General features: G+C 74.0%; 47 protein-coding genes, 1 tRNA gene, 3 pseudogenes and 1 riboswitch (1 of these 52 cut by a window edge). Of the genes and pseudogenes, 25 read left to right on the forward strand and 26 right to left on the reverse strand.

The features are described 5' to 3' along the window. Positions 1-207: 207 nt before the first annotated feature. Complete coding sequence (phoU, locus tag GTY84_RS00005; protein WP_161223908.1) at positions 208-882, reverse strand: phosphate signaling complex protein PhoU; 675 nt, start codon at positions 880-882, stop codon at positions 208-210. Between the two features lie 210 nt (positions 883-1,092). On the opposite strand from phoU, the gene GTY84_RS00010 reads away from it, so the two are divergent. Further along, a complete protein-coding gene (locus GTY84_RS00010; RefSeq protein WP_161223909.1) occupies positions 1,093-2,520 on the forward strand; it encodes an ATP-binding protein in 1,428 nt (475 codons plus the stop codon). After that, positions 2,517-3,197 (forward strand): response regulator transcription factor, encoded by a 681-nt coding sequence (locus tag GTY84_RS00015; protein WP_161223910.1) that lies wholly within the window; start codon positions 2,517-2,519, stop codon positions 3,195-3,197. Before GTY84_RS00010 ends, GTY84_RS00015 begins: the two co-directional genes overlap by 4 nt. A gap of 352 nt (positions 3,198-3,549) precedes the next feature. Here GTY84_RS00015 and GTY84_RS00020 read toward each other — a convergent pair. Then, positions 3,550-4,068: pseudogene (locus tag GTY84_RS00020) on the reverse strand (DUF461 domain-containing protein); the annotation flags it as partial. Between the two features lie 833 nt (positions 4,069-4,901). Between GTY84_RS00020 and GTY84_RS00030 the strand changes: the two are divergent. From GTY84_RS00030 to GTY84_RS00055, 6 genes are all read left to right on the forward strand, one after another. Next, positions 4,902-5,384 (forward strand): CarD family transcriptional regulator, encoded by a 483-nt coding sequence (locus GTY84_RS00030; RefSeq protein ID WP_003953493.1) that lies wholly within the window; start codon positions 4,902-4,904, stop codon positions 5,382-5,384. A gap of 513 nt (positions 5,385-5,897) precedes the next feature. Then, complete coding sequence (gene ispD, locus GTY84_RS00035) at positions 5,898-6,683, forward strand: 2-C-methyl-D-erythritol 4-phosphate cytidylyltransferase (RefSeq protein WP_202548906.1); 786 nt, start codon at positions 5,898-5,900, stop codon at positions 6,681-6,683. Between the two features lie 160 nt (positions 6,684-6,843). Then, positions 6,844-7,317, forward strand: coding sequence for a 2-C-methyl-D-erythritol 2,4-cyclodiphosphate synthase (gene ispF, locus GTY84_RS00040; protein WP_161224045.1), 474 nt, complete (start codon positions 6,844-6,846; stop codon positions 7,315-7,317). A 204-nt stretch (positions 7,318-7,521) separates the two neighbouring features. Next, positions 7,522-8,925 (forward strand): cysteine--tRNA ligase, encoded by a 1,404-nt coding sequence (gene cysS, locus GTY84_RS00045; protein WP_161223911.1) that lies wholly within the window; start codon positions 7,522-7,524, stop codon positions 8,923-8,925. Between the two features lie 150 nt (positions 8,926-9,075). Then, positions 9,076-10,017, forward strand: coding sequence for a 23S rRNA (guanosine(2251)-2'-O)-methyltransferase RlmB (rlmB, locus tag GTY84_RS00050; RefSeq protein WP_161223912.1), 942 nt, complete (start codon positions 9,076-9,078; stop codon positions 10,015-10,017). A gap of 138 nt (positions 10,018-10,155) precedes the next feature. Next, positions 10,156-11,940, forward strand: coding sequence for a DoxX family protein (locus GTY84_RS00055; RefSeq protein WP_161223913.1), 1,785 nt, complete (start codon positions 10,156-10,158; stop codon positions 11,938-11,940). Between the two features lie 333 nt (positions 11,941-12,273). On the opposite strand, the gene GTY84_RS00060 is transcribed toward GTY84_RS00055, so the two are convergent. The 3 genes from GTY84_RS00060 to ugpC all read right to left on the reverse strand — a co-directional run bounded on the left by GTY84_RS00060 (position 12,274) and on the right by ugpC (position 15,028). Continuing rightward, positions 12,274-13,011 (reverse strand): nucleotidyltransferase family protein, encoded by a 738-nt coding sequence (locus tag GTY84_RS00060; protein ID WP_161223914.1) that lies wholly within the window; start codon positions 13,009-13,011, stop codon positions 12,274-12,276. 108 nt (positions 13,012-13,119) lie between these two features. After that, positions 13,120-13,575: a hypothetical protein gene (locus tag GTY84_RS00065; protein WP_161224046.1), complete on the reverse strand. Its 456-nt coding sequence runs from the start codon at positions 13,573-13,575 to the stop codon at positions 13,120-13,122. 313 nt (positions 13,576-13,888) lie between these two features. Beyond that, positions 13,889-15,028, reverse strand: a complete 1,140-nt coding sequence (ugpC, locus tag GTY84_RS00070; protein ID WP_161223915.1) for a sn-glycerol-3-phosphate ABC transporter ATP-binding protein UgpC — start codon at positions 15,026-15,028, stop codon at positions 13,889-13,891. Positions 15,029-15,246: 218 nt separating this feature from the next. On the opposite strand from ugpC, the gene GTY84_RS00075 reads away from it, so the two are divergent. After that, positions 15,247-15,320 (forward strand) — tRNA-Thr (locus tag GTY84_RS00075). 99 nt (positions 15,321-15,419) lie between these two features. Here the strand turns inward: GTY84_RS00075 and GTY84_RS00080 are convergent. The 4 genes and pseudogenes from GTY84_RS00080 to GTY84_RS33270 all read right to left on the reverse strand — a co-directional run bounded on the left by GTY84_RS00080 (position 15,420) and on the right by GTY84_RS33270 (position 18,329). Continuing rightward, a complete protein-coding gene (locus GTY84_RS00080) occupies positions 15,420-16,574 on the reverse strand; it encodes a site-specific integrase (protein WP_161223916.1) in 1,155 nt (384 codons plus the stop codon). Then, positions 16,574-16,774, reverse strand: coding sequence for a helix-turn-helix domain-containing protein (locus tag GTY84_RS00085; RefSeq protein ID WP_161223917.1), 201 nt, complete (start codon positions 16,772-16,774; stop codon positions 16,574-16,576). The genes GTY84_RS00080 and GTY84_RS00085 overlap by 1 nt, the downstream gene beginning before the upstream one ends. Continuing rightward, positions 16,771-17,622: pseudogene (locus GTY84_RS00090) on the reverse strand (replication initiator); the annotation flags it as partial. The gene GTY84_RS00085 and the pseudogene GTY84_RS00090, both read right to left, overlap by 4 nt. A gap of 430 nt (positions 17,623-18,052) precedes the next feature. Then, positions 18,053-18,329, reverse strand: a pseudogene (locus tag GTY84_RS33270) (hypothetical protein). Between the two features lie 78 nt (positions 18,330-18,407). On the opposite strand from GTY84_RS33270, the gene GTY84_RS00100 reads away from it, so the two are divergent. Continuing rightward, positions 18,408-19,163 carry a GntR family transcriptional regulator gene (locus tag GTY84_RS00100; protein WP_161223918.1) on the forward strand — a complete coding sequence of 252 codons (756 nt, stop codon included), beginning with the start codon at positions 18,408-18,410 and terminating at the stop codon, positions 19,161-19,163. 1,498 nt (positions 19,164-20,661) lie between these two features. On the opposite strand, the gene GTY84_RS00110 is transcribed toward GTY84_RS00100, so the two are convergent. The 4 genes from GTY84_RS00110 to GTY84_RS00125 form a co-directional block, all read right to left on the reverse strand. After that, positions 20,662-21,993 (reverse strand): MFS transporter, encoded by a 1,332-nt coding sequence (locus tag GTY84_RS00110; protein WP_161223920.1) that lies wholly within the window; start codon positions 21,991-21,993, stop codon positions 20,662-20,664. A gap of 801 nt (positions 21,994-22,794) precedes the next feature. Further along, entirely contained in the window at positions 22,795-23,676 is an 882-nt protein-coding gene (locus GTY84_RS00115; RefSeq protein ID WP_161223921.1) for an aminoglycoside phosphotransferase family protein, read from the reverse strand. A 521-nt stretch (positions 23,677-24,197) separates the two neighbouring features. Next, entirely contained in the window at positions 24,198-25,700 is a 1,503-nt protein-coding gene (locus GTY84_RS00120; protein WP_161223922.1) for an MFS transporter, read from the reverse strand. A 169-nt stretch (positions 25,701-25,869) separates the two neighbouring features. Further along, entirely contained in the window at positions 25,870-26,850 is a 981-nt protein-coding gene (locus GTY84_RS00125) for a zinc-binding dehydrogenase (protein WP_161223923.1), read from the reverse strand. 168 nt (positions 26,851-27,018) lie between these two features. Here GTY84_RS00125 and GTY84_RS00130 point away from each other — a divergent pair, with 168 nt between their 5' ends. Continuing rightward, positions 27,019-27,762, forward strand: a complete 744-nt coding sequence (locus GTY84_RS00130) for a pentapeptide repeat-containing protein (protein ID WP_161223924.1) — start codon at positions 27,019-27,021, stop codon at positions 27,760-27,762. A 287-nt stretch (positions 27,763-28,049) separates the two neighbouring features. Here GTY84_RS00130 and GTY84_RS00135 read toward each other — a convergent pair whose 3' ends face one another. Together GTY84_RS00135 and GTY84_RS00140 are read right to left on the reverse strand one after the other, a co-directional pair. Next, positions 28,050-28,550 (reverse strand): hypothetical protein, encoded by a 501-nt coding sequence (locus tag GTY84_RS00135; protein ID WP_161223925.1) that lies wholly within the window; start codon positions 28,548-28,550, stop codon positions 28,050-28,052. Positions 28,551-28,713: 163 nt separating this feature from the next. Further along, the gene (locus tag GTY84_RS00140; protein ID WP_161223926.1) at positions 28,714-30,123 is read right to left on the reverse strand and encodes a M1 family metallopeptidase; all 1,410 of its coding nucleotides are present in this window, start codon (positions 30,121-30,123) and stop codon (positions 28,714-28,716) included. A gap of 696 nt (positions 30,124-30,819) precedes the next feature. Here GTY84_RS00140 and GTY84_RS00145 point away from each other — a divergent pair. Both GTY84_RS00145 and GTY84_RS00150 read left to right on the forward strand, forming a co-directional pair. Beyond that, complete coding sequence (locus GTY84_RS00145; protein ID WP_161223927.1) at positions 30,820-32,031, forward strand: sensor histidine kinase; 1,212 nt, start codon at positions 30,820-30,822, stop codon at positions 32,029-32,031. Further along, positions 32,028-32,705, forward strand: a complete 678-nt coding sequence (locus GTY84_RS00150) for a response regulator transcription factor (RefSeq protein WP_161223928.1) — start codon at positions 32,028-32,030, stop codon at positions 32,703-32,705. Before GTY84_RS00145 ends, GTY84_RS00150 begins: the two co-directional genes overlap by 4 nt. Before the next feature lie 321 nt (positions 32,706-33,026). Here GTY84_RS00150 and GTY84_RS00155 read toward each other — a convergent pair whose 3' ends face one another. Next, the gene (locus tag GTY84_RS00155; RefSeq protein ID WP_161223929.1) at positions 33,027-33,602 is read right to left on the reverse strand and encodes a TerD family protein; all 576 of its coding nucleotides are present in this window, start codon (positions 33,600-33,602) and stop codon (positions 33,027-33,029) included. A 154-nt stretch (positions 33,603-33,756) separates the two neighbouring features. Between GTY84_RS00155 and arfB the strand changes: the two genes are divergently transcribed. Further along, the gene (gene arfB, locus GTY84_RS00160; protein ID WP_161223930.1) at positions 33,757-34,185 is read left to right on the forward strand and encodes an alternative ribosome rescue aminoacyl-tRNA hydrolase ArfB; all 429 of its coding nucleotides are present in this window, start codon (positions 33,757-33,759) and stop codon (positions 34,183-34,185) included. A 369-nt stretch (positions 34,186-34,554) separates the two neighbouring features. Here the strand turns inward: arfB and GTY84_RS00165 are convergent, their stop codons facing one another. Next, a complete protein-coding gene (locus GTY84_RS00165) occupies positions 34,555-35,127 on the reverse strand; it encodes a flavin reductase family protein (protein ID WP_265292834.1) in 573 nt (190 codons plus the stop codon). Between the two features lie 358 nt (positions 35,128-35,485). Between GTY84_RS00165 and cdgB the strand changes: the two genes are divergently transcribed. Both cdgB and GTY84_RS00175 read left to right on the forward strand, forming a co-directional pair. Beyond that, positions 35,486-37,159 carry a diguanylate cyclase CdgB gene (cdgB, locus tag GTY84_RS00170; protein ID WP_161223931.1) on the forward strand — a complete coding sequence of 558 codons (1,674 nt, stop codon included), beginning with the start codon at positions 35,486-35,488 and terminating at the stop codon, positions 37,157-37,159. A 121-nt stretch (positions 37,160-37,280) separates the two neighbouring features. Continuing rightward, positions 37,281-38,231: a carbohydrate-binding protein gene (locus GTY84_RS00175; RefSeq protein ID WP_161223932.1), complete on the forward strand. Its 951-nt coding sequence runs from the start codon at positions 37,281-37,283 to the stop codon at positions 38,229-38,231. A gap of 21 nt (positions 38,232-38,252) precedes the next feature. Here GTY84_RS00175 and GTY84_RS00180 read toward each other — a convergent pair whose 3' ends face one another. The 3 genes from GTY84_RS00180 to GTY84_RS00190 form a co-directional block, all read right to left on the reverse strand. Beyond that, positions 38,253-39,185 (reverse strand): 1-phosphofructokinase family hexose kinase, encoded by a 933-nt coding sequence (locus GTY84_RS00180; RefSeq protein ID WP_161224048.1) that lies wholly within the window; start codon positions 39,183-39,185, stop codon positions 38,253-38,255. Between the two features lie 226 nt (positions 39,186-39,411). Then, the gene (nagA, locus tag GTY84_RS00185) at positions 39,412-40,557 is read right to left on the reverse strand and encodes an N-acetylglucosamine-6-phosphate deacetylase (protein WP_161223933.1); all 1,146 of its coding nucleotides are present in this window, start codon (positions 40,555-40,557) and stop codon (positions 39,412-39,414) included. Beyond that, positions 40,557-41,537, reverse strand: a complete 981-nt coding sequence (locus GTY84_RS00190; RefSeq protein ID WP_161223934.1) for an ROK family protein — start codon at positions 41,535-41,537, stop codon at positions 40,557-40,559. The genes nagA and GTY84_RS00190 overlap by 1 nt, the downstream gene beginning before the upstream one ends. A 157-nt stretch (positions 41,538-41,694) precedes the next feature. Between GTY84_RS00190 and GTY84_RS00195 the strand changes: the two genes are divergently transcribed. The 3 genes from GTY84_RS00195 to otsB are packed head-to-tail and all read left to right on the forward strand — an operon-like array spanning position 41,695 to position 44,146. Further along, positions 41,695-42,939: an extracellular solute-binding protein gene (locus tag GTY84_RS00195; protein WP_161224049.1), complete on the forward strand. Its 1,245-nt coding sequence runs from the start codon at positions 41,695-41,697 to the stop codon at positions 42,937-42,939. Positions 42,940-42,997: 58 nt separating this feature from the next. Then, on the forward strand, positions 42,998-43,231 hold the full coding sequence (locus tag GTY84_RS00200; RefSeq protein WP_161223935.1) for a DUF3263 domain-containing protein: 234 nt from the start codon (positions 42,998-43,000) through the stop codon (positions 43,229-43,231). A 36-nt stretch (positions 43,232-43,267) separates the two neighbouring features. Next, entirely contained in the window at positions 43,268-44,146 is an 879-nt protein-coding gene (otsB, locus tag GTY84_RS00205; RefSeq protein ID WP_161223936.1) for a trehalose-phosphatase, read from the forward strand. A gap of 55 nt (positions 44,147-44,201) precedes the next feature. Here otsB and GTY84_RS00210 read toward each other — a convergent pair whose 3' ends face one another. Further along, positions 44,202-45,590 (reverse strand): trehalose-6-phosphate synthase, encoded by a 1,389-nt coding sequence (locus tag GTY84_RS00210; protein WP_161223937.1) that lies wholly within the window; start codon positions 45,588-45,590, stop codon positions 44,202-44,204. Positions 45,591-45,777: 187 nt separating this feature from the next. Continuing rightward, a complete protein-coding gene (locus tag GTY84_RS00215) occupies positions 45,778-46,722 on the reverse strand; it encodes a glucosyl-3-phosphoglycerate synthase (RefSeq protein ID WP_161223938.1) in 945 nt (314 codons plus the stop codon). Between the two features lie 184 nt (positions 46,723-46,906). After that, a riboswitch (SAM riboswitch) is annotated at positions 46,907-47,055 on the forward strand. 18 nt (positions 47,056-47,073) lie between these two features. Here GTY84_RS00215 and thrC point away from each other — a divergent pair. From thrC to groL, 4 genes are all read left to right on the forward strand, one after another. Beyond that, positions 47,074-48,363, forward strand: a complete 1,290-nt coding sequence (gene thrC / locus GTY84_RS00220) for a threonine synthase (protein ID WP_161223939.1) — start codon at positions 47,074-47,076, stop codon at positions 48,361-48,363. Beyond that, positions 48,360-48,635: a MoaD/ThiS family protein gene (locus tag GTY84_RS00225; RefSeq protein ID WP_161223940.1), complete on the forward strand. Its 276-nt coding sequence runs from the start codon at positions 48,360-48,362 to the stop codon at positions 48,633-48,635. Before thrC ends, GTY84_RS00225 begins: the two co-directional genes overlap by 4 nt. A gap of 447 nt (positions 48,636-49,082) precedes the next feature. Beyond that, complete coding sequence (locus tag GTY84_RS00230) at positions 49,083-49,286, forward strand: cold-shock protein (RefSeq protein WP_004929928.1); 204 nt, start codon at positions 49,083-49,085, stop codon at positions 49,284-49,286. Positions 49,287-49,619: 333 nt separating this feature from the next. Next, positions 49,620-51,242: a chaperonin GroEL gene (gene groL / locus GTY84_RS00235; protein WP_161223941.1), complete on the forward strand. Its 1,623-nt coding sequence runs from the start codon at positions 49,620-49,622 to the stop codon at positions 51,240-51,242. 118 nt (positions 51,243-51,360) lie between these two features. Here the strand turns inward: groL and GTY84_RS00240 are convergent, their stop codons facing one another. Then, the gene (locus tag GTY84_RS00240) at positions 51,361-52,074 is read right to left on the reverse strand and encodes a transferase (RefSeq protein WP_161223942.1); all 714 of its coding nucleotides are present in this window, start codon (positions 52,072-52,074) and stop codon (positions 51,361-51,363) included. A gap of 87 nt (positions 52,075-52,161) precedes the next feature. On the opposite strand from GTY84_RS00240, the gene GTY84_RS00245 reads away from it, so the two are divergent. Next, positions 52,162-53,037 carry a glycosyltransferase gene (locus GTY84_RS00245; protein WP_161223943.1) on the forward strand — a complete coding sequence of 292 codons (876 nt, stop codon included), beginning with the start codon at positions 52,162-52,164 and terminating at the stop codon, positions 53,035-53,037. Here the strand turns inward: GTY84_RS00245 and GTY84_RS00250 are convergent, their stop codons facing one another. Both GTY84_RS00250 and GTY84_RS00255 read right to left on the reverse strand, forming a co-directional pair. Next, the gene (locus tag GTY84_RS00250) at positions 53,038-54,141 is read right to left on the reverse strand and encodes an NAD(P)-dependent oxidoreductase (protein WP_161223944.1); all 1,104 of its coding nucleotides are present in this window, start codon (positions 54,139-54,141) and stop codon (positions 53,038-53,040) included. Between the two features lie 32 nt (positions 54,142-54,173). Further along, a complete protein-coding gene (locus GTY84_RS00255; protein WP_161223945.1) occupies positions 54,174-54,410 on the reverse strand; it encodes a hypothetical protein in 237 nt (78 codons plus the stop codon). Positions 54,411-54,606: 196 nt separating this feature from the next. Here GTY84_RS00255 and GTY84_RS00260 point away from each other — a divergent pair, with 196 nt between their 5' ends. Beyond that, a complete protein-coding gene (locus tag GTY84_RS00260; protein ID WP_161223946.1) occupies positions 54,607-55,977 on the forward strand; it encodes a helix-turn-helix domain-containing protein in 1,371 nt (456 codons plus the stop codon). Between the two features lie 67 nt (positions 55,978-56,044). Here the strand turns inward: GTY84_RS00260 and GTY84_RS00265 are convergent, their stop codons facing one another. Then, positions 56,045-56,605, reverse strand: the 3' portion of a protein-coding gene (locus GTY84_RS00265; protein ID WP_161223947.1) for a hypothetical protein. The gene runs 3 nt beyond the window's last position; the window shows 561 of its 564 coding nt (coding positions 4-564); its start codon lies beyond the right edge, outside the window; it ends in the stop codon at positions 56,045-56,047.

Genomic DNA, 56,605 nt, shown 5'->3' on the forward strand with positions numbered 1-56,605 from the left:
GCCCCTACGGCCCCTACGGCCCCTACGGCCCCTACGGCCCCTACGGCCCCTACGGCCCCTACGGCCCCTACGGCCCCTACGGCCCCTACGGCCCCCAGGTCACCCAAGGAATCCGTCCCGGCCCGTACGGCAGGGGGCCCGGAACCCCCCAGGACGCTGTTGGTTTAGCGTCCCCCCAGTGCCGGGCCCCGCGACCGTCGGAACCACTCAGGCCCCCTCCGCCTGGGGGGTCTGGGACGCGTCCACGTGCTCGCCCGTCACCAGGTAGACCACCCGCTTCGCCACCGCGACCGCGTGGTCGGCGTAACGCTCGTAGTAGCGGCCCAGGAGGGTGACGTCGACGGCGGTCTCGATGCCGTGCTTCCAGCGGTCGTCCATCAGGTGCTGGAAGAGGGCGCGGTGGAGCAGGTCGATGGCGTCGTCGTCCTGTTCGAGCTGGAGCGCCAGGTCGACGTCCTTGGTGATGATCACCTCGGCCGTCTTCGCCATCAGGCGCTGCGCGAGCTGCCCCATCTCCAGGATCGTCGCGTGCAGGTCGTGCGGGACCGCCCGCTCCGGGTAGCGCAGCCGGGCCAGCTTGGCCACGTGCTGGGCGAGGTCGCCCGAGCGCTCCAGGTCGGCCGACATGCGCAGCGAGGTCACGACGATGCGCAGGTCCGTCGCCACCGGCTGCTGCCGCGCGAGCAGGGTGATGGCCCGGGCCTCCAGGTCGTGCTGCAGTTCGTCGACCTTCTGGTCGCCCTCGATCACGTGCTCGGCGAGCTTCAGGTCGGAGTCGAGGATCGCGGTCGTGGCGCGTCCGATCGCGGACCCGACCAGCCGGGCCATCTCCACCAGACCGTCGCCGATCGAATCCAGTTCCTCGTGGTACGCGTCCCGCATCAGGGTTCCCTCTCGTGCGTCCGGTTGGGCGACCTCGGGGATTTCGTACCCCGAGTGGCCCTCACGCCTACACGTTCCGGCCCGTACGCGTCCGTTTCCGGCACCCGGGGTGAACCGGCACCGGCTCCCAGGTGAACTCTGGGCGACGAGTGTTCGAGGTCGCACTCCGATGGCTGGGGCCATCCCCTTCACCATGCCTAACCTGGACGCATGGACGTGAACGCGGCGGTCGCCGCAGCGGCGGCGATGGCCGGAGTGCTCACCGGCGTCATCGCCATGCTGGCGTTCCGCTGGAGCGAGCGCGAACTGCGCCGCCCCACCCGTAGCTCCCTGCACACCGACCCCGTGCTCCCGCCCGGGGTGGACACCGTCCTGTCGGTGCTCCGCTCCTCCGCGGTCGTCCTCGACGAGGCCGACGCCGTGGTCAAGGCCAGTTCGGCGGCGTACGCCCTCGGCCTGGTCCGCGGCGGCAAGCTGGCCGTCGAGCCGATGCTGCAGATGGCCCGGGACACCCGGCGGGACGGTGAGATACGGCAGGTCGAGCTGGACCTGCCGCGGCGCGGGACCGGCCGGGGCGAGGCCCTCGCGGTCTCCGCCCGGGTGGCGCCGCTCGGGTCGCGGCTGGTCCTGCTGCTGGTGGAGGACCTCACCGAGGCCCGCCGCATCGAGGCCGTGCGCCGCGACTTCGTCGCCAATGTGAGCCATGAGCTGAAGACGCCGGTCGGCGCGCTCTCGCTGCTCTCGGAGGCCGTCATGGACGCCTCCGACGATCCGGAGGCCGTGGAGCGGTTCGCCGGGCGCATGCAGATCGAGGCGACCCGGCTGACCAACCTGGTGCAGGAGCTGATCGACCTGTCCCGGGTGCAGAACGACGACCCGCTCGACGACGCCGAGCCCGTCCGGGTGGACGAGCTGGTCGCCGAGGCCATCGACCGCTGCCGCCACGCGGCGGGCACCAAGCAGATCACCATGGCCTCCGGCGGCACGGCGGGCCTGCGGGTGCGCGGCAACCGCGGGCAGCTCGCCGCCGCGCTCGGCAACCTCGTCGAGAACGCCGTCAACTACTCTCCGGCGCGCACCCGGGTCGGCATCGCGGCCCGCCGGGTCGCCTCCTCCGGGGGCGATCTGATCGAGATAGCCGTGACCGACCAGGGCATCGGCATATCGGAGCGGGACAAGGAGCGTGTCTTCGAGCGCTTCTACCGCGTCGACCCGGCCCGCTCCCGGGCCACCGGGGGCACCGGCCTGGGGCTCGCCATCGTCAAGCACGTGGTCGCCTCGCACGGCGGGGAGGTCACCGTGTGGAGCGCCGAGGGCCAGGGGTCCACCTTCACCCTGCGGCTGCCGGAGTCGGGTGCCGCCCGCGACCGCGCGGCGGGCCCCGACGGCCCGGACGGCCGCGGGGACCGGTTCCGCGACGGCGACCGCGACCCCCGCCCCGAGGACCCGGGCGCCCCCGCGGCCCCCGGCGTTCCGGACGCCCCCGAGGGTGCGGAGGCCGGCCGGCCGTCCGCCCCCGCCTCCCCCCACACCCCCCGTACCACCGCCCGAACCGCACCGTCCGCATCAACCACCGCATCAGCACCGTCCGCACCATCCGCGATCGAATCGCTTTCCGCCCCGGAGGTCCTTCCGTGACCCGTGTGCTCGTCGTCGAGGACGAGGAGTCCTTCTCCGACGCACTGTCGTACATGCTTCGCAAGGAGGGCTTCGAGGTCGCCGTCGCGACCACCGGGCCCGACGGTCTGGACGAGTTCGAGCGCAACGGCGCCGACCTCGTCCTCCTCGACCTGATGCTGCCCGGACTGCCGGGCACCGAGGTGTGCCGGCAGCTGCGCGGCCGCTCCAACGTCCCCGTGATCATGGTGACGGCCAAGGACAGCGAGATCGACAAGGTCGTCGGCCTGGAGATAGGGGCCGACGACTACGTCACCAAGCCCTTCTCCTCGCGCGAGCTGGTCGCCCGCATCCGCGCCGTGCTGCGCCGCCGCGGCGAACCGGAGGAGGTGGCCCCGGCGGCGCTGGAGGCCGGTCCGGTCCGGATGGACGTCGACCGGCACGTGGTGACCGTCGGAGGGGCCAAGGTCGACCTGCCGCTGAAGGAGTTCGACCTGCTGGAGATGCTGCTGCGCAACGCCGGCCGGGTGCTGACCCGGATGCAGCTCATCGACCGGGTGTGGGGCGCCGACTACGTCGGTGACACCAAGACCCTGGACGTCCACGTCAAGCGGCTGCGCGCCAAGATCGAGCCGGACCCGGGCGCGCCCCGGTACCTGGTGACGGTGCGCGGGCTGGGCTACAAGTTCGAGCCGTAGGCCGGCCGCGCCGGGGCCGCCCGGCCCCGGCGGAGCGGTCCGCGCGCCGTCCCGGGCGCGGGCGGCGGTGCGCCGTACCGCACGCACCACGCGGAAGGGCGGGACCTCGTGGAGGTCCCGCCCTTCCGCGTTCCCGCGCCCGCCGGGGCCGGGCCGGGCGGGCGGCCGGGTCTTTCCGACCCTTCCCGTCCGCCGCGCGACGCCGTGCACGCACGCCCGCCGCACCGGCCCCGGCCCCGGTCGGTCCAGTACGGAGACCTGGGGCCTGCGCGCCGCGCACAGGCACCTGAGGCCGCGCGGCCGCTCCACGGGCGACGACGGCGAACGTCGGACAGGACCTGGCCGGGTCCTAGGCCGCCGGGGCGCCGCTGGGGCCCCAGGAGGTGTAGTAGCTCTCGGCCGGCACGACGAAGGCGCCGAGGCTCACGTCGCCGGTCTCGCTGAGCGCGAAGGTGACCTTCTGCACGTCGCCGTCGCGGACCGCCTCCCCACCGGAGGGCAGTTCGGCGGCGGCGTTGCCGTCGCCGCCGAGGATCAGCCGGCCGCCCGCGGGGACGGTAAGGTTCCGGCCGTCGGCGGGCTTCAGGGCCGCCGCGCCGGCGCCGTCCACGGTGATGGACTCCAGCGTCTGGTCCGTCCGGCCCTTGTTGAACAGGGTGGCGATGACCGTGGCCGGGCCCTTCGCCTGCTCGTCGGGCTGGGTGACGACCACCGCGTTCTGGATCTCGATGTCACCGACGGAGGTCGCCGCGTGGTCCGGCTGGATCTCCAGCGTCTGGGCGTTGTGGCCCGCGCCGCACCCGGCGAGCGTGGCGACCGAGAACGCGATGGCGGAGGCGGCGATGGCGCCGCGTCGAAGGCTGCTGCTCACGGCGGCGGCAACTCCTTGGGCTCGAACGTGGCGGCGGCTACGGATAAAGCCGCCCTAAGTTACTGTCAGCGGCCTTAGGTTACCGAGCCGTTCCCGGGCGGGCGCACCCGACCCTCCCGGAGCCGGTCCCCGGCGTCGGCGCGGGCCGCCGTTCCCGGTGGGCGCGCCCGGCCCTCCCCGAAGCGGCCCCCGGCTTCGCCCGGCGGGCGGCGGGCGGCGGGGCGGCCCCGGGGCCGGGGCCCGCCGCGGTCCTGGAGGCCGGGCGTCCGGCGCGCCGGACGCGGGCGGCGCGGCGGGGCACGGCGCAATGGTCCCGGAGCCGTCCACCATTCACATAAGAAGCACCGTCATACGGGTGGCATACCCACCGGCATACACACCCCCATACCGCCCGGCATACGTACCGCCATACGGTCCGGCATACCGCGCGCGATACCGCGCGGGCGGCGGCGTGTGAATTCCCCCGGCGGGAATGCCCGGACGGCCGGTGAATTGATCACCCGCGGGCCCCCCGGACGGCCCGGGTGATCAATTCCGGAATCGTCCGGAAGCCCGCCGCCCGCACCGAACGGAGTAGTGTAAGTCGCACCCGGACAACCGGACATATGGGGAGATTCATCCGGGTCGGGGCCCCTTCCGGCGTGTGTGACGTGCGTGTTTCGTCCGGCCCGGAGAGCCGCTCCGACCTGCGAATACCGTGCTCCGGGGGCCTGTCGCAGCACGTTCCCGCCGCTGTTGTCAAGCCCTGAGATATGCCCTGACCTGCGAAAACGCCATTCAGTGGACGCCGTATCCGTGTTACCCTGGATAGCCACGGAAGGGGTACCTGTCACATGACGTTCAAGGTTGGCGACACCGTGGTCTATCCCCATCACGGGGCCGCGCTGATCGAGGCTATCGAAACTCGCCAGATCAAAGGCGTGGACAAGACCTACTTGGTGCTGAAGGTCGCCCAGGGTGACCTGACGGTACGTGTGCCAGCGGACAATGCGGAGTTCGTCGGCGTGCGTGATGTGGTCGGTCAGGACGGGCTGGACCGGGTCTTCGAGGTGCTGCGCGCGCCGTACGCCGAGGAGCCCACGAACTGGTCGCGCCGCTACAAGGCAAACCTGGAGAAGCTCGCCTCCGGCGACGTCATCAAGGTCGCGGAAGTCGTGCGCGACCTGTGGCGGCGCGAGCGCGAGCGCGGACTCTCCGCCGGTGAGAAGCGCATGCTCGCCAAGGCCCGCCAGATCCTGGTGAGCGAACTCGCGCTCGCGGAGAACACCAACGAGGACAAGGCGGAAGCCCTGCTCGACGAGGTGCTCGCCTCCTGACACGGGGACGGGTCCGCCCGTTCCGTTCAGCGCACCGAGATGCCGCGGTGCCCGATGACAGTCTGCTGTCGCCGGGCACCGCGGCATCTTCGTGTCCGCAGCACCCGGGGCATCCGCAATGCCGCCGGCCCGGCGATGCCCGGAAAAGGCGGCGCGCCCCGAGGCCACCTCCCGGGCCCGCCGGGGGCCGTCCGGGCGCCGGGTGCCCCGGAGGCCGTCGGCCCGCCGCGCGTGGCGGGCCACGGGAGGCGCACCCGGACGTGCGGCTCGGCCGGCCGCGCGCTGCGCCCGGGATGCGCGTTCGGGCACCCCGGTGCCGGTGATCCTCGTACGCTCGTCCCGGGGAGGCCGCCGGGCGGTGTGGCGCGGCGCGCCCCGGAAACGGCGCGTCTGGCGTGCCGGGCCCGGGGCGCAGGCTCGACCGGGGTCACGGAAGGGTCCGGTCGGGGCGTCGCGCCCGGCACGGTGAGGCCATACCCAAGTAGGTCGAGCACACAAACCTGACAGGAACCGATGTCTGACGATTCGCTTCCCCCGCCCGCTCCGACGTCCGCGTCGGCCCCTTCCCCCGCCCCGGCGGGGCGCACCGCCGCGGTGATCCCCGCCGCCGGCCGGGGCGTGCGCCTCGGCCCGGGCGCCCCCAAGGCGCTGCGCGCGCTGGGCGGCACGCCCATGCTGATCCACGCCGTCCGCGCGCTGGCCGCCTCCCGCGCGGTCTCCCTGGTCGTCGTCGTGGCCCCGCCCGAGGGGGCCGCCGAGGTGCGCAGCCTCCTGGACGCGCATTCCCTGCCCGAGCGCACCGACTTCACCGTCGTCCCCGGCGGCGACTCCCGGCAGGAGTCCGTACGGCGCGGCCTCGACGCGCTGCCGGACGACTGCGGGATCGTCCTCGTCCACGACGCGGCCCGGCCGCTGGTGCCGGTGGACACGGTCGACGCCGTGATCGAGGCGGTGCGGGAGGGGGCGCCCGCCGTGGTGCCGGTGCTGCCGCTGGCCGACACCGTCAAGGAGGTGGAGCCCGCCGCCGTGCCCGGCGCCCCGGAGCCGGTGGTGGCCACGCCGGAGCGGGCGCGGCTGCGCGCGGTGCAGACCCCGCAGGGCTTCGACCGGGCGACGCTGGTGCGCGCCCACGAGACCGTCACCGGCGAGGTCACCGACGACGCGAGCATGGTCGAGCGGCTTGGGCTGACGGTGGTGGCCGTGCCCGGCCACGAGGAGGCGTTCAAGGTGACCCGGCCCCTCGACCTGGTCCTCGCCGACGCGGTCCTCGCGCGCAGGAGGCTGAACGATGGCTTCTGAGCCTCGCGGCACCCAGAACGGCGCCCCCGGCGGCCCCCAGGACGGCGCCCCCGGCGGCCCTCAGGGAGGCGCACCCCGTGACACGCCCGGCGGCACGGCGGACGGCGCGGCCCGCCTCCCGCGCGACGACACGCCGTACGGCCCCCCGGACGGGCCACCGCTGCCGCAGGTCGGGATCGGGACCGACATCCACGGCTTCGAGGAGGGCCGGGAGCTGTGGTGCGCCGGATTGAGGTGGGAGGGCGAGGGCAGCGGACTCGCCGGCCACTCCGACGCCGACGTCGTGGCCCACGCGGCCTGCAACGCGCTGTTCTCGGCGGCCGGCCTGGGCGACCTGGGCCAGCACTTCGGCACCGGGCGCCCGCAGTGGGCCGGGGCGTCCGGGGTGACGCTGCTGGCGGAGGCGGCCCGGATCGTGCGGGACGCCGGATTCCGCATCGGCAACGTGGCCGTGCAGGTCGTCGGGGACCGGCCGAAGGTCGGCAAGCGGCGGGCCGAGGCCCAGCGGGTGCTCTCGGAGACCGTGGGCGCGCCGGTGTCGGTCTCCGGGGCGACCACCGACGGACTGGGGTTCCCCGGGCGCGGCGAGGGCCTGATGGCGGTCGCCACCGCCCTGGTCGTACGGGTCCGGTGACCCGGCCCGCGGCCCCCGCCGGTCCCGCCCGCGGCCGTCCGCCGCGCCCCGCCCGGGACGCGCCCGCGGGCCCGTTCCCGGCCCCCGCCGGAACGGGCCGGGAGCGGCGCGGGACCGGTCCGGGGCAGGGGGCGGGTTCCGCCCGAGGCGGAAGTGGGACCGGTGGGGTGTGGGACAGGGGGCCGCGCCGACTACCCTGGACGGGTGAGCATTCGGCTGTACGACACCAGCACCCGGCAGATCCGTGACTTCGCCCCCCTCGTGCCCGGGTGTGTCTCGATCTACCTGTGCGGAGCCACCGTGCAGGCCGCACCGCACATCGGGCACATCCGCTCGGGGCTGAACTTCGACATCATGCGCCGCTGGTTCGCGTACCGCGGCTACGACGTCACGTTCATCCGCAACGTCACGGACATCGACGACAAGATCATCAGGAAGGCGGCCGAGCAGAAGCGCCCCTGGTGGTCCATCGGCTACGAGAACGAGCGGGCGTTCAACGACGCCTACGCCGCCCTCGGCTGCCTGCCGCCCAGCTGCGAACCGCGCGCCACCGGCCACATCACCGAGATGATCGAGATGATGCGCGGCCTGATCGACCGCGGCCACGCCTACGCGGCCGACGGCAACGTCTACTTCGACGTGCGGTCCCTGCCGGGCTATCTGTCGCTGTCCAACCAGGACCTCGACGACCTGCGCCAGCCCTCCGAGGACGGCGAGACGGGCAAGCGGGACGCGCGCGACTTCGCCATGTGGAAGGCGGCCCGGCCCGGCGAGCCGAGCTGGGAGACCCCGTGGGGGCGCGGGCGGCCCGGCTGGCACCTGGAGTGCTCCGCGATGGCGCACAAGTACCTGGGCACCGAGTTCGACATCCACGGCGGCGGGATCGACCTGATCTTCCCGCACCACGAGAACGAGATCGCCCAGGCCCGCGGCTTCGGCGACGCCTTCGCCCGGTACTGGGTGCACAACGCCTGGGTCACCATGAGCGGCGAGAAGATGTCGAAGTCGCTCGGCAACTCGGTGCTCGTCTCCGAGATGGTCAAGCGCTGGCGCCCCGTCGTCCTGCGCTACTACCTGGGCACCCCGCACTACCGCTCCGCCATCGAGTACGGCGAGGAGGCGCTGCGCGAGGCCGAGACCGGCTACGCCCGGATCGAGGGCTTCGTGCGCCGCGTCACCGAGCTGGCCGGGGCGGCCGTGGAGCCCGATGCCGAGGTGCCGCTCGCCTTCGCCGAGGCGATGGACGACGACCTGGGCGTCCCGCAGGCGCTCGCCGTCGTCCACACCACCGTCCGGCAGGGCAACAGCGCACTGGCCGCCGACGACAAGGAGGCCGCCGTCGCCCGCCTCGCCGAGGTCCGGGCCATGCTCGGCGTCCTCGGGCTGGACCCGCTCGACGAGCAGTGGGCCACCGACGAGGGCGACCGGGCCGGTGAGCTGCGCCACGTGGTGGACAGCCTGGTGCGCCTCGTCCTCGAACAGCGCGAGGCGGCCCGGGCGCGCAAGGACTGGCCCACCGCGGACGCGATCCGCGACCGGCTGGCCGACTCCGGCCTCGCCATCGAGGACGGACCGCAGGGACCGCGCTGGAGCCTCGGCCCCCGCTGACCCGCCCCCGGCCGGGGAGGATCGACCGTGCCGCCCGGTCCCCCGGGCGGCACACTGCATGAGCGCGGCGAACGCGCGGACACGACGCACGACAGACGCAAGGCACACGGAACGGGCGCCCGGCGCGCCCCGCAGAGAGACAGGGAACTCATGGCCGCGAACAACCGCCGCATGTCCGGCAAGAAGGGCGCGCAGGTCGGCAGCGGCGGCAAGCGGCGCCGGGGCCTGGAGGGCAAGGGGCCGACGCCCCCCGCCGAGATGCGCAAGGGGCACGCCAAGCAGCGCGCCGCCCAGTCGAAGGCCCGCCGCGCCCAGAGCGCCCGCCCGCAGCGGCGGGGCGGCGGCAGGTCCTCCTCCGAGCTGGTCGTCGGCCGCAACCCGGTCGTCGAGGCGCTGCGCGAGGGCGTGCCCGCCTCGACCCTCTACGTCCAGCAGTTCATCGACAGCGACGAGCGGGTCCGCGAGGCGCTCCGGCTCGCCTCCGAGCGCGGCGGCATCAACCTCATGGAGGCCCCGCGCCCCGAGCTGGACCGGATGACCAACGGGCTCAACCACCAGGGCCTCGTCCTCCAGGTCCCGCCGTACGAGTACGCCCACCCGGACGACCTGGCGGCGGCCGCCGCCGACGCCGGTGAGGACCCGCTGATCGTCGCCCTCGACGGGGTGACCGACCCGCGCAACCTCGGGGCCGTCGTCCGCTCCGTCTCCGCCTTCGGCGGCCACGGCGTCGTCGTGCCCGAGCGGCGCGCCGCCGGGATGACCGCCGGTGCCTGGAAGACCTCGGCGGGCGCCGCCGCGCGGACGCCGGTCGCCCGCGCCACCAACCTGACGCGCGCCCTGGAGGCGTACCAGAAGGCGGGCCTGGTGGTCGTCGGCCTGGACGCCGATGGCGAGGCCGAACTCGGCGACCTGGACGCCCTGGACGGGCCGCTGGTCATCGTCGTCGGCAGTGAGGGCAAGGGCCTGTCCCGGCTGGTCGGGGAGACCTGCGACGTCCGGGTGCGCATCCCGATGCCGGGCGGCGCCGAGTCGCTCAACGCCGGTGTCGCCGCGGGCATCGTGCTCTACGAGGCGGCGCGCCGCCGGGCCTGAGCCGCCGTCGGCCGGTTCGCACGGACGTCCGGCCCGGTCCCCCGCGCGGGGGGTTCCGGGCCGCCCGCCCGGGCTTGACGGGGTCCGGACACATCCGACGGGTCAAGGCAGTGTCCTAACGACACATCACTCGGTTAGATGAGTGTGGACACCAGAACACCCCGCACGCCCACGGGGGACCGCTCGTCGGGATTCGACGACGCGCCCGCGCTGAGCATGGTGAAGGTGCCGAGCGATCCGGCCCAGGTCATCGTCAATCACGCGAGCTTCCGCGTGCAGCTGGGTGCCTCCGCGCGGCGCACCAGATCCCTGCGGATCGCGCGGCACATGAGCGCCACCCAGGACACCGCCCGCATGCTCCGGGCCGGTGTCGCGGGCCCCGCCCCGGCCCGCCGCCGCCCGGTCGTCTGGAGCGGCCGGTCCGATCCCGACGACACCGGCGCCCACCGCCTCCTCCAGGCGGTCCGGGCCGGTGCCGACCGGTACGCCGAGGACCCGGGCGCCGACGCCGGCGCCACCCAGGTGATCCCGCGCGTCGGACCGGTCCCGGGCTACGGCGGCTACGACGAGGGCCCCGCCACGGAGACCCTGGAGACCCCCTTCGTCGGCGCCCAGCGCGGCCCCGCCGCCGACGGCGCCCGGCTGCTGCCCGCCATGCGCACCGTCGGCAGCGCCTACGACGAACCCGTCCGCACCGCCGGGGACCCCGACGGCCACGACGGGTACGACGGATACGGCGACCGCGCGGACGGCCCGGACGACGGCTGGGACGACCGCTACGACGACGACGGACTTCTCGTCGACGACCGCCGGGACGCGGCGGACGAGGACGGGCCGCGCTCCCGGCGGCACACCGAGGACTCCGCGCGGCACGCCTACTACCCCGGCCGCCGCATGAACCTCGGCGTGGTGCTGCTGCCGCTGCGCGTCTTCCTCGGCTTCATCTCCATCTACGCCGGCATGGGCAAGCTCTGCGACCCCGTCTACTTCGACGGCGGCGAGCGCGGCTCGATGGTCAAGTGGCTCAACACCCTGCACCCGTGGGACGTCGCCGAGCCGCTGCGCCAGTTCGCCCTCGCCCACCCGGTCGGCTCCGGGCTGGTCATCGCCTTCCTCCAGGTCCTCGTCGGCGTCCTGACCGTCCTGGGCTGCTGGCAGCGCGTCGCCGCCGTCGTCGGCGCCTGTCTGTCCGCCGCGCTGCTGGTCACCGTGAGCTGGAAGAGCGTCCCCGTCTACGACGCGCCCGACATCATCTACCTCGCCGCCTGGTCCCCGCTGGTCATCGCGGGCGCCCCCGTCTACTCCGTCGACGGCCGCCTCGCGGGCAGCGCCTGGCGGCGGCTGGGCCCCCGCGCCGACATCTGGGACCTGCGCCGCTATGTGCTGCGCCGCGGCGCCCTCATCACCTTCCTGGTCGCGGGGGTCACCCTGCTCGTCGGCTCGCTGCTCGGCGGCGCGGTCCGGGACGCCGACCACGTGGTCGTCCCCGGGCCCGGCCAGGCGCCGCGCAACGAGCTTCCGGGCTCCCCGCTGCCCCAGGAGCCCGGCGGGCGCGAGCGGGCCGCCACGCCCGACGCCACCCCCGCCTCGCCGAGCCAGGGCGCCACCTCCGGCGCCTCCGCGACCCCGTCCGGCGGGGCCGCGACGGTGCCGGGGACGAGTCGGGACACCGGTGCCGTGACCGGTGGGACGCCCAGCGAGACCCAGGGCACCATCGGCCAGGCCCCGCCCCGGGACAGCGCCCCGGCGGGGCAGGCGCCGAGCGCCACCACCGCCGGTCCGTCCTCCGGCGGCGCCAGCAGCGGTGCCCCGGGCGAGGGCGTGGCGCCCGGCCCGGAGAGCGGCGCCGACGACGACACCGGTGACGCCCCGTCCTCCCCGGGCGAGCCGGACGGACGCCTGGTGGGCGGCCTGCTCGGCTGAGGGGCCGACAGCACGACGACGGGGTCCCGCACGGTGATGTGCAGGACCCCGTCGTCGTGGTGCCCGGTGGGCGGGGGCGGCCGGACGCGTTCTGCGCGGCCGGGCCCGCCGTCCGGCCCGCCCGGCGGCCCTCCGGCCCCGCACGGCGGGCGCAGGGGGGCCGGGGAGCCGTGTGCGGGGGTCTGGCGGCGTGGTCCGGCCCCGGGGCGGGGAAGGGGCGCCCGGAGGCTCCGGGGCCCCCACGGGCCCCTCGGACGCCCCGTGGTGCCCCCGCCTCGCCTGCTGCCGCCGTACGGCGTTCGCGCGGGGCTCGGCACCCGGCGCTCGTGGGGCTCAGCGCTCGCGCAGGGCCGCCAGCTCCCGGGCCGCCTCCGTCAGGTCCTTGGCGGTGTCGATGGCGCGCCAGTAGGAGCCCTGCGGGATCGGGAACCCGGCGAGCCGGCGCTCGCGCGCCAGCCGGGGGAAGGTGGTCCGCTCGTGGTCGCCGCGCTCCGGGAGCATCGAGGCGAAGGCGGGGGAGAAGACGTAGACGCCCGCGTTGACCTCGACGGTCGACGGCGGTGCCTCGATGAAGTCCGTGATGTGCCCGAAGCCGTCGGTCTGGACGGCGCCCCAGGGCAGCCGCGGCCGGGCCAGGGCGAGGGTCGCGACGGCGTCCCGCTCGGCGTGGAAGTCGGCCAGGTCGCGCAGGGAGAAGCGGGTCCAGATGTCGCCGTTGGTGGCGTACCAGGGCAGGTCGGGGTGCGGGAGGTGGGCGGCGGCGTACTTGAGGCCGCCGCCGCGGCCGAGCGGCTCCGTCTCGACGACGGTGGTGACGGACAGCGGCAGGTCGGCGTTCTCCAGCCACTTCTGGAGGACTTCGGCGAGGTGGCCGCAGGAGACCACCACGTCCGTCACGCCCTCCTCGGCGAGCCAGGTGAGCTGGTGCCCGATGATCGGGGTCCCCGTGCCGGGGATCTCGACCATCGGCTTGGGCCGGTCGTCGGTGTAGGGACGCAGCCTGGACCCCTGTCCGCCGGCCAGGACGACGGCCTGAACGGGACGGCGGGACGCGGCGTTCGGATCGGTCATGCCCGAACTGTACGTGGCGTCCCGCGCGCCCCGTCGCGGCGCCCGGACGGTGCCGCGCCGCCCGTGCGGCGACGGAGGGTGCCGGGCGCCGCCGCACGGGCGGGGCGGTCAGCCGTGCGCGGCCAGGACGCCCGTCGCGAAGGCGGTGTCGCAGACCGGGCGGGCGTAGGACTGGGCGCGGGCGGGGCCGTAGACCCGCACGGCGGCGCGGCCCAGGGAGCGGGCGATGGACGCGCAGTGCCTGGCCAGCGAGGGCCGGTCGTTGACGGCCTGCTGGAGGTGGGTCAGGGCGGTGCCCGGATCGTCCTCCTTCAGCTCGGTCAGCAGCCGGTCGCGCAGCACCTCGTGCGGGGCGCGGGCGGTGGCGCGGGTGGACGCCCCGACGGCCGAGGCGTCCGACGCGGCGAGCACCGAGTCCGAGGGATCGCCCGACCAGTCGACCCGGGTGACGGCGAGGGTCCCGGAGAGCACCAGGACGACGGGCAGGACGAAGGCGAGAGAGCGGCCGATCCGGCGGGCGGGGCCCCGGCCGCGTCGCGTCTGTCGGGTGGCGGAGTGCTTCACGGAGTGCTTCACGCGAGTGAGGGTAGCGTCACGTAATGACATGGCGACATTCCGTCACCGGTTCGGGGGACGGGGAACGGCCCGGGAACGGGCGCGGGGTTGACGTACACGGCTCGAAACGTCCGTTGTGCCCGGGAGATCCCCGGGGGCGACGAAGGGCCCCGCGGGAGGTCGCGGGGCCCTTCGTCGTCAACGCGGGTGAATTCTCCCGGCGTCTGGTTTGTCCGTGCCCGGTTCGGGTGGCGCGTCCGCGTCCGGGCGGTCGGCCGGGCGCGGTCCGGACGGTGCCGTCCGGACCGCGCCCGGTGGCGCGTCAGTCGGAGAGGCGCTCGCCCGTGGAGGTCGAGAACACGTGGATCTCGCCCGGCTGCGGCACGACGTGGACGGTGGAGCCCTTCTCCGGCACCGCGCGGCTGTTGACGCGGATCACCAGGTCCGTGGCCTCGCCGCCGACCTCGGTGGTGCCGAAGATGTAGCCGTCGGCGCCGGTCTCCTCGACGACGTTGACCGCGACGGCCAGGCCGGCCGGGGCGTCGGCGGTGTCCTTCGTCAGGGACGCGGCGCCGCCGCCCAGCTCCAGCACGTCGAAGTGCTCGGGGCGGACGCCGACGGTGACCGTGCGGTCGCCCTTGTCGGCGGCGGCCTTCAGGGCGTCGCGGTTGACCGGGACGACGCTGTTGCCGAACTTCACGCCGCCGTCGGTGATCGGCACCTCGATCAGGTTCATGGCGGGGGAGCCGATGAAGCCGGCGACGAAGAGGTTGGCGGGCTTGTCGTACATGCGCCGCGGCGACTCGACCTGCTGCAGGATGCCGCCCTTGAGCACGGCCACGCGGTCGCCCATCGTCATGGCCTCGACCTGGTCGTGGGTGACGTAGACGGTGGTGATGCCGAGGCGGCGCTGGAGCGACGCGATCTGCGTACGGGTCGACACGCGGAGCTTGGCGTCGAGGTTCGACAGCGGCTCGTCGAAGAGGAACACCTGGGGGTCGCGCACGATGGCGCGGCCCATGGCGACGCGCTGGCGCTGACCGCCGGAGAGCGCCTTCGGCTTGCGGTCGAGGTACTCGGTGAGGTCCAGCATCTTGGCGGCCTCTTCGACCTTGCTGCGGATCTCCGTCTTGTTGACGCCGGCGATCTTGAGCGCGAAGCCCATGTTGTCGGCGACGGTCATGTGCGGGTACAGCGCGTAGTTCTGGAACACCATGGCGATGTCCCGGTCCTTCGGCGGCAGGTGCGTGACGTCGCGGTCACCGATGCGGATGGTGCCCCGGTTGACCTCCTCCAGGCCCGCGAGCATGCGGAGCGAGGTGGACTTGCCGCAGCCGGACGGGCCGACCAGGACGAGGAACTCTCCGTCCGCGATGTCGATCTCGAGGCTGTCGACGGCGGGCTTGTCGGAGTCGGAACCCGGGTAGATGCGGGTCGCCTTGTCGAACTGCACAGTGGCCATGGTGATGGGCCCCCTTCTACCGGCAGGAACGTGCCGGACGGTCCGTTGTAGGAAGGTGGTGGTCTGGTCCACACAGGTGAACCGAGTCTGGACGGTACCTGGCGTTCACCTGGTCTGTCAGCACTTGCAGGGGTGTGAACTTCGACCGAATTCCCGATCCGCATCGTTCACCGGCTCTGTGTACAGTGGTCCCGCCCGGCGCGCGCCGCCGCGCGACTGCCTCCTTAGCTCAGCTGGTCAGAGCGCCGCTCTTGTAAAGCGAAGGTCGTCGGTTCGAATCCGACAGGGGGCTCGCTGTGTGAGCAGGGAAAAGGCCACTCGGGGAAGATCCCGAGTGGCCTTTGACATCCATTCCTGACATCAACGCGGGCGGTCACCCACGGTCGACGGATCAGTCCCGACCGGTGCGCCGCTTCCTGAGCAGCCGGTCCATGTGGCTCATGGCCTCCCGCTGTGTGTCCTGCGCCACGTGCGTGTAGACGTCCATGGTGATGCTGATCTGGGAGTGCCCCAAGATCTCCATCACCACCCGGGGCGCCACTCCGGCCGCCGTGAGGAGCGTGGCGGTGCCGTGGCGGGCGTCGTGCAGCCGGATCACGCGGAGGCTGGCCGACTCGGTGACGCGGACGAAGGACCGGTAGAAGTTGCGCGGCTCGACGGGGCGCCCGGTGCGGGTGGCGAAGACGTAGCCGGAGTCCTGCCACTTCTCTCTGGCCTTGGCGCGGGTGTCGGCCTGTCGGAGGCGGTGCCAGCGCAGGGGCGCGATGCAGAGCGCGGGCAGCAGGACGACCCGCCGACGGCGGCTCTTCGGGTCGTCGTCGTACAGGACGCCCCGACGCCGCTGAACCTGGTGCCGGACGTGGAGCACCCGGTTGTCCAGGTCGATGTCCGACCACCGCAGACCGATGATCTCTCCCCGGCGGAGGCCCAGGGCGATGGCGAGGACGAAGGCCGCGTAGAGCGGGTCCGTCCGGGACGCGGTGAGGAAGTCCAACGTCTCGTCGAGGGTCCACGGGTGCAGCTCGGGCGTTTCCGTCCGGGGCGGCTCGACGAGCTTCGCCACGTTGCGCGTGATCAGTTCCTCCCGGCAGGCCGAGGAGAGCGCCGAGCGCAGCACCCGGTGCGATTCCTTGGCGGTCGCCGCGGTCGTCTGCTTCTCCAGGCGCACGAGGAAACGGCGGACGTCGGCGACGCCGAGGGATTCGAGCCGTCGGCTTCCGAGGAGCGGCACCAGGTGCAGGCGGACGTGCCCCTCGTACTTGTCGAAGGTGCTGAGCTTCCGCCGGGGCTTGACGACGTTCTCCAGCCAGTACGGCAGCCACTCGGAGAGCTTGGCCGACTTGGTGGGCACGGGCACGCCCTGGTCCACCTTGTCGAGCAGTTCACGGCGCTTGGCGTCGCACTCGGCCCAGGTCTTGCCGTAGGCGAACTTGCGGGCGCGGGTGCCGGCCGGCTGGAGGACGTAGACGGCGCACTGGTAGCGGCCGTCCTTGCGGTTGGTGATGGTGCCGGAGCCGTTCGGGTTCCGCTTGCGCTGAGCGGCCATCAGGCGGCCTCCTCGATCTCGATCTGGCCGAGGACGAAGTCCGTGACGGCATGAGCGGGGATGCGGCGAGCGCCGTCGATCTTGATGGAGACGAGCCGGTGCGACCGGATCAGGTCGTAGACCTTGGAGCGCCCGAGCCTGAGCCGGGCCATGACCTCCGGAACGGTCAGAAGTTCGCCGGGAGTTGTGGCGGTCGTCATTCCGCGCTCCCTTCGCTGCGGAGGGCGTCGCGGGCGGTCTCGCGGTTGGTGTGGAGGTCGCGGGCGATGGTGGCGGCGAGGGCGGCTTCGCCGGGGGTGTGGCCGTGGCCGGCGTACTGCCAGTCGGTGAGGACAAGGACGGTGTCCGGTTCGCGGTCGTCGAGGCCGAGGGCGGTGGCCTCTTGGGCGGCGCGGTAGTCGGCGCGTTCCTGGCGGAGGGCGCCGAGGGTGGTCGAGTAGGTGCGGGACTTGGAGGAGAAGTGGCCGCGGAAGCCGAGCATGTGGGCCCACGCCCAGAGGCGGCGGTCCGGGTAGAGGGCGTCGAGGTCGCGGCATGCGGTGATGAGGCGGCGCGTGTGGTCGGGGACGTGGCGCCGGTCGAGTTCGCCGATGCGGCGGTCGGGGGTGCCGGTGTTCTCGGCGGCTTTGGTGGCGTATTTGGCGACGTAGGAGGCGACGGCCTGTTCGGTGATGTCGGAGCTGTCGCCGAAGGCCTTGACCGGGCGGACGTCGAGTTGCCTGCCCCAGCGGAAGGTGCGGGCGGGTTGGTCGGCGGCGGCCGGGACGGAGACGGTCGTGTAGGAGTGCGTGGCGGCGGCGTGTATCGCGTCGGTGAGGAGAGTGGCGGTGGCCCAGGCGGGTGGGGGTGTGCCGGGTCCGTCGGGGCCGTCGAGGCGGATGACGGCGTGGAAGTGGAGGGCGCCGCGTTTCTGGAATTCGGCGACCTTGCCGTAGGAGACGCGGAGGTGGTCGGCGAGTTCGCGGCGGGGTAGGCCCGCGCGGGCGGTGAGTTCGCGGCGCAGGCGGGTGGTGAAGCGCTGCCAGAGCTGTCCGGCGTGGTTGTTGAAGCAGGCCTCATGCGTGCCGATCCGGCATGCCGTCGATCGGTAGGAGGGTTCAGGGGCGGGATGTGGGGGTGGCGGTCCGGGGTGGGCATCAGCAGACCTCCGCCGGGTTCGCCCAGGTCTCGGACTCGGTCGGCAGGTGAGACGTGATAATCACCGAGCGCCGACGAGTGCGCCGCTCCCAGGCCAGTACATACGGGCGGACGAGTGCGACGTCCTCCCCGCACAGCAGCGCCATGTGCTCGGAGCGGTGGCTGTGCTCCGGGTATCGCGCAGGCCAGGAGGCCGACCGGCCAAGGAGTGCGCGCGGTGCGACATCGGCCAGCGGGCGGTGGGGCGTTAACAGGCGGCGGTGCCTGCCCCTGCTGGAGTGCCGCAGCCCTCTGGCACGTGAGAGGGCGCGGCGGATACGGTCGAGCATGCTGCTCAGCTCCTATCGCTGGTAGCTCGGTCCCCCGGCATCGCCCGCCGTGGGGACCGTTTTGCGTACGGCCGCCCAGAGAGTGCGGTCGTTCAGGCTGGTGGCGAGGAGGCCGAAGCGGTCGGCGTCGGCCACCGCGTCCAGGACCTCCCGTCAGGACTCGGCGGTGAGCGATTCCGGCACGTCCGCTCCGACCGTCGTGTGTCGGGCCTGCTCCTCCACGCGCGCGGCGCCCGAGGGCGGACAGCCGGGCGGCGATGGCCGCCGCACTGACTTCCGAATCGGGCACAGGGCAGCCTCCGTCGCAGGCGATCACTTTCAGTAAAGCTAGTTAACTAGATTAGAGCTAGTGGACTAGATTTTCCATATGCCTGAGCAGCCGCCCTATCTCCGCATCGCCGACGAACTCCGGCGGCGGATCGCTGAGCACGTGTGGGAGCCGGGCGACCGGCTGCCCTCCCGCGCCCAGATCGGCCAGGAGTACGACGTCGGTGACAACGTCGTCCGCCGCGCTCAGGAACTCCTGATCTCCCAGGGCGTCCTGGAGGGCCGCGCCGGGTCGGGAACATACGTCGCCGAACCCCGGCAACGGGTGCGCGTCGTACGGTCGTCGGCGCGGGAGCAGCCCAGTGGATCGCCGTTCCGGGCCGACATGAAGGCCGTTGGCCGGCAGGGGGATTGGGAGAGCCGGACGGACGCGAAGGTGCCGGCGCCTGCCGAGATCGCCGCGCGCCTCGGGATCGTCGAGGGGGAGTTGTGCGTCCGGACGACGTACGAGTTCCTAGCGGATGGCAGGCCGGTTCAGCTCTCGACGAGTTGGGAGCCGTACGACCTCACCGCGGGCACGCTCGTCGTCCTCCCCGAGGGAGGCCCGCACGCCGGCGCCGGAGTCGTGAACCGCATGGCCGCGATCGGCGTGACCGTCAGCCACGCGGTGGAGCAGCCCGAGCCGCGAACGGCGACCGCCGAGGAGGCGTCGCTACTCGGCATCCAGAAGGCCGCGCTTGTCACGAACATCCGCCGGACGTACTACAGCGACCAGGGGCGGCCGATCGAGACGGCGGACATCGTCGTGCCCGCCGCCCACTGCGAGATCGTCTACGAGATCCCGATCAACCGCTAAGCGGGCCCGGCGGAGCCAACTACTTGGCGACGGATGTTATGGCTGCCGCCCCAGGGCACCATTGGGGTCGTCCAGGGCGGATCGAGCCAGCTCGCGGAAAGGGCTCAGGCTCGGCCAATGGATAGCTCTGCTCGGTGGCGGGGCGTACCGCCTGGCTGGCTCCAGCCCGAGCCCCACGAGAGTGGCACGCAGGATGGACCCGACGCGTTGCGTCACTGATCTTGCTTCTGCGGCAACGCTGTCAGGCCCCGCTAGAGCCACGGCACTTTCGGCCTGCGACAGCGCCGACATGAGGCGGCGCGCCTCGGCAGCCCGCTCCCGCAGGTCTCCCGGTATCGAGTCCCCTACCGAGGTGAGGGCCGCTACCGCTGGAGCAAGTTCCGCTGCTGCCTTTACGAACTGAGCGTAGGCATCAGCGCGAGTCTGACGCCGCCAGTGCTCGTGCTGCGAGCGGCGCTGGGAGTTCCCCGTGTGCTTGGCCGCACGTACCGCTCCGAAGGTGCCGAGCCCTGCCACAACTACAGCTGTTGCAGCGGTAATTGATGCCGTTCCCCCTAGGTCCATTGGCACATTATGCCAAGCGCTGACGCAGGATCGGGGGTGGACTTCACGGGTCTGCTCGGGCGCCGCACACGTGATGACCTTTGACATCCACAGCTGACATAAACGACCCCGGACGGCGGCATACAGCAGCGCCCCCACGTGACCCCCGGACCAGGCGGCGGAGTGCACGGGGGCGGGTGTGGACCGAACTTGTAAAGCGAAGGTCGTCGGTTCGAATCCGACAGGGGGCTCCACGCACCACCGGCGTCGGCTCCGGGGCATGCCCCGTCCGGGCGGCTTCCGGGTGGAAGGGGCCCCATGCGCCTCATGGCCTCCCGTGCTCTCCACCCGTGGGCGGGACGGTCCGAACAGCATGTTCCGGGACGGCTGCTCCGGGGGGCCGGTGGACGGGTCAGTGCCGGGCCGCGGACGAGGCCGGGCCGTCAGCGGCGCGACGGCCGACTTCCGCGGCTACGGGGAAGGCCCTGGCGCTCGCGGATCCTCGGACCAGGTCCGCCTCGGAGAGGCAGGCGACTTTGTGTGCTTCAAGGAGTGAGACGCGCGGTTCGAAGGTGAGCCCACGCGAGATTTCGCTTCGGGTGTACCGGCCGAGGGCGGCAAGCAATGCCGCACGTTCTCACGTCGTGGAGGGTGCCTGGGTGGCGTTGGGCATTGATGACGCGGCAGGTGCACCGGATGGTTCGTAGACGCGGACTTCGACCCCGGAATGGTTCCCAGGGCCTGGTGGATCATCGGCTCGACGTCATGCCAGGGGAGTCCGCCGTTTCCGCAGCCCAGGGGCGGTACCGCGATGGACTTGATTCCGCGCTCCACGATTTCGTCCCGCAGTGCCACGAGTCCCGAGGCGATGTCCTCAGGCCCGCGGCTGCGCGCCGGTCCGCCCCGCGCCCGGGCCCGGCCGCAGGGCCCGGACCTCGGGGTTCCGGGGGCTCCGTCACTCTCCCGGGAGCGGGGCGCGGGCGCGTCGGCCGCGGGCGGAGGCCGCGACGGCGGGCAGCAGGGCGAGGGAGAGGACACCGCCGGCGAGGGCGAGGACGGGGTAGCCGGCGGCGGCGACCACGAGACCGGAGGCCATGCCGCCGGTGGCCCCGGCCACGGCGATGGAGACGTCGACCAGGCCCTGGGTCCGGGCCCGGGTGGCGAGCGGGACGGTGTCCGTGATGATCGCGGTGCCGGAGACCAGGCCGAAGTTCCAGCCGAGGCCGAGCAGGGCCAGGGCCAGCGCCAGCAGGGCGACGGAGTCGCCGGGGGCCGCCGCGGCGAGGACGCCCGAGGCCAGCAGGGTGACACCGGCGGCGCCCGCGACGCTCGCGCGGCCGTAGCGGTCCACGAGCCAGCCGGTCAGCGGCGAGGGCAGGTACATCGCGCCGATGTGGATGCCGATGACGAGCCCGGAGGCGCCGGTGCCGTGGCCGTGGTCGCGCATGTGGACGGGTGTCATCGTCATGACCGCGACCATCACCAGTTGGGTGAGGACCATGACCAGCGTGCCGAGGACCACGCCCCCGCGGCTCCCGTCCGTGCCGTCCGCCCCGGGGGCGCCCTGGGCGTCGGGGGAGACCTGGGCGCCGGGGGTGGCCGGGCCCGGCCCGGCGCCGACCTCCCCGGCCCCGGCCGCCGCGGCACGGGCCAGGAGCAGCGGGTCGGGCCGGAGCCAGAGCGCGAGGACCAGCGCGGCCAGCGCGTAGGCGGCGCCGGAGAGGAGGAACGGCCCTGCCAGCCGGGGGATGCCGAGGTGCTCGGCGAAGGTGCCGGTCGGCGCGGTGAGGTTGGGCCCGACGACGCCGCCGAGCGTGGTGGCGACCAGGACGGTGGAGACCGCGCGGGCCCGGTGGCCGGGAGCGGCCATGTCGGCTCCGGCGTAGCGGGCCTGGAGGTTGGTGGCGGTGCCCGCGCCGTAGACGAACAGGGCGGCGAACAGCAGGACCGGGACGTCCAGCACGGCGGCGAGGATCACACCGGCCGACCCGACGGCGCCGGTGAGGTAGCCGGCGGCGAGCCCGGGGCGGCGGCCGTGCGTCTGGGAGACGCGGCCGACGAAGACGGCGGCGAGCGCGGACCCGGCGGTGAACAGGGTGCTGGGCAGCCCGGCGAGGCTGGTGCTGCCGAGCATGTCCTCGGCCAGCAGGGCGCCGACGGTGACCCCCGCCGCGAGACCGGCTCCGCTGAGGACCTGGGAGGCGACCAGGACGCGCAGGATGCGGGCCTGCGCCCGGCCGGGGTCGGGTATGGGGGCGGTCGTGCCCGCGGATGCGGTGCTGGTCATGGTCTCTTCCGGGGTTGGGGTACGAAGCGGGGCCAAGGGTACGGAGGCGGCGCACCGGGCACGGCGCGGTCCGGTCATTGTGCGGTGTCGCGCGCGGGCGCGGCAGGGCGGTGGGGGTGGCGGGAAGCGGCGCGGGGCGGGCGAGTGCCGTACGGGGTCCGGGCGGGCGCGCAGTACCCGGCCCCGGTTCAGGTGTCCTCGGTGCGTGCCCTCGGTGCGGGTGCGGGGATGTCCAGGGCGGAGGCGCGCCCGCCCCCTTGAGCGCGTGTCCTCGGTGCGGGTGCGGGGATGTCCGGGACGGAGGCGCGCCCGCCCTCCTTGAGTACCTGCTCTCGGTGCGGGTGCGGGTGCGGGTGCGGTGCAGGGGGGAGGGGGTGCGGCGTGCGACGGGTGGTGCGCCGTGCGTCCGGGAGCCCGCGCCGGGGCCGCCGCTCCGCCGTACCGGGCGCCGGGCGCGCCGGATCGCCGGGACCGGTTCGGCGCCGTTCCGCTTCCGGGCGCGGGCGGACGCTCCGTCGGTCGGCCGGTGTGGAGCGACCGCGCCCGCGCCCGCCCGCGTCCTCGGCGGGCTCGTCCCGCGCCCCCGGCCGGCCGCCGCCCCGTTCTCCGCGTCGCCACGCCTTCCCGAGCCGCACGCCGCCGCCCGGCCGTCCCCACCTGTCCGGCCGTCCCCACCGGTCCCCACCACTCCGCGCTGCCCGCGCTGCCCGCGCTGCCCGCGCTGCCCGCGCTGCCCGCGCTGCCCGCGCTGCCCGCGCTGCCCGCGCTGCCCGCGGGGTGGGGCCGCACGGCGGGACCGGCTCAGGGGTGCAGGTCGCGGGCGATCTCCAGTTGCTCGCGTTCCAGCGGGTCGTCGTCCTCCAGGTTCCAGAGGAGGTTCTGGAGCACTCGGCCCAGGCACCAGGCGTGGGCCCGGGCGCGGTCCAGGCCGAGGACGTCGGTCAGGGCGTCGAAGCGCCACTGGGTCTCGGCTGGGTCGTAGCGGTTGTCCAGGGCCGGGAGCAGGTCGAAGCCGGGGTCGCCCGCGAGCGGCTTGGGGTCGATGGCGAGCCAGGGCACGCGCTCGGAGCCGAGGACGTTGCCGTAGTGCAGGTCCCAGTGGAGGAGGCGGTCGCCGGGCTCGTCCACGACCTCCCGGACGGCGGCGGCGCAGCGCGCGACCAGGCGGCGGGAGGCGGGGTCGGGGACGGCGGCCAGGGCCCGCGGCACCTGCTCCAGCATGTCGTGCGCGATGTCGCCGAGACCGCGCAGTCCGGGTGGCGCGGGCGCGGCGGTGAGCCGGGCCAGCAGCCGGGCGATCACCAGGGCGGCCTCCCGGGAGTCCGGGAGGTGGTCCAGGGTGCGCTCGGCGTCGAGGCGTTCCAGGAGCATCGTGCCGGTGCCCGGGTCGTGGCCGATCAGGCGCACCGCCCCGTCGCCGTCCCACCGGCGCAGGGCCACCGGCTCGCCCTCCGTCTCGGCGTCGAGCGCCTGGAGCTTCAGCGCGGCCGGGACGCCGTCCCCCCGGCGGACGACCGGCAGGACCAGCGCGGCCCAGCCGTGCCGCGCGGGCCCGTCCGGGCGCAGGTCCCACTGGTCGAGGAACCGCTCCGCCAGGGCGGGCAGCGCGGCGACGAAGACGCGGCCGGCCTCCCCGCCGTACTTGGCCAGACTTGCCGCGAGTGCCTCCGGTACGTCGATCACGCACGCGACGCTACCCGCGGCGGGGAGCCCGGGGCAGCCGGTTTTCGCGCCGTGTCCGACGGATTCCGTGGCCGGACGCGACGGAATCCGTCGGGGAGGACGACGCCCGTCGGTGGGGACAGCGCACGTCGGGGAGGACGGGCACCTGTCACGGGCGGGTTCGGACCCTGGTGCCGCCGTCGGCGGCTTCTCCTGCGTCGGCTCGGTGTCCGGGGCGCTCGGTGTCCGGGGTCTGTACGCCGTCCACCGCGCGGCCGACCCCCGTGAGCGAGCGTCCTGTGCCCCGGTCTCCTTCCGGCCGGCCCGGCCTCCGGACCGGGTGCCGGGCCGCGGCCGACCCCGTCGGGCGCCGATTCCCCCGGGGCGGCCACCGGCCGGAGGGCCGGGCTCCGCCGGTAGGGCGGGCTCCGCCGGAAGGCCGGGCGCCGTCCGGCCCGGGAAGGGGCGCGCGGGGGCCCGCGGCTCACCGGCCCTCCGGGCCCCGCCCCGCCCGCTCGCCCTCCCGGACCGGCCGCGCCGGTTCAGCCCACCGGGTCCGGGGCGCCGCCGGGGGCGTGGACGTCGCGGCCGGGGGCCTTGGCCGTCACCATCAGGCCCGCGACCACGGCCGCCAGCAGCATGATCCCCGCGGCCAGCCAGATGGCGACCGTGTAGCCGTGCACGATGCCCTCCCGGACCACCCGGTTCCGCTGCGAGGGGTCGGTCAGATGGGCGGTGATGTAGGTGGCGCTGCTGGTGGTGGCGATGGTGTTGAGCAGCGCGGTGCCGATGGAACCGCCCACCTGCTGCGAGGTGTTGACGGTCGCCGAGGTCACTCCGGAGTCCTGCGGGGCGACGCCCGCGGTGGCGGTGGAGAAGACCGGCATGAAGGTGAGGCCCATGCCGAGGCCCATCAGCAGCAGCGCCGGGAGGATCTCCCCGGCGTAGTCGGAGGCGACCGTCATCTGGGCGAGCAGCACCATGCCGCCGGAGGCCAGCAGCATCCCCGGGACCATCAGCAGCCGCGGGCCCACGCGGGGCAGCAGCCGGGCGGAGATCTGGGTGGAGCCGATCACGATGGCGATGGTCATCGGCAGGAAGGCCAGCCCGGTGCGCACCGGCGAGTACTCCAGGATGACCTGGAGGTAGTACGTCATGAACAGGAACAGCCCGAACATGCCGATGACGGCCAGCATCATCGTCAGGAAGCAGCCCGCGCGGTTGCGGTCGCGGATGATGTGCAGCGGCAGCAGGGGCATCGGCGCCCGGGTCTGCCACCAGACGAAGGCGGCCAGCAGCACCAGGGCCGCGGCGAACAGCGCCAGGACGAGCGGTGCGGTCCAGCCGCGCGGCTGGGCCTCGCTGAAGCCGTAGACGAGGGTGACCAGGCCGCCGCAGCCGAGGAGCACCCCGGGCACGTCCAGGCGGGCGCCCGCGTGTCCCGGGCGGTCGTGCAGCAGGGTCAGCGCCCCGGTCACGGCGACCACGGCGACCGGGATGTTGACGTACAGGCACCAGCGCCAGCTCAGGTACTCGGTGAGGAAGCCGCCGACGATGAAGCCGACGGCGGCGCCGCTGCCGGCCAGCGCGCCGTAGATGCCGAAGGCCTTCCCGCGCTCCCGGGGGTCGGTGAAGGTGGTCGTCAGCAGGGAGAGCGCGGAGGGGGCCAGGACGGCGGCGAAGACGCCCTGGAGGGCGCGGGCGCCGAAGAGCATGGGAGGGCCGACGGCGGCGCCGCCGATCGCGGAGGCGCCCGCGAAGCCGATCAGGCCGATGACGAAGGTGCGCTTGCGGCCGACCAGGTCGGCGATGCGCCCGCCGAGGAGCAGCAGCCCGCCGAACGCCAGGGTGTAGGCGGTGATGACCCACTGCCGGTTGGCGTCGGACATGCCGAGTTCACGCTGGGCGGAGGGCAGGGCGATGTTCACGATGGTCGCGTCGAGGACGACCATCAGCTGGGCCAGGGCGATCACCACCAGCCCCCACCAGCGGCGGGGGTCGGAGTCCACGGGCGCGGCCGGCTCGTCGGTCCGGGTGCCACTCATTGGGCCAGAACACCATGGAACGGGGGGTGCCGCACCTCGTCGGAGCGGGCCGGAACGGGCGCGGCGCCGCCCCGTCCCGGCAGGCCCGCCCCCGGGGCCGCGCGGCCCGGCCCGGTGGTGCCCCGGGGGGCCGGGACCCGGTTCCCGGCCGGGCCCCGAGGGGCTCCCGTCAGGGCTCCAGGACCACCTTCCCGACGGTGGCCCGGGTCTCCAGCGCGCGGTGCGCGGCGGCGGCCTCCGCGAGCGGGAAGCGCTGGACCGCCGGGGTGAGCCGCCCCGCGGCGGCCTCGGCGAGGGCGCGCAGTTCGAGGGTGCGCACCGGGTCGGGGCCGCCGGTCCGGTTCATCATCACCGGGCCGAGGACCTGCTCGGAGACGCCCTCCACCAGATACGGCGCGCCGTCGTGCAGGCCCCGGCCCGACCAGCCGAAGACGAGGTGCCGACCGCCGGGCCCGAGGAGGGCGACGGCCTCGCGCGCGACGTCCCCGCCGACGCCGTCGTAGACCACGGTGGCGGCGCGTCCGCCCAGGTGGGCGCGGACCCGCTGCGGCCAGCCCGGTTCGGTGTAGTCGACGGCGAGGTCGGCGCCGTTGGCCGCGACCCGGGCGGCCTTCTCCGGGCCCCCGGCGAGGCCGATCACGGTGGCCCCGGCGGTCCGGGCGTACTGCACCAGCAGAGTGCCGATGCCTCCGGCGGCGGCCGGGACGAGCACCACCGAGCCGGGCCCGAGATCGGTGAACTGCACGATGCCCATGGCGGTGCGGCCGGTGCCGATCATGGCGACGGCCCCGGCGAAGTCCAGGTTTCCCGGGATGTCGTGCAGGCGGTCCGCCTCGGTGACGGCCAGTTCGGCGTAGCCGCCGGGACGGAAGCCGAGGTGGGCGACGACCCGGCGGCCCAGCCAGGTCTCCGGGGTGCCCCCGCCCGCCGCGTCGACGACCCCGGCGACCTCGCGGCCGGGGACGGTGGGCAGTTCGGGCAGTTCGGGCAGCGGGCCCCGGATGCCCTCGCGCACGGCGGTGTCGAGCAGATGGACCCCGGCCGCGCGGACGGCGATGCGGACCTGCCCCGGGCCGGGCCGGGGGTCCTCCACCTCCTCCGGTACGAGGTTCTCGGCGGGGCCGAAGGCGTGCAGTCGGACGGCGTGCATGGGTCCCCCAACGGTGGGCGGTGCGGGTGTGCGCACGGCCCGGCGGCCGGACCGTGCGGTGTTCCCCACTCCACCGCCTCAAGCTCGCTTGAGGTCAACTACGGCCCTGCCGCCGGGCTGTTCGCGCAGGTCGGGGCGGTTGTCAGTGGCGGCGGGCAGGATGGGGTGATGGCGAGAAGAGCGGCGGGCGACGCCCGCACGGGCGGTGGCGGTGCGGGGCGCGGTGGCACGGGACGCGGCGGGGCGGGACGCGGTGGAGCGGCGGTGCGCCCGGCGCGGCGCCCCGAGGTGCGGCTGCCGCCGCTGGTGCCGTTCGGCGGCGGGCTGGAGCCGGACGGGGACTACGACGCGCTGGATTTCCGGGACGCCGACTTCTCCGGGCAGGACGGCGCGGGCGCCCGCTTCATGGACTGCGCGCTGACCGGCTGCGTGCTGGACGAGGCGTCGCTCCAGCGCGCCCGGCTGCTGGACTCGGTCCTGACCGGGGTGCGCGGGGTCGGCACCCGGCTCACCGAGGCCACCCTGCGCGATGTGGAGCTGGTCGACGCCCGGCTGGGCGGGGTCCAGGTGCACGGCGCGGTGCTGGAGCGGGTGCTGGTCCGCGGCGGCAAGATCGACTATCTGAATCTGCGCCGCTCCCGGCTCAAGGACGTGGTCTTCGAGGGCTGTGTGCTGGTCGAGCCGGACTTCGGGGGCGCGGTGCTGGAGCGGGTGGCGTTCGTGGACTGCGCGCTGCGGGGCGCCGACTTCAGCGCGGCCACCCTGGCGGACGTCGATCTGCGGGGCGCCGTCCCGCTGGAGCTGGCGCGGGGCGTGGACCGGCTCTCCGGGTCGGTGATCAGCCCGGCCCAGCTCCTGGACCTGGCGCCGGTGCTGGCGGCGGAGATGGGGGTGCGGGTGGTGGCGGAGTAGGGCGTCGACCGGGGGGCCGGGGGACCGGGGGGACGGCTCGGAGGGCGGGAGCGGGGGCTCCGGGCTGGAGGGGGAGCGGGGAGCGGGGGGCCTGTGACGGGGCGCCGGTCCCCGCCGCCTCCGGAGCCGGGTGCGGTACCACTCCGCCCGCGGCGGCCGGGGGCGTGCCCGTCCCGGGCCGTGGTCCGGGGTCGGCCCCGGTCCTGGGAGTGGCGCAGGTGCGGCCCCCGGTTGCCCTGCGGCGCCCTGCGCGGTCCCGGGCCCCCGGTGCCCTGCGGCCCCCGGTGTCAGGGAAGGCGGGGGAAGCGGGACTGGAGGGTCCAGATCGCCGGGTTGTCCGCCAGGTCCTCGTGCAGGTCGGTCAGGTCGGCGATCAGGTCGTGCAGGAAGTCCCGGGCCTCGCGGCGCAGCGCGGCGTGCGAGAAGGCCAGCGGCCGCTCGGTGGCGGGCAGCCACTCCCCCTCGATGTCCACCCAGCCGAAGCGGCGCTCGAACAGCAGCCGGTCGGTGGACTCGGTGAAGTCCAGCTCGGCGCGCTGGGGCCGGGCGGCCCTGGAGCCCGCCGGGTCCCGGTCGAGCCGCTCCACGATGTCGCACAGCGCCCACGCGAAGTCCAGCACCGGCACCCATCCCCAGGCCGTGGAGATCTCCCGGTCCTCCTCGGTGTCCGCGAGGTACACGTCCCCGCAGAACAGGTCGTACCGCAGCGCGCGGACGTCCGCGCGGCGGTAGTCGGTCTGCGGGGGATCCGGGAAACGGGTGGAGAGGGCGTAGCCGATGTCGAGCACGGAGGTGATGGTGTCACGCCCCCGGGCCCGGCCGTCCCCGCACCCCCGCCGCCCGGGGCTCCTCGCGGGGCGCGCCCTCTGTCCCGCACGCCCTGCCGTCCGGCCCGGGGCTCTCGGTCCTCCACTGCCCCGCGCGGCCCGTCCGCCTCCGCCCGCGCCGACGTCACGGCGCCGGGGGTCTGCCCTCGCCGTACAGCCAGTCGTCCCAGACCTCCGTGAAGTCCTTGCCGGGCACCGTCCGCTCCACGTACGCCGTGAACGCGGCGGTGTCCGCGTTGCCGTGGCGGTGGGCGGCGGCCCAGCCGCGCAGCAGGGCCCGGAAGGCGCCGTCGTCGCCGACCGTCCGCCGGACGCGGTGCAGCACCATCGCCCCGCGCTGGTAGACGGGGCTGTCGGAGATGTGCGCCGCACTGCTCGGCTCGGCGGGCGGGAATGCCCAGACCGCCCGTGCGGCCTCCGCGTCGCCGTCGGAGCGGGCGCCGTCGTACCGCGCCCGGAACGTCTCCTCGGCCGTGGCGCCGCCGTGGTCCTCCGCCCACAGCCACTCCGCGTAGGTGGCGAACCCCTCGTTGAGCCACATGTCCCGCCAGGAGCGGGGGGTGACCGAGTTGCCGTACCACTGGTGGGCGAGTTCGTGGACGAGGGTCGACAGGTCCGGGGCGCCGGGGAAGTACGGCCGGTTCTGGGTCTCCAGGGCGTAGCCGGAGTCGCCGGGGCGGTCGACGATCACGCCGGTGGAGGCGAAGGGATAGGGGCCGAAGACCTCCCGTCCCCACTCCACGATCTCCGGGAGGCGGGCCAGCACCGCGCGGCTCGCCGCCTCCTGCTCCGGATCGACGGCGGTGTGGACCGGCAGCCCGTCGGCGGTGGTGGAGCGCAGGACCCGCCAGCGGCCGATCGCGACCGTGGTGACGTAGCTGGCCATCGGCTCGGTGACGCGCCAGCGGAAGGTGGTCCGCCCGTCCCGGGTCGAGGTGCCCGCCGGCTCCCCGTTGGACACCACCCCGAGGCCCTCGGGGACGGTCACCGCGATGTCGTAGGCGGCCTTGTCGGAGGGGTGGTGGTTGCCGGGGTACCAGGCCATGGAACCGGTGGGCTCGCCGAGCCCGACCGCGCCGTCGGCGGTGGGCAGCCAGCCCTCCTCGGAGCCGTCGGGGTCGGTGATGGTCTCCGGCCGGCCGGAGTAGCGGACGGTGACGCGGAAGACCGTGTCCCGGTCCAGGTCGTCGGCGGGGCGCACGGTCAGCTCCTGCCCGGCCCGGTTCCAGCGGGCGGGGCGGTCCTGGACGGTGACCTCCTCGACCCGCAGGCCCTTGAGGTCGAGGTTGAAGGCGGAGAGGTCCCGTGTCGCGCGGGCCGTGATGACCGCGGTGCCCGTGAGGCGGGCGGCGGCCGGGTCGTAGGCGAGGTCGAGGCCGTAGTGGCGCACGTCGTAACCGCCGTTGCCCGCCCTCGGGAAGTACGGGTCGCCCAGCCCCGGCCCGCCCGGCCCGCCGCGCACCCCGCCGCAGGCCCCCAGGGCCGCGACCGCCGCGAGGGCGACGGCGGCGGCGAGCGGACGGGCGGGACGCATGGCGCGATCCTATGGTCCGGCACGCTCACCCGCCGGGAGCGGTGCGGCGGCGCCGCGGGCGGGGTCGTCCGTCGTGGCCCGGGTCGTCGTCCCTCGTGACCCGGGACGCCCGTCGTGCCCCGAGGTGCCCGCCGTGCGGCGGCGGCGCCGCCTCGCCCGCCGGGGCGGACCGGTGCCCGGACGTGCCGGGACGCGGGCCCCTGGCGCGGTCCGGTCGGCTCGGTGACCCGGGCCGCTTGCGTGACCCGGCGGGACGCCCGCGCCCGGGGCGTCCGATGCGTACGGGCCGGAGACCGGGACCGGTGCCCCGACCGGGATCGCCTACCGGGACCAGGATCAGGACCGGTACCTGGACCGGGGCAGGAGCCGGGGGCGGGGCGGGGGCGGAGCCGGGACCTGTGCCGGGCCCGGGCCCCGGAGCGACGCCGCGCCGGGCGCGCCGTCCGCTCCGCCGGACCGGGGCGCCGCCGTCCCTCCTCGCCCGCCCCGCGCCCGGACCGGTGCCCGCCGGCCGGCGGACCGGCCGCTCCCGGGGACCGCGACGGGCGACGGCGGGGTCAGCCGATCGGACGACCCCGCGACCGCCCGCGGCGGACACAATGGGAGGGGCCCGCGCGATCCGGCGCGGACCCCGCGCGTACGCCACCGGGGCCGACGGTCCCCGGGACGGGCCCGGCACGGAAGGGAGGCGCGCGGATGCCGAAGCCGTACGACCCGGACACCCGGTGGCTGGGCGGCGTGCTGCACGCCGCGTTCTTCCTGCTGCTCGGCGGCGCCCTGGCCCGCTTCCTGCTGCGCCACCCCGGCGAGCCCCGCACCCCCTGGATCGTCGCCCTGTCCGTCACCCTCGCCGTGCTGCACCTGTCGGGCCCGGCGGCGGGCGGCGGGGCCGACGGACCCGTCCGGCTCCGGGCGGCCTGGATACGCCCCGCCTGGCTGGTGGCGGTCGTCGTGGTGTGGGTGGTGCTGGTGGTGCTCGCGCCCAGCTTCTCCTGGTGCGCGGTCCCCCTCTTCTACACCGGTCTGCGCACCCTGCCCGCGCGGGCCGCCCTCGGGCTGGTTGTGGTGCTGACCCTGTGCGTCGTCGCCGCGCAGTTCCGGCTCGCCGGGAGCTTCGACCCCAACCTGCTGCTCGCCCCGCCCGCCGTCGCCGCCATCGCCACCGCCGTCTTCCTGCACACCGAGCGCCAGGCGGCCCGGCAGCGAGCCCTCATCGACGACCTGATCCGCACCCGCCGCGAGCTGGCCGCCTCCGAGCGCCGCGCGGGCACCCTCACCGAGCGCCAGCGGCTCTCCATGGAGATCCACGACACTCTCGCCCAGGGGCTGTCCAGCCAGCGGATGCTGCTCCAGGCGGCCGACCGGGTCTGGGACACCGACCCGGACAAGGCGCGCACCCATGTGCGGGGCGCCGCCTCCGTCGCCGAGCACAACCTGGCGGAGGCCCGCCGTTTCGTCCACGACCTCGCTCCCGCCGACCTCGCCCGGGGCGGCGGTCTGGCGGCGGCGCTGCGCACCCTGGCCGAGCGGGAGTCCGGCGAGCACCTCACCGTGCGGGTCCATGTCGACGACGGCGGCGACCGCGCCCCGCTGCTGCCCGGCCGGGTCCGGTCGGCGCTGCTGCGTGTCGCCCAGGGCGCGCTGGCCAACGTCCGCGAGCACGCGGGGGCGACCACCGCCGCGCTCACCCTGACCCTCCTCGACGACCAGGCCGTCCTGGACGTCACCGACGACGGCCATGGCTTCGACCCGGCCGCGCCGCCCGGCGACCCGCTGGGGGTGCGGGGGCACGGGCTGCCCGCCATGCGCGCCCGGCTGGGCCGGCTCGGCGGCACCCTCACCGTCGAGTCCGCGCCCGGCGAGGGCACGGTCCTGTCCGCCGCCGTCCCCCTGGAGGCACCCCGATGACCGGACCGGCCGCCCCCGCGAACCCCCCGGTCCCCGGCGCCGGGAACCCGGTGCGCATCCTGGTCTGCGACGACCACACCGTCGTCCGCGCCGGACTGCTCGCGCTGCTCGACAGCGCCCCCGGCATCGAGGTCGTCGGCGAGGCCGGCACCGGCGAGGAGGCGCTCGCGCTGACCGCGCGGCTGGCGCCGGACGTGGTGCTGATGGACCTTCAGCTCGGCGCGGGCATCGACGGGGTGGAGACCACCCGCCGCCTCACGGCCGGGTCCGCCGGTCCGGTGCCCCACGTCCTGGTGCTGACCACCTACGACACCGACGCCGACATCACCCGGGCCGTCGCCGCGGGGGCGACCGGCTATCTGCTCAAGGCCGAGCGCCCCGAGGAACTGTTCGCCGCCATCCGGGCCGCCGCGCAGGGCCGCACGGCGCTGTCCGGGCCGGTCGCCGGGCGGGTGATGGCCGGCCTGCGCAGCCCCCGGCCGACCCTGACCGACCGCGAGGGCGACATCCTCTCGCAGCTCTCCCGGGGCCTGGGCAACCGGGAGATCGCCCGCGCGCTGTTCATCAGCGAGGCCACCGTGAAGACCCATCTGCGCCGCATCTACGACAAGCTGGGCGTGGACACCCGCGCGGGCGCCGTCGCGGTGGCGAAGGAGCGCAGGCTGCTGCCGTAGCCGCGCGCCCGGCCGGGCCGGGGCCGGTCACCGGGGCGCCGGGGCATGGAGGTGCCGGGGCACGGGGGTGCCGGGGCACGGGGGTGCGGGCCCATCGAGGCTCGGGGCCCGTCGGGGGTGACGAGGGCGCCGAGTGGCGCGCCGCCGCCATCGCCGTGGGCACCGCCCGCGCACCCTGGTCCGCCCCCTCCGCACCCTTACGCGAAGGCGCCGGGACCACGCCGGAGACGCCCGGGCGCGCGAAGGGGCCCCGGCGCTGCCGGGGCCCCTGGTACCGCGCCGGGCCCCCGCCGGTCGGCGGCGGCACGGCGGCGGGGGACGTCAGACGTTGACGCCGAAGTCCTGGGCGATGCCCGTCAGGCCCGAGGCGTAGCCCTGGCCGACGGCGCGGAACTTCCACTCGGCGCCGTTGCGGTACAGCTCGCCGAAGACCATGGCGGTCTCCGTGGCCGCGTCCTCGGAGAGGTCGTAGCGGGCGATCTCGGCGCCGCCGGCCTGGTTGACGATGCGGATGTACGCGTTGCGCACCTGGCCGAAGTTCTGCGAACGGTTCTCGGCGTCGTAGATCGAGACCGGGAAGACGATCTTGTCGACGTCGGCCGGAAGGGCGGCCAGGTTGACGTTGATCGCCTCGTCGTCGCCGGCGCCCTCGCCGGTGCGGTTGTCACCGGTGTGGACGATGGTGTTGTCCGGCGTCTGCTTGTTGTTGAAGAAGACGAAGTGGGCGTCGGAGTAGACCTTGCCCTCCGGGTTGACCGCGATGGCGGACGCGTCGAGGTCGAAGTCGGTGCCGGTGGTGGTGCGGACGTCCCAGCCGAGGCCCACGGTGACTGCGGTCAGGCCCGGAGCCTCCTTGGTGAGCGAGACGTTGCCACCCTTGGACAGGCTTACAGCCATTGTTCGGGAGTCCCTTCCCTCGTTTACTTACGGCAAGCAAGGTACAGCTACCCCCCACAACGACAGGAGGGGTGCCGTCGGTTCCGGGTCCCTTTACTTTCTTTACCGGCGTTATCCGGATGACGCGCGGGGCCCGGAGCGGGACCATGGGGGCATGTCCGCTCCCCACGTCATCAGAGGCTCCGTCGTCCTTCCCGAGGCCGAGCTGGTCTGGCGCTTCTCGCGGTCGTCGGGTCCCGGCGGACAGCACGTCAACACCAGTGACACCCGCGTGGAGCTGAGCTTCGACCTGGGGCGCACCGAGGCGCTGCCCGAGGTGTGGAAGCGGCGGGCGCTGGAGCGGCTGGCGGGGCGGCTCACCGGCGGTGTGATCACCGTACGGGCCGCGGAACACCGCTCCCAGTGGCGCAACCGCGAGGCCGCCGCGGTCCGGCTGACCGCCCTGCTGGCCGAGGCCACCGCGCCGCCCCCGAAGCCCCGCCGTCCGACCCGTGTGCCGCGCGGCATCAACGAGCGCCGGCTGCGGGAGAAGAAGCAGCGCTCCCAGACCAAGCGCGGTCGCTCACCGGGCGGTTGGGAGTAGCGCACCCCGGCGGCCCGGCGGCCCGACGGTTCGGACATCCCGGGTGGCCCCTTTCCCCCGGGCGTTCCCGGTGACCCGGGCGATCCCCGTACCCCGAGCGGCCCGCGCCTCGCCCGGCCCCGTACCCCGGCGGTCCGGCACCCCGGCCGCGCCCGGTCCGTCACCCCGTCAGGTCCCGCACCCCCACCGTCTCGCCACCGCTGGTCTCCCCGGTGGGGTGGAAGCCCAGGCCCAGGTAGAAGCCCGCGGGGCCGGGCACCCGCGCCGGGCCGTCGGCCGAAGCACGCAGTCCGCCGCGCCGGGCCGCGCTCCCGGGCCCGCTTCCGCGGGCACGACCCCGGGTCGCCCCCGGCGCCCGCCCCCGTCGGATCAGCCCAAGTGCCGGTAGCGCCCCCGGAAGTACATCAGCGGACCGCCCTCCACGCTCGGCGCCCGGGCGGTCAGCACCCGGCCGATGACCAGGGTGTGGTCCCCGGCCGGCACGCGCCGCTCGGTGCGGCACTCCAGGGTGGCCAGGGCCCCGCCGACCAGGAGGGCGCCGCTGGCCGCGCCGCGCGAGCAGTCGAGGTCGGCGAAGAGGAGGCGGTCGCTGACCCGGCCCTTCATCGAGAAGCGGCCCGCGATCTGCCGCTGGCTCTCGGCCAGCACGGAGACCGCCCACAGCGGCTGCTCGTCGAGGAGGTCGTCCATCCGCGAGCCCGTGCGCAGACTGACCAGGACCAGCGGCGGATCGAGGGAGACCGACAGGAAGGCCGTCGCCGTCATCCCCGCGTCCTCGCCGGCCGGCGCCCCGGGGTCGTCGGGGTCGAGCGGCGGCTCCTGCGCGGTCACCAGGACCACGCCCGAGGACAGCCGGGACATGGCGGCACGGAACTCGTCGTTGCTCACCCCCTCAGCATGCCCGGGGGACGTGGGGGAGGTCGGGGAAGCGGTGTTCAGCACGCCGCCACGCTAGTGGCCGCCCCGCGCGGCCCGCATCGGGCCACGGGCCGATCCGGGTCCTAGGACCACGGGCGGACGGGAGGGGCGCGCGGCGGCGGGACACGCCCGGGCGCACGGGAGGCCGCAAGTGGAAGGCGTCACACTTTGCGTTCAGGAACGGTCCGGGAAAAACGCAGAAAGTGCAGGCAATTGTTCACGTATCGCTGTGACTTGAGTCACAAGGCGAACTATTTGTTGACCCTGTGTACCGAGTGGGGAGCGCGCTGTGATTCAGTGGCGGGGAGGCTGCGAGGGCACCATGGAACGGGCGCCCGGGACAACCCTTGATTCGCTGCGAGGTCTCGGGGGGAGGGCGAGCATGGAGACCGAGTCGGAGCCCTACGTCCGTCTTGCGTCCCTGCGGCAACTGCACCAGGCCATGGCCGACATGAACACGGCCCGCAGTCTGGCGGACACCCTGCAGACCGTGGCCGACGGCGTCGTGCGCGCCCTCGGCTACGAACTGGCGTGCGTCAACATGGTCCGCCCCGACGGCGATCTGGTGGTCGCCGCCTTCGCGGGCAACCAGGCCGCCGAGGCACTGATCACGGGCCGGGTCGGCTCCCGCGCCTCCTGGGAGCGCCGGCTCGGCATGGGCGAGCAGTGGGGCGACCTGATCTTCATATCCCACACCGAGGGCTGGGTCCTCGACGACGACGACGTCCCGCAGTGGTACACCGAGGGGCCCGAGCCGCGCTTCGAGGACGAGTGGCATCCCTCGGACCGCCTCTTCGCCCCCATGTACGCGCCCCGGCCGCAGGGCGGCGGCACCAGCGGCGAGCTGATCGGCGTCCTCTCCGTGGACCGCCCGCGCAACGGACGCCGCCCCGGCGCCTGGGGGCGCGAGGCTTTGCAGATGTACGCGTTCCAGGCCGCCATCGCGGTCAGCAACGCGCGGCTGCGCTCCAACATGCAGCGCGCCCTGGTCCGTCTGGAGCGCGAGCAGCAGGCGCTGCGGGCCAGCGAGGAGAGCTTCCGGCAGGCCTTCGAGTACGCCCCCTCCGGCATGGCCATCGCGGAGATGGGCGGCGACCAGCACGGCCGCATCCTGCGCACCAACGACGCGCTGTGCCGGCTCCTGGGCCGCCAGGCGTCCACGATGCGCCGCTACTCCTTCTCCGACCTCGTCCACCCCGAGGACATCGGCACCCTGCTGCGCACCTCCGCCGAGGGCGGCCGGGCCGAACTGCGCCTGGGGCGGCGGGACGGCACCTATGTCTGGGTCTCGCTGCGCAACAGCGTCGTCGCCGACGCCGCCGACGGGCCCCGCTTCCTGCTCACCCACGTCGAGGACATAGAGGAGCGCAAGCGCCGCGAGCTCCAGCTCGCCCACCGCGCCTCCCACGACTCCCTGACCGGACTGCCCAACTCCGCCGAGCTGCGCTCCCGCCTCGCCGCGCGGCTGTGCCAGCGGCCCCAGTCCACGCCCACCGAGGCCGTCGTCGACCAGCTCGACGCCGCCTACGGGCATCCCGTCCTCGACTCCGGCGGCCACACCTTCGACTTCGGGGCCGGGTTCGAGTCCGATCCGTACGGGGCCTGCGACCACCATGTGCACGCCGTCGCCCCCGAGGACGGCCCGGAGGACGACGGGACCAAGGGGCTGGCGGTGCTCTTCTGCGACCTGGACGGCTTCAAGTCGATCAACGACCGGTTCGGTCACAACGCCGGGGACGCCGTCCTCATCGAGGTCGCCCGGCGGCTCGGCCGCGGGGTGCGGGACGGGGACACGGTGGCCCGGCTCGGCGGCGACGAGTTCGTGATCCTCGCGGACGGGCTCGGCCGGGCCGACGCGGCGGACCTCGCGGTGCGGCTGCGCAACGAGATCATCCAGCCCATCCGGGCCGAGGGGCGGGCCGTCCGGGTCGGCGCCAGCTTCGGCATCGGCTGGGCGCACTGCGGAATGACGGCGGACGAGGTGTTGAAATCCGCTGACGAGCGGATGTACGTCGAGAAACGATCTCGTCCCAAACAGCACCGCCGGGCCGGCTGAGCCGCAGGTCAGCGCCGAGCGGCCGCCGGAGCCACCCGATCGGGTCAGTGGGAGCAGGTAGGCTCGCCCTCTCACGATCCGTACCGCACATCAGCACAGCACCCGGTTAGGAGACCTAGGGATGACGCCCGGTAACAACGGCGCGAGCACGCCCGAGGACGACGATCCGTTCGGCTACCTGTACGCCGACGGGCAGGCCAACGGAGCCCAGCCGCCGTCGGGCGGCTACGGCTACCCGAACTCGGTCAACCGGGTGCGTCCCGTCGGCACACGGCAGTACGGGGCGCCGCAGGCGCAGGCCGCACCCCAGCAGCAGGGCGCCTACGGACAGCCCAACTCCCACTACGCCGCGCCGGAGACCTACCCCGGCGGCGGCCAGGGCGGGGGCCCGCAGCAGCAGACCGGCCGCGCCGCGGGCGGGGGCGGGGGCGGCGGGCGCCGCGGGCCCAACACCAAGGGGCTGCTGATCGGCGCGGTGGCCGTGGTCGCGGCGGTCGTCATCGGCATCGTCGTGGCGATGACCGGCAACGACACGAAGAAGAAGGACGACGAGGCGGCCCCCGCGCCCGCCCCGACCCGGGCCGAGCCCACCGAGCCCTCCCCGAGCAGCACCCAGAGCGGCACCACCGAGCCCGAGGCCGACCTCCCGACCACCGACGCCAAGGGCCTCCAGCTCTCGCCGGGCGTGACGACGGCGACGGACATAGCGGGCGCGGAGTCCGACGGCGGCGCCTATGTCACCAACCTCAACCAGCCCGGCGCCACGGTCACCTGGACCGTCGACGGCATCCCCGAGGACGGCCCCTACACCCTGTTCGCCCGCTTCAGCGCCGCGGGCGAGGACCAGTCGATGACGCTCACCGTCAACGGCAAGCCCTTCGGCAGCAAGCTGAACCTGGGGAACTTCGCCCACGCCGAGGACGGCCAGTTCGACAAGGGGTGGACGGAGACCTACGCCTGGCCCACCCTCAACAAGGGATCGAACACGATCTCGGTGTCCTGTCAGGACGGCGACAAGTGCGACGTCCTGCTGGACCGGATGTACCTGCGGAAGGGCCAGACGAAGCGCTGACCGGCGCGGTGCGCGCCCCGGTCAGGCGGCCTCCGCCGCCGGGGTGACCCGCACACCCCCGGCCAGCAGCTCCTCGTACGCCCCCCGGTCGAAGTCCCCCGCCGTCGGGGAGAGCACCGTGGCGGTGGACAGGGCGACGGCCCGGACCAGGCGGTCCGGCCAGGGCAGGCCCTCGACCAGGCCGGACAGGAGCCCCGCGACCGCCGAGTCGCCCGCGCCCGTGGGGTTGCCGGGGACGTGGTCCGGGGGGACGGCGCGCCAGCGGCCCCGGGAGGTCTCCGCGAGCAGCCCCTCCGCGCCGAGCGAGGCGACCACGCCGAGGGCGCCGCGCCGCCGGGCGGCCCGCGCGGCCCACGACGGCTCCTGGGAGCCGGTCAGCTCGGCCAGTTCACCGGCGTTCGGCTTGATCAGGTCGGGGCGGGCGGCCACCCCCCGGCGCAGTGCCTCGCCGCTGGTGTCCAGCAGCACCGGCACGCCCGCCGCCCGGGCGCCGCGCACCAGATGGGCGTAGGCGCCCACCGGGACTCCCGGCGGCAGACTGCCGCACAGGGCGACCGCCGAGGCGTCGCGCAGCAGCTCGCCGTAGGTCTCCAGGAGGGCGTTCCACTCGGCGGCGGAGACGACCGGGCCGGGCTCGTTGAGCTGGGTGGTGTCGCCCGTGCGCTCGTCGACGACGGCGAGGGTGCGCCGGGTGGGCCCGGCGGCGGGCACCAGCGCGTCGGTCACCCCGGGCGTCCGGGCGAGCAGCTCCCGCACGACGCCTCCAGTGACGCCGCCCGCGAAGCCGGTGACGGTGGCGCGGTGGCCGAGCGCGGCCAGCACCCGGGCCACGTTGAGGCCCTTGCCGCCCGGCCGCTCCGTGACCCCGGTGACCCGGTGGGAGGCGTGCGGGCGCAGCGCCGGTACGCGGTAGGTGATGTCGAGCGCGGTGTTGAGCGTGACGGTCAGGATCACCGGGCCGCCTCCCCGAATCGTCTGCATGCCGTGAACCCCCGGAGGGGCGTCCGGGGGTTCCGATCATGCCAAACGGACGGCAGCCGGCCCAGGGCCTTTCGTCCGCCTTCCGCGGCGCCCGGGAGCGGGGCGTTCCGGCCGGGCCCCGTGTCCGGCGGCGGGAGCCGGGAGGACGGGGCCCGGCCGGTTCCGTCGCGGCCGTCACCGGGCCCGTTCCGTGCGGGGGTCAGCCCTTGCCGGGCTCCACCACCCACTCGCCGTGCCGCATCACGCCCGCCACCTCGAACTCCGCGTCCAGGACGACGAGGTCGGCGTCCTTGCCGGGCTCCAGGGAGCCGATCCGGTCGGAGAGGCCCAGCAGCCGTGCCGGGTTGACGGAGAGCGCGGCGACCGCGTCCTGCACGGACAGCCCGTCCACCGTGACCGCCCGCTTGAAGGCGCGGTCCAGGGTGAGCGTTGAGCCGGCGATGGAACCGCCCTCCACCAGGCGGGCGACGCCGTCGGAGACCTCGACCGCCATCGGGCCGAGCATGTAGCGCCCGTCGCCGAAGCCGGCCGCGTCCATCGCGTCGGTGATGAAGGCGACCCGTCCGGCGCCCTTGTGGTGGAAGGCGAGCTGGAGCGCGGCCGGGTGCAGATGCGTCCCGTCGTTGATCAGCTCGACGGTGACCCGCTCGTCCTCCAGCAGGGCGGCGATGGGTCCCGGCGCCCGGTGCCCGAGCGGCGGCATGGCGTTGAAGAGGTGCGTGGCGACCGTGGCGCCCGCGTCGACGGCCCGCACCGTCTGCTCGTAGGTCGCGTCGGTGTGCCCCACGGCGGCGATCACGCCGTGCTCCGCGAGCAGCCGCACCGAGTCCAGCCCGCCGGGCAGTTCGGCGGCGAGCGTCACCATCCGGGCGTGCCCGTGCGCGGCGTCGACCAGCTTGCGGACCTCCGCCGGGTCGGGGTCGCGCAGGAGCTGCTCGTCGTGGGCGCCCTTGCGGCACGGGGAGATGAACGGCCCCTCGAAGTGGACACCGGCGATCTCGCCCTGCTGGGACAGCTCCGCGAGCATCCCGGCCTGCCGGGCGAGGACGTCGAGGTCACCGGTGACGAGCGAGGCGACCACCGTGGTGGTGCCGTGCAGCCGGTGGGTGCGGACGCCCTGGAGGACGTCCTCGGCGCTGCCGCCGGTGAAGGAGGCCCCGCCGCCGCCGTGGTTGTGGATGTCGATGAAGCCGGGGACCACCCAGTGCCCGGGCAGCTCGACGACCTCGGCCCCGGGGGGCGCCGTGTCCGCGATCCGCGTGCCGTCGACGACCACGCGGCCTTCGTCCACGGTGCCGGTGGGCAGTACCACCCGGGCACCGGCGAGTACCTTGCTTGGAGCCATCAGATGGTTACCTCCGGGGGAGTCGTGGGCCCGGTGGTGGCAGCCCGGGGAGCGGTGGCACCGGCGTCGAGCAGGTCCCAGGCGAGCAGCCCGGCGCCCAGACAGCCGGCGGTGTCCCCCAGGGCCGCGGGGACGATGTCGGGGAGCTTCTGGAACGTCACGCGGCGGCCGACGGCCTCCCGCAGCGGTGTGAACAAGGTTTCCCCCGCCTCGGCGAGGCCGCCACCGATGATCAGCACCCGGGGGTCCAGCAGGGTGAGCGCGGTGACCAGGCCGTCGGCGAGCGCGTCCACCGCGTCCTGCCAGACCGCGGCGGCCCGCGGGTCGCCGGACTCCACGGCCTTGGCACAGTCGGCGGCGTCCGCCTCCGGGTCGCCGCACGCCTCGGCCCACGCCTGGCTGACCGCCGACGCGGACGCCAGCCGCTCCAGGCAGCCGCGCTGCCCGCAGGGGCAGGGCACCCCGCCGGGCCGCACGACGATGTGGCCGATCTCGCCCGCGAAGCCGTGCGCGCCCGCCTCCACGCGGCCGTTGATGCCGATGGCACCCGCGATGCCGGTGCCCAGCGGCACGAACAGGAAGCGGTCGGCGCCCCGGCCGGCGCCGATGCGGCCCTCCGCGAGCCCTCCGGCCCGCACGTCGTGGCCGAGGGCGACCGGGACCCCGCCGAGGCGCTCGCTGAGCAGCGCCCGCAGCGGCACGTCGCGCCAGTCGAGGTTGGCCGAGTAGGCGGCGATGCCGCGCTCCTCGTCGACGATCCCGGGAACGACGACGCCGGCCGCGACGGCGGGCTCGCCGAAGCGCCCGGCCCCCTCGTCGCGCAGCTCGGCGGCGAAGTCGAGGATGGCCTCGATCACCGCCTCGGATCCTCGGTCGCGTCCCGTCGCGAGGCGCGCCTGGTACAGCAGCTCGCCCCCCGGCCCGGCAAGGGCGGCTTTCATCCCGGTGCCGCCCACATCGAGGGCGATGACATGTCTCACGGAGACAGTGTGGCCCGTTGACCCGGGAGAGGTCTAGTCCACTTACGTGGTGTAGACCATAATCCCTCGCGGGAGCGGCCGCCCGGTGCGCGACCGCGGGACCACGAAAACGTCGACGGCAGGGCGGGGCAGAACGGTGCAGCGACGCAGAACGGCAATGATCGCGGCGGCGGCCGCACTGGCCTCGACGGTGTTTCTCGGGGGCTGTGGTCTAGCGGGCGGATCCGACGACGTGACCCTCGAACTCGTCGCCGCCGACTACGGCGACACCGAGGCCAGCAGCACCGAGCCGTACTGGAAGGACCTGGCCCGCGCCTACGAGGACGAGCACCCCGGGGTCCGGGTCAACGTGACCGTCCTGTCCTGGAACGACGTCGACCGCGAGGTCCGCGAGATGGTCGAGGCGGGCCGGGCCCCCGACATGGCCCAGATCGGCGCCTACGCCGACTACGCCGACGAGGGGCTGCTCTACCGGGCCGACGACCTGCTCTCCATACCCGTCCAGGCCAACTTCGTCTCCCAGCTCGCCAGCGCCGGCCAGGTCGACGGCGTGCAGTACGGCCTCCCCTTCGCCGGCTCCACCCGTGTCCTCTTCTACAACCGGACCCTCTTCGAGGAGGCCGGCCTCACCCCGCCCGAGAGCTGGGACGACCTCGCCGAGGCCGCCGGGAAGCTCAAGGAGCGGGGCGTCAAGTACCCCTACGCGCTGCCGCTCGGCCCGGAGGAGGCGCAGGCCGAGACGATGCAGTGGATGCTCAGCGGCGGCAGCGGCTACACCGACGGCCTCGGCGTCTACACCATCGACTCGCCCAGCAACGTCTCCACCTTCACCTGGCTGCGGGACGAACTGGTCGGCAAGGGCCTCACCGGCCCCGTCGCCCCCGGCGAGATGAACCGGGCCGCCGCCTTCACCGCCTTCGCCAACGGCCAGGTCGGCATGCTCAACGGCCACCCCTCCCTCATGAAGATCGCGTCCAAGAAGGGGGTGAAGTACGGCATGGTCCCCACCCCCGGCATCGAGGGCGAGAACAGGAACACGCTCGGCGTGACCGACTGGATGACCGCCTTCAAGCAGAACGGCCACGCGGACCAGGTCGGCGACTTCCTCGACTTCGTCTACAGCGACGAGAACGTCCTCGCCTTCTCCCGGAAGTACGACCTGCTGCCGGTCACCGCCTCCGCCTCGCAGACCATGGCCGCGGCGGACCGGGACAAGGACCTCCGCCCCTTCCTCGACGAACTGCAGCTCTCCGAGCTGTACCCGGCGGGCAAGACCTCCTGGGCCTCGGTCAGCGCCGACGTCAAGAAGCTCATCGGCCGAGCCGTCGTCGACGGCGGCGACCCCGCCCAGGTGCTCGGCGACCTCCAGCGCACGGCCACCCGCGCGGGCCGGGCCGACTGACCCCCGGCGGGACGGGGCCCGGCCGCCGCCGTCGGCGCCGGGCGCTACCGTGCCGTACATGGAACTGGGAGAACCCGACGAGCGCGAGCGCCGCATCCTCGCCCTGGAGCGCCGCGGCTTCCCCGGCCCCGGCGCCAAGGAGCGCGCCGTCCGCGAGGAGCTGGGCCTGGCCCCGGTGCGCTACTACCAGCTGCTCAACGCCCTGCTGGACGATCCCCGCGCCCTCGCCCACGATCCGGTGACCGTCAACCGGCTGCGCCGGGTGCGGGAGTCGCGCCGCGCCGAGCGCTGAGATTGCCCGGCGCCGCCGCGGGATAGGTTCGCCGGTATGGGAAGCCACCAGGACTCCACCCCCGAATCCCCCGACTCCCCGGACCCCCTGCCGGTCCCCGCGACCGCCGCCGGACGCGCGGGACTCGACGCGCTCCTCGCCCGGCCCGGCCGCGCCGTGATCGCCCTCGACTTCGACGGCACCCTCGCCCCGATCGTGCCCGACCCCGACCTGGCCCGCGCCCACCCCGGCGCCGTGCCCGCCCTCGCCGCCCTCGCCCCGCACGTCGCCTCCGTCGCGATCGTCACCGGCCGCCCGGCCGGCACCGCCGTCCGCCACGGCGGCCTCGCGGACGTCCCCGGACTCGACCGCCTGGTCGTCCTCGGCCACTACGGCGCCGAACGCTGGGACGCGGCCACCGGCACCGTCACCGCCCCGCCCCCGCACCCCGGGGTGGAGGCCGCCCGCGCGGACCTGCCGGGGCTGCTGGCCGGGGCCGGAGCGGGGGAGGGCACCCGGATCGAGGAGAAGGGCTACGCGCTGGCCGTCCACACCCGCCGCGCCGCCGACCCGCAGGGCGCCTTCGAGGCCCTGCGCGGACCCCTGGCGGAGCTGGCCCGGCGCCACGGGCTCCTCGTCGAACCGGGCCGCATGGTCCTGGAACTGCGCCCGCCCGGCATGGACAAGGGCGTCGCCCTGCGCGACCACGTCCGGGCGACCGGCGCGGGCTCCGTCCTCTACGCCGGTGACGACCTGGGGGACCTGCCCGCCTTCGCCGCCGTCGGGGCGCTCCGCGCCGAGGGCGTCCCCGGCCTCCTCGTCGCCAGCGCCAGCGCCGAGGTCACCGCCCTCACCGAGCGGGCCGACCTGACGGTCGACGGGCCCTCGGGAGTGGTCGGCCTGCTGCGCGCCCTGACCGCCCGCCTGTCCCGCTGACACCCGGCCGCGGGGGTGCGCCCGCCGACGCCCCGCCGGAGGCGCCGCGGTGCCGTCACCCCCGCAGCGCCTCCACCTGCTCCAGGAACCACCGCGCCGGGGGCAGCGCCGTCGCCGCCGCGGCCAGCCGCCGGGAGCGCTCCGCCCGCTCCCCGTCCCCCACCGACAGCGCCTCGTGCAGCGCCTCCGCCGTCGCGGCCACGTCGTACGGGTTCACCCCCACCGCGTCCGCGCCCAGTTCCTCGTACGCCCCCGCCTCGCGGGACAGCACCAGCACGCACCCCCGGTCGGAGACCACCGGAACCTCCTTCGCGACGAGGTTCATCCCGTCCCGGATCGGGTTGACCAGGGCCACGTCCGCCATCCGGTACGCCGCCAGCGACCGCGCGAAGTCGTCCTTCACATGCAGCACCACGGGCGTCCACCCGGGCGTCCCGAACTCCGCGTTGACCGCGTCCGCCACCCGCCGCACCTCGGCGGTGTACTCCCGGTACACGGCGAGGTCCTGCCGCGACGGATAGGCGAACGCCACGTGCACCACCCGCTCGCGCCACTCGGGCCGGTCCGCCAGCAGCCGCCGGTAGGCCAGCAGCCCCCGCACGATGTTCTTGGACAGCTCGGTCCGGTCCACCCGGACCACCGTCCGGCGGCCCTCGCCGATCTCCCCGCGCAGCGCGGCCATCCGCTCCTCGACGTCCGGCCGGTGCGCGCGCTCGCGCAGGAACTCCCCGTCCGCGCCCAGCCCGTGCACCCCGACGGCGGTGTCCCCGGTGCCGCCCACCAGCGCCTCGCAGCACCCGGTGAACGCGTCCGCCCAGCGCCGGGTCAGGAACCCCAGCCGGTCGGCGCCCAGCATCCCGCGCAGCAGCCGCTCCGCGATGTCGTCCGGCAGCATCCGGAAGTAGTCGGCCGGCGCCCACGGGGTGTGCGAGAAGTGGCCGATGCGCAGATCGGGCCGCAGCTCCCGGAGCATGCCGGGGACCAGCGCCAGGTGGTAGTCCTGCACGAGGACGACCGCGCCCTCGGCCGCCTCCTCGGCCAGCGCCCCGGCGAAGGCCCGGTTGTACGTCTCGTAGGAGGCCCACTGGCGGCGGAAACCGGTGTCGAAGACCGGCTCCAGCGGCGTCTGGTACAGCATGTGGTGGACGAACCACAGCACCGAGTTGGCGATCCCGTTGTACGCGTCCGCGTGCACGTCGGCCGGGACGTCCAGCATCCGCACGCCGTCCTCGCCGGCCCCGCGCCGCACCGCCTCGCGGTCGCCGCCGCCCATCGCGGAGCACACCCACAGCGCTCCCGCGTCCGGCCCGATGGCCGAGAGCCCGGAGACCAGCCCGCCGCCGCCGCGCCTGGCGCGCAGCGAGCCGTCCTCACCCACCTCGTAGGAGACGGGCCCCCGGTTGGAGGCGACGAGTACCCGGGCAGTACCGAAGGTTGAGGCCATACGCCTCAACCTAGCCCGGCCCCGAAAGCCTCAAACGTGCGCTCGCCCCCCACCGGCGGTGATCCGGTCACCCGTTTCATGGGGGAAGGGTGAGGAGAGGGGGAATTCCGGTGTGTGCTCCCCGGGGCTGCGGCGGAGCACCTGATCGGGTCACCGGAATGCGCGTTCGGGGCACCCGGGACACGGATCAGGCCACCCGGCGGGAGGCGTACTCCGCGATCTGCGCCATCGGCGGCCGCTCCTCCGTGTCCACGGAATGGGTGCGCGGCTCGAAGCCGTGCGCGCCCCGCTCGAACTGGGTGAGCTCGGGCCGCAGCAGATGCCCCCGGGCCAGCCGGAGCTGGGCGGTGCGGTAGATCGCGGCGGACATCCGGCCGAGCGCCGGCCCGTCCTGGTGCCGGTGCCTGCGCACCCCCACGTCGACCTGGGCCAGGGCGTCCAGCCCCACCAGGTGCAGCGCGTCCACCAGCATCCCCAGCTCCACCCCGTACCCCACCGGGAACGGGAGCCGCTCCAGCAGCGAGCGGCGGGCCGCGTACTCCCCGCCGAGCGGCTGGACGAAGCCCGCCAGCAGGGGCCAGTGCATGTTGAGCAGCGGCCGGGCCATCAGCTCCGTCACCCGGCCGCCCTGCCCCGGCTCGGCCCCCAGCGGGCGGTCGTACATGGCCTTGACCAGGTGGACGTCCGGGTCCGTCAGCAGCGGCCCGACGATCCCCGAGACGAAGTCGGCGGAGAACTCCCGCAGGTCCGCGTCGACGAAGCAGACGATGTCACCGCGGGTGACCATCAGCGAGCGCCACAGCACCTCGCCCTTGCCGGGCACGGCCGGGATGCGCGGGAGGATCGCGTCCCGGTGCACGACCCGCGCGCCCGCCGCCCCGGCCACCGCCGAGGTGCGGTCCGTGGACCCCGAGTCGACCACCACCAGTTCGTCGACCAGTGGGATGCGGCACATCAGTTCCCGGCGGATCACCCGCACGATCTCCCCGACGGTGGCCTCCTCGTCGAGGGCGGGCAGCACCACGCTGACGGTCTGCCCGCCGGCCCGTTTCGCGGCCATGAGCTGGGGAATCGTGCGGTCGGTCACCGACCAGGAACGCGCGCGCAGCCAGCGTTCGACATCATCCAGCACGGTCGGCCGCTCCTTCTGTGACGCATCTCGCGGTACGGACGACTATCTCAACCGTCCTCGCCTTCGGTTACAGTCTTGAGCAACGCGGATGACCCCCGCATACCGGGGTCGGCGCACCGTGACTTCCTTCGGTGCGAAGGCCGCGGGTGCGCCGACACCGCGCACCGGTTCAACAACCGCATACCGCTCATCCAGAGGGGCAGAGGGAAACGGCCCGATGAAGCCCCGGCAACCCTCCAGTCGGTTCCCGCCACGCGGACGTGGCGAGGCTCCCCGGCTCGGGAAGGTGCCAATTCCGTCTCACGACGAGATGCGTCGTGGGGAAGATGAGGAGAAAGGGCCTCGCCTCTCATGTCTGTGCAGACTCCCGCACCCTCCGCCGCTCCGGGCACCTCCGTCGATCTCGGCCCCGCCGCGGCGCTCTCCTGCCGCGAGTGCGGTCACCGGGTGCCCCTCGGCCCGGTCTTCGCCTGCGAGGAGTGTTTCGGCCCGCTGGAGATCGCCTACGACTTCTCGGCCCACGACGCCGAGGAACTGCGCGCGCGAATCGAAGCGGGTCCCGCGAACATCTGGCGCTACGCGCCCCTGCTGCCCGTCCCCGCCGACGTGGCCACCAAGCCGAACCTGAACCCCGGCTGGACCGAGCTCGTCAAGGCCGACAACCTCGCCCGGGAACTCGGCTTCACCGGCGGCCTGTTCGTCAAGGACGACTCCGGCAACCCGACCCACTCCTTCAAGGACCGGGTCGTCGCCCAGGCCCTGGAGGCGGCCCGCGCCTTCGGCTTCACCACCCTCTCCTGCTCCTCCACCGGCAACCTGGCCGGCGCCGTCGGCGCCGCCGCCGCGCGGGCCGGGCTGCGCTCCTGCGTGTTCATCCCGCACGACCTGGAGCAGGGCAAGGTCGTCATGGCCGCCGTCTACGGCGGTGAGCTGATCGGCATCGAGGGCAACTACGACGACGTCAACCGCTTCTGCTCCGAACTGATCGGCGACCCGGCCGGCGAGGGCTGGGGCTTCGTCAACGTCAACCTGCGGCCCTACTACGCGGAGGGCTCCAAGACCCTGGCGTACGAGATCTGCGAGCAGCTCGGCTGGCGGCTGCCGGACCAGATCGTCGTCCCGATCGCCTCCGGCTCCCAGCTCACCAAGATCGACAAGGGGTTCCGCGAGCTGATCCGGCTCGGCCTGGTCGAGGACCGCCCCTACAAGATCTTCGGCGCCCAGGCCGAGGGCTGCTCGCCGGTGTCCGCCGCCTTCAAGGCCGGGCACGACGTGGTGCGGCCCCAGAAGCCGGACACCATCGCCAAGTCCCTCGCCATCGGCAACCCGGCCGACGGCCCCTACGTCCTGGACATCGCCCGCCGCACCGGCGGCGCCGTGGAGGACGTGACCGACGAGCAGATCGTCGACGCCATCAAGCTGCTCGCCCGCACCGAGGGGGTCTTCGCGGAGACCGCCGGCGGCGTCACGGTCGGCGTCACCCGCAAGCTGGTCGAGAGCGGTGCCCTGGACCCCTCGCTCACCACCGTCGTCCTCAACACCGGCGACGGACTGAAGACCCTCGACGCGGTGGCCGGCACCGGCCTCACCGCGACGATCCGCCCCAACCTGGACTCCTTCCGAGAGGCTGGCCTCGCATGAGCGTGACCGTCCGCATCCCCACCATCCTGCGCACCTACACCGGCGGGCGGGCAGAGGTCCCCGCCGAGGGCGCCACCCTCGGCGAGGTCATCGGGGACCTGGAGAAGAACCACACCGGCATCGCCGCCCGGGTCCTCGACGACCAGGGCAAGCTGCGCCGCTTCGTGAACGTCTACGTCAACGACGACGACGTCCGCTTCGAGCAGGGCCTGGAGACGGCCACGCCGGACGGCGCGGGCATCTCCATCATCCCGGCGGTCGCCGGCGGCTGATCCGGCCCCTGCGGGCCCCTCCGGGCCGCCCTGCGGCGTCCGCCCGGACCCGTGCGCATTGCCCCCTCCGCGGAAAGAAGCGGAGGGGGCAATTCCATGTGATTGAACGCGGTAGAGTTGGGGAACGCGCCCTCGGCCGTGAAGTCCGGAGCCCCGAATTTCCGCTCCCCGTCCGACAAGAAGCAGCCAAAGTGCGGGCGCCTTTCGCGAATTTTGTTCCCTTTGTGCGGCCTGACTTGCCCTGGATCCGGGTGAACTGTCGCAACGTTCCTGGCTCGCCGCGTCCTGATTTCTCGTCCGATTGACCTGTTGCAGACGGCAGTTGGGCAGATACATTCGGCCGCGGTCGACGCGTTCCGGCGCACGCCCCCATTCGTGGGGGGCGAGGTCTGACCCGGGTTCGCGAGGTGCGGATCCGCGCAAGGGCCAGTAATAGGGGAGTTAGGCATGGCTCAGGGCACCGTCAAGTGGTTCAACGCGGAGAAGGGGTACGGCTTCATCGCGGTCGACGGTGGTGCGGATGTTTTCGTCCACTACAGCGCGATTCAGATGGACGGCTACCGCACCCTCGAAGAAGGCCAGCGGGTCGAGTTCGAGATCTCGCAGGGTCAGAAGGGCCCGCAGGCCGACATGGTCCGCCTCAGCGCCTGAGACGCGCGGCCACACGAGCGAACGGTCTTTCCCGGAGGGCCCGCACCCCACAGGTGCGGGCCCTCCGGTCTGCCCGGACGCCCCGGGTTCCGGGTCCGCGGGGCCGTCCGGGACCGGACGGACGGGCCGCTCCGGAGCCCGGGGCGCTTGCACTCCCGGGGGTCGAGTGCTAATCATTGCGTTAGCACTCTGAAGGTGAGAGTGACAACGAAGGACCGGGTCGGTGAGGCCCGCAGGCCGGTGGGGGAAGGAACCCGCGGCAGGCGAGCCGTCCGTCGCGGGCGCGGGCGCGGTCCGAAGGAATCACCCCCAGTCCTGGAGGGACCACTTCACATGGCCAAGATCATCGCGTTCGACGAGGAGGCGCGGCGCGGCCTCGAGCGCGGCATGAACCAGCTCGCGGACGCCGTCAAGGTGACGCTCGGCCCCAAGGGCCGCAACGTCGTCCTCGAGAAGAAGTGGGGCGCCCCCACGATCACCAACGATGGTGTCTCCATCGCCAAGGAGATCGAGCTGGAGGACCCGTACGAGAAGATCGGCGCCGAGCTGGTCAAGGAAGTCGCCAAGAAGACGGACGACGTCGCCGGCGACGGCACGACCACCGCCACCGTCCTGGCCCAGGCCCTGGTGCGCGAGGGTCTGCGCAACGTCGCGGCCGGCGCCAACCCGATGGCCCTCAAGCGCGGCATCGAGAAGGCCGTCGAGGCCGTCTCCGCCGCCCTGCTCGAGCAGGCCAAGGACGTCGAGACGAAGGAGCAGATCGCCTCCACCGCCTCGATCTCCGCCGCCGACACCCAGATCGGCGAGCTGATCGCCGAGGCCATGGACAAGGTCGGCAAGGAAGGCGTCATCACCGTCGAGGAGTCCCAGACCTTCGGTCTGGAGCTGGAACTCACCGAGGGCATGCGCTTCGACAAGGGCTACATCTCGGCGTACTTCGCCACGGACATGGAGCGTATGGAGGCCGTCCTCGACGACCCGTACATCCTGATCGCCAACTCGAAGATCTCCAACGTCAAGGACCTGCTCCCGCTGCTGGAGAAGGTCATGCAGTCGGGCAAGCCGCTGCTGATCATCGCCGAGGACGTCGAGGGCGAGGCCCTGTCCACGCTGGTCGTCAACAAGATCCGCGGCACCTTCAAGTCCGTCGCCGTCAAGGCCCCGGGTTTCGGCGACCGCCGCAAGGCCATGCTCGGCGACATCGCCATCCTCACGGGCGGCGAGGTCATCTCCGAGGAGGTCGGCCTCAAGCTGGAGAACGCGACCCTGGACCTCCTGGGCCGCGCCCGCAAGGTCGTCATCACCAAGGACGAGACCACCATCGTCGACGGCGCCGGCTCGACCGACCAGGTCAACGGCCGCGTCAACCAGATCCGTGCCGAGATCGAGAACAGCGACTCGGACTACGACCGCGAGAAGCTCCAGGAGCGCCTGGCGAAGCTGGCCGGCGGCGTGGCCGTCATCAAGGCCGGTGCCGCCACCGAGGTCGAGCTCAAGGAGCGCAAGCACCGCATCGAGGACGCCGTCCGCAACGCGAAGGCGGCCGTCGAGGAGGGCATCGTCGCCGGTGGCGGCGTGGCCCTGCTCCAGGCCTCCCAGGTCTTCGACAAGCTGGAGCTGGACGGCGACGAGGCGACCGGCGCCAACGCCGTGAAGCTCGCGCTGGAGGCCCCGCTGAAGCAGATCGCCGTCAACGGCGGTCTCGAGGGCGGCGTCGTGGTGGAGAAGGTCCGCAACCTGACCGTCGGTCACGGCCTGAACGCCGCGACGGGCGAGTACGTGGACATGATCGCCGAGGGCATCATCGACCCGGCGAAGGTGACGCGCTCCGCGCTGCAGAACGCCGCCTCCATCGCCGCGCTGTTCCTCACCACCGAGGCCGTCATCGCGGACAAGCCGGAGAAGGCCGCGGCCCCGGCCGGCGGCGGCATGCCGGGCGGTGACATGGACTTCTGACCGGCACGCCGGTCACCCGTCCTTCTCCCGAGGGCGGCACCCGGGCTTCGGCCCGCGGTGCCGCCCTCGGGCGCGTCCGGGGCGCGGAGCCGGGGCGGTGGGCGGGCGGACCCTGACGTCATGCCCCCGCGCCGGCCGTCCCGCGAGGTGCCGGGCGTCGGCGGACGTGGACGTCGGACGTGTGAGGGGCGGTGATGACGCTGCGGTCGGGGACGGTGCGTGCGGCGAGGGTGACGCCGCTGGCGATCCGGCAGTCGCGGCCGAGGGCGAGGCCGGGGCCGAGGCTGATGCTGTTGCCGGTCTGGACCCGGTCGCCGATCAGGGCGCCGAACCGCGGTGTGCCACAACGGTAGAGGCCGTCGGGGGTACGCAGGATGATCTCGCGTTCAGGGTTGCTCATATGGGGACTCCACATGCTGATGGCCGCGACGGTCAGGCCGGCGGACAGGTGGGCGTCGGCTCCGACGAGGGTGCGGTTGATGCCGATGCGGTGGCCGAGGACGGCGCGTTCGCCGAGGAAGGAGCAGGTGACCTCGCAGTTGAAGCCGACCGAGACGTCGGCGCAGAGTACGGAGCCGGCGCGGACGGTGGAGAACTCCCACACACGTACGCGCGGCCCGATGACCACGTCGTCGCCGATGATCGCGGTCGGGTGGATCTGCGCGGTGGGGTGAACGCGGTGCGAGATCCGGGCGAGGGCCTGGCGGTGCCCGTCCTCCCAGAGTGCGAGGAAGTCGGACAGCTCGCTCTCCTCCAGGTGCTCGTAGGGGGTGCCGTCCAGCATTTCGTCGGCAGGAGCGGTGAGGTAGTCGCCGAGGCGGATGGCAGGCATCGGTGGCCTTCCTGTGCGTGGTCGGTGGAACGTTCCCAGGGCGGCTAGCATCACCAGCACCGGACCTGAGGAACGGAGTGTTCATCCGTGCGTCACCCGCGCGTAGGCGTCGCCATCTTGACCATGGGCACGCGGTCCGCCGAGCTGGCCGATCTCCTTGAGTCGGTCGCCGGGCAGGACACGGCTGCGACGCGGGTGGTGGTCGTCGGCAACGGCTCGCCGCTGCCGCCCCTCCCCGAGTGGGTGACCGGTGTCGAACTGCCGGAGAACCTGGGGGTGGCCGGCGGCCGGAATGCCGCACTGGCCCGGCTGCGGGAGTTCGGGGACGTCGACGTGGTGGTGGACCTGGACGATGACGGCCTGTTGATCAGCACGGACGTGTTCACCCGGCTTACTGGGCTGTACGCGGCGGACCAGCGGCTCGGCGTGGTCGGTTTCCGTATCGCCGACGAACACGGCCGTACCCAGCGCCGCCACGTTCCGCGTCTTCGGGCGGCGGATCCGATGCGGGGCGGGCTGGTGACGACGTTCCTCGGCGGCGGGCACGGGCTGTCGATGCGGATGCTGGAGGAGATCGGTGGGTGGCCCGAGCCGTTCTTCTACGCGCACGAGGAGACCGACCTGGCCTGGCGGGCACTGGACGCGGGCTGGAAGGTGCTCTACGAGCCGGAGCTGGTGCTCCGGCATCCGTGGACGTCGCCGACCCGGCATGCCGTCTTCCACCGCATGGTCGCCCGTAACCGGGTCTGGCTGGCCAAGCGACACCTTCCCGCCCTCCTCGTCCCGGTCTACCTGTGCGTCTGGACGGTGATGACCGTGGCTCGCACCCGGTCGGCGGCGGGGCTGAGGGCGTGGTTCGGCGGGTTCGCCGAGGGCCTGCGCACGCCGTGCCCGCCCCGCCGACCGATGCGCTGGTCCACGGTGTGGCGGATGACCCGCCTGGGCCGGCCGCCGGTCATCTGATCAGGCGGTCGCGGCCTCGGACTCGGCCCGCAGCCACGCGGGGATCGCCTCGGGCGTCTTGTCCAGCCAGTCCGTGTAGCGGGCCACTCCGTCCTTGACGGTGATCGTGGGCCGCCAGCCGAGCACCGCTTCCATCCGGTGGCCGGACGCGTAGCCGCCGAGCGGGTCACCGGGCGGCATCGGCGTCTCCACGAACCGCGTGCCCGGGTACTGCTCGGCGACCAGCTCGGCCACGGTGAGGATGCTGGTGGGGGTGCCGGTGCCGATGTTGACCGTCTCGTTGTGGGCCCGAGGGGCGGCAAGAGCCCGCACCGTGGCGGCGGCGATGTCCTCGACGTGGACCAGATCCCGGACCTGGTGGCCGCCGCCGTTGAGGTGCAGAGGCAGCCCCAGGGCGGCGCGGGTGGCGAACCAGGCCACGACCCACGAGTGGCTGTTCTTCTTGATGACCTGCGGCTCCCCGTAGACGGAGAAGTACCGCACGACCGTGTACGAGGTGCCCACGGCACCCAGCGTGAGAGCGGTCTGCGTCTCGCCCCACGCCTTGGTGTTGGCGTAGACGGACATCGGCCGCAGCGGCATGTGCTCGTGGAACTGCGACGGGACCCGCCCGTAGACGGCTTCCAGCAGCTTGCGCACGGTCCGGTACTCCTCGCACGGGCGTGCCCGGTCCTCCGGGTTGCCGTTGCCGTAGACGCTGGCCGAGGAGACGAAGACCAGGCGGCGGACGCGGTCGCAGGCGGCCACGGCGTCGAGCAGTACTTGGGTGCCGGTGATGTTGGTGTGGATCGCCGCGGTGGGCTTGCGGGTGCAGGCGGCGACATCGGCGAGGGCGGCGGCGTGGATCACGTAGTCGGATTCGGCCACCGCCTTCCTGACCACGTCCGGGTTCTGGATGTTGCCGACGATGACGTCCGGGTCGGTGGGGTCGATCCCGAACAGGTCGCGGTAGGTGTGCCGGGGGTATGCCTCCAGCGTGCACAGCAGGACCGGCCGGGCTCCCACCTGGCGCAGGCAGGCGGCGATACGGCTGCCGATGAGCCCGGCTCCCCCGGTGACCAGCACGTTCCGGCCGACGAGTTCGTTCAACTGGGTATCGTGCACGGTGCCTCCATGTCGTGGTGATGTGTGCGGTGTCACCGGCCCGCCAGGCGGGCCTGCTCGCGCTTGGCGATGAACTGCTCGAACGGGATGCCGTAAGGCTCCGTCTGGTCCGGGGTCAGGACCGACGTGGTGGCGCGACCGTCGGTGTCGTGGACCTCGATGTCCGGGGCGGCCTGCTGGGCGCGGTGGTCGTACGGCGCGTCCCGCTTCAGCGGCGTCGCGTGGGTGGCCGACGCCCGTACACCTTGGGCGGCCTGGGGCTCCTTCATGTCGCTCTCCCCTCGGGGATCGCCTGCGGCCCGCTCCGATGCGCGCCGTCGTGGACACGAGGACACCGCAGTCCGCCCGGCGATGGGAGGGGCGGCCTCTCGCTGCGCACACGGTTTGCACGGGGCGTAAACGGCTTGCAACTTTGCGTGCTGCAAGGTGTTTTGGCAGGACAATGAGTCCGGCAGGAGGTGAGTCGTGGACAACACCCATCCGCTCTGGCGTTCCGCGGCTATGCGTGACGCGCTCGCCCGCCGCGATGCCGGCGCGATCGTCCGGTTGGCCCGCCGTGCGGCCGACGTCACGCTCGCCGAACTGGGCAGCCAGGTCGGGTATACCGCCGCATCCCTGTCCCGGATGGAACGCGGCAAACAGCCCATGCGCGACGTGCTGATACTCCAGAAGCTCGCAGTCTGCCTCGACATCCCTCCGCACCTGCTCGGCCTCGCGCCGCAACAGCAGCGAGCCGCCTCGGACGGAACCGACGGCACTAGGGTGGGTGGGCACACCCTGTTCGGCGAAGAGGGAGACGACGCGGTGCGACGCCGAAAGCTCCTGGCAGGACTGGCCGGAGCCACCACCGGCGCGGTCCTCGGACCGCCGGCCGCCGCCCATGCCCCGGCACAGCCAAGCCTGTCCGGCCTGGAAGACCTCCTACTCCACCGGCAGCCTGTCCGTCTGGTCAGCACGGACCCCACTCCGTCAGCCGTCACCGCAGCGGTCAGCGCCTCCCGAGCCGACTTCAGCGCCTGCCGCTACGACACCCTCGCCCGCGCACTCCCGGCCCGGATCGCCCTCGCCCAAGCCCTCAGCGCCCATGGGCCCTCGGAGCAGGCGGCGACCGCAGTCTCCGAGCTCTACACCACCGCAACCCGGCTCTGCATCAAGCTCGGTGAGGACGGCCTGGCCGCCGTCACCGCCGACCGCGCCCTCACCGCGGCCCTCGGCGGCGCCGACGCCCTCACCGTCGCCGAAGCCCACCGCATGGTCTCCTCCGCCTGGCGCCGCCAGGGGCACCACGTACGCGCCACCGACGTCGCCATCACCGCCGCCCAGCAACTGACCGCCGACCGCACCACCGACATCACCGAACGGCTCTCCGTCCAGGGCAACCTGTACGCCACCGCCGCCTACACCGCGGCGAAGCAGGGCGACCGACACACCGCACACATCCTCATCGCCGAAGCCGAAGCCACCGCCGGGCAACTCGGCCACGACGCACTGCTGCGCGGCACCATCTTCGGCCCCGGCCAAGTCCTCCTCCACCAGATCTCGATCAGCCATCTGCTCGGCGACGCGGGCCAGGCCATCGAGCACGCCCGCCGCATCGATCCCGCCGCTCTGCCCACCACCGAGCGCCAGGCCCGCTACTGGATCGACGTCGCCCGCGCTTTCGACCAGTGGGGCAAACCCGACCGCTGTTACCGTGCTCTTCTGGCCGCCGAGCAAGCTGCACCGCAGGAGGTCCGCCGCGGTTCGGTCCGGACCATGGCGGCCAACCTCATGCGGCACGATCGCGCCCTCCCTGGGGTACGGGCGTTCGCCCACCGGGTCGGTGCCCTCGCATAGCCGTCCGGGGACGCGTGTGCCGTCAAGGCTTCGATCCGGCGGCCCGTTCCGGGAGGCGCCCCGGCGCTCAGCCCATCGGCTCGACGTCGACGCGCACCGGGGTCCCCCACACGCGCAGCACCTCGTAGTCGGTGAACTCGTGCACCAGCCGGTACGCCATCGCCGCGCGCGGCCCCCGGCGCTGCGCCGCGAGGTACAGCTCGGCCTCGCGGCGGTCCCGCCGGGGTGTGCCGCACAGCTGCCACACCTGACCGTTCCACGCCTCCGGCAGCCAGCGCTGCTGGGGCTGCGGACGGTCCCCGCGCACCCCGTAGCGGGACTGCACCGGCTCGGTGGCGCGGACCGGGAGGGGGCCGCCGTTGTACTCGTCGCGGCGGGCGGCGCGGCGCCGGGTCTCGCAGAGCAGGCACAGGTCGGGGGCTGCCGAGTCGACCGGCCCGTTGGGGTGGTCGAGGCAGCGGGTGGTGGGGGCCGCCGCGGCGACGCTCTCCTCCAACTGGTCCAGCGCGCGCCTCAGGTCCGCCCTGACCTCGTGCAGCTTGGCGTCGGGGGTGTCGGCGGCCAGGGCCTCGCCGTGCTCACCGAGGAGGCGCAGGGCGCGGCCCAGGGCGGTCCGCTGGGCGTGGTT

It is taken from the genome of Streptomyces sp. SID8352, from assembly GCF_009862265.1.
Lineage (GTDB): Bacteria > Actinomycetota > Actinomycetes > Streptomycetales > Streptomycetaceae > Streptomyces.

Bases quoted from the DNA above. Each gene is read 5' to 3' on its own strand.
- phoU (WP_161223908.1), bottom strand. From the start codon at position 882: ATGCGGGACGCGTACCACGAGGAACTGGATTCGATCGGCGACGGTCTG.
- GTY84_RS00010 (WP_161223909.1), top strand. From the start codon at position 1,093: ATGGACGTGAACGCGGCGGTCGCCGCAGCGGCGGCGATGGCCGGAGTG.
- GTY84_RS00030 (WP_003953493.1), top strand. From the start codon at position 4,902: ATGACGTTCAAGGTTGGCGACACCGTGGTCTATCCCCATCACGGGGCC.
- ispD (WP_202548906.1), top strand. From the start codon at position 5,898: ATGTCTGACGATTCGCTTCCCCCGCCCGCTCCGACGTCCGCGTCGGCC.
- rlmB (WP_161223912.1), top strand. From the start codon at position 9,076: ATGGCCGCGAACAACCGCCGCATGTCCGGCAAGAAGGGCGCGCAGGTC.
- GTY84_RS00055 (WP_161223913.1), top strand. From the start codon at position 10,156: ATGAGTGTGGACACCAGAACACCCCGCACGCCCACGGGGGACCGCTCG.
- GTY84_RS00060 (WP_161223914.1), bottom strand. From the start codon at position 13,011: ATGACCGATCCGAACGCCGCGTCCCGCCGTCCCGTTCAGGCCGTCGTC.
- ugpC (WP_161223915.1), bottom strand. From the start codon at position 15,028: ATGGCCACTGTGCAGTTCGACAAGGCGACCCGCATCTACCCGGGTTCC.
- GTY84_RS00080 (WP_161223916.1), bottom strand. From the start codon at position 16,574: ATGGCCGCTCAGCGCAAGCGGAACCCGAACGGCTCCGGCACCATCACC.
- GTY84_RS00085 (WP_161223917.1), bottom strand. From the start codon at position 16,774: ATGACGACCGCCACAACTCCCGGCGAACTTCTGACCGTTCCGGAGGTC.
- GTY84_RS00100 (WP_161223918.1), top strand. From the start codon at position 18,408: ATGCCTGAGCAGCCGCCCTATCTCCGCATCGCCGACGAACTCCGGCGG.
- GTY84_RS00110 (WP_161223920.1), bottom strand. From the start codon at position 21,993: ATGACCAGCACCGCATCCGCGGGCACGACCGCCCCCATACCCGACCCC.
- GTY84_RS00120 (WP_161223922.1), bottom strand. From the start codon at position 25,700: ATGAGTGGCACCCGGACCGACGAGCCGGCCGCGCCCGTGGACTCCGAC.
- GTY84_RS00125 (WP_161223923.1), bottom strand. From the start codon at position 26,850: ATGCACGCCGTCCGACTGCACGCCTTCGGCCCCGCCGAGAACCTCGTA.
- GTY84_RS00130 (WP_161223924.1), top strand. From the start codon at position 27,019: ATGGCGAGAAGAGCGGCGGGCGACGCCCGCACGGGCGGTGGCGGTGCG.
- GTY84_RS00140 (WP_161223926.1), bottom strand. From the start codon at position 30,123: ATGCGTCCCGCCCGTCCGCTCGCCGCCGCCGTCGCCCTCGCGGCGGTC.
- GTY84_RS00145 (WP_161223927.1), top strand. From the start codon at position 30,820: ATGCCGAAGCCGTACGACCCGGACACCCGGTGGCTGGGCGGCGTGCTG.
- GTY84_RS00150 (WP_161223928.1), top strand. From the start codon at position 32,028: ATGACCGGACCGGCCGCCCCCGCGAACCCCCCGGTCCCCGGCGCCGGG.
- GTY84_RS00155 (WP_161223929.1), bottom strand. From the start codon at position 33,602: ATGGCTGTAAGCCTGTCCAAGGGTGGCAACGTCTCGCTCACCAAGGAG.
- arfB (WP_161223930.1), top strand. From the start codon at position 33,757: ATGTCCGCTCCCCACGTCATCAGAGGCTCCGTCGTCCTTCCCGAGGCC.
- cdgB (WP_161223931.1), top strand. From the start codon at position 35,486: ATGGAGACCGAGTCGGAGCCCTACGTCCGTCTTGCGTCCCTGCGGCAA.
- GTY84_RS00175 (WP_161223932.1), top strand. From the start codon at position 37,281: ATGACGCCCGGTAACAACGGCGCGAGCACGCCCGAGGACGACGATCCG.
- nagA (WP_161223933.1), bottom strand. From the start codon at position 40,557: ATGGCTCCAAGCAAGGTACTCGCCGGTGCCCGGGTGGTACTGCCCACC.
- GTY84_RS00195 (WP_161224049.1), top strand. From the start codon at position 41,695: ATGATCGCGGCGGCGGCCGCACTGGCCTCGACGGTGTTTCTCGGGGGC.
- GTY84_RS00200 (WP_161223935.1), top strand. From the start codon at position 42,998: ATGGAACTGGGAGAACCCGACGAGCGCGAGCGCCGCATCCTCGCCCTG.
- otsB (WP_161223936.1), top strand. From the start codon at position 43,268: ATGGGAAGCCACCAGGACTCCACCCCCGAATCCCCCGACTCCCCGGAC.
- GTY84_RS00210 (WP_161223937.1), bottom strand. From the start codon at position 45,590: ATGGCCTCAACCTTCGGTACTGCCCGGGTACTCGTCGCCTCCAACCGG.
- thrC (WP_161223939.1), top strand. From the start codon at position 47,074: ATGTCTGTGCAGACTCCCGCACCCTCCGCCGCTCCGGGCACCTCCGTC.
- GTY84_RS00225 (WP_161223940.1), top strand. From the start codon at position 48,360: ATGAGCGTGACCGTCCGCATCCCCACCATCCTGCGCACCTACACCGGC.
- GTY84_RS00230 (WP_004929928.1), top strand. From the start codon at position 49,083: ATGGCTCAGGGCACCGTCAAGTGGTTCAACGCGGAGAAGGGGTACGGC.
- groL (WP_161223941.1), top strand. From the start codon at position 49,620: ATGGCCAAGATCATCGCGTTCGACGAGGAGGCGCGGCGCGGCCTCGAG.
- GTY84_RS00240 (WP_161223942.1), bottom strand. From the start codon at position 52,074: ATGCCTGCCATCCGCCTCGGCGACTACCTCACCGCTCCTGCCGACGAA.
- GTY84_RS00255 (WP_161223945.1), bottom strand. From the start codon at position 54,410: ATGAAGGAGCCCCAGGCCGCCCAAGGTGTACGGGCGTCGGCCACCCAC.